The organism is Actinoalloteichus sp. GBA129-24, from assembly GCF_001941645.1.
In the GTDB taxonomy this organism is placed as follows: Bacteria; Actinomycetota; Actinomycetes; order Mycobacteriales; family Pseudonocardiaceae; genus Actinoalloteichus_A; species Actinoalloteichus_A fjordicus.
On record NZ_CP016077.1, the window covers coordinates 2,183,200 to 2,238,379 of the forward strand.

The window sequence follows — 55,180 nt, forward strand, 5'->3', positions numbered from 1 at the left end:
TGAAGTGATCTGTCCGGCCCGAGACCTCGCACTCCGAGTACTGCCGCCAATACCTCGTGCCCGGTAGTGCTCACCCGGCTGATACTATCCGGGTGGTTTTCGCTCGCTGGGCGAAAACTCTGGGTAGTCAAACCGACCCCGATCCGTGGTCGGGTCAGGAGGATCAGGATGACTGCGAGCAGCACGGCCGCCCGACAGGACGTGGCGGCAGAACCCGGCATCGACCTCACGCCCTTCGACGGGGTCGCGGCCGATCAGGCCTGGCGGGAGGAGGTCCTGCGACTGGCAGCCGAGCAGGACGCCGTGGTGCTGGCGCACAACTACCAGCTTCCCGAGATCCAGGACGTCGCCCACCACACCGGCGACTCGCTGGCGCTGAGCAGGATCGCCGCCGAGAGCACCGCCGCCACCATCATCTTCTGCGGCGTCCACTTCATGGCCGAGACCGCCAAGATCCTCAGCCCGGAGAAGCGGGTCCTGATCCCCGACGCGCGCGCGGGCTGCTCGCTGGCGGACTCGATCACCGCCGAGCAGCTTCGCGAGTGGAAGGCCGAGCACCCCGGCGCGGTCGTCGTCTCCTACGTCAACACCACCGCCGCGGTGAAGGCCGAGACCGACATCTGCTGCACGTCGTCCAACGCCGTCGACGTGGTCCGCTCCATCCCGGCCGACCGGGAGGTCCTGTTCCTGCCGGACCAGTTCCTCGGCGCCCACGTGCAGCGCGAGACCGGCCGGAAGAACCTGCACATCTGGGCGGGCGAATGCCACGTCCACGCGGGCATCAACGGTGCCGAGCTGGCCGAACGGGCCGCTGCCGCCCCCGAGGCCGAGTTGTTCATCCACCCGGAGTGCGGCTGCGCGACCTCCGCGCTCTACCTGGCGGGCGAGGGCGCGGTGCCCGCCGAGAAGGTCAGAATCCTCTCCACCGGCGGCATGCTCGACGCCGCGCGGGCGACCTCGGCCGCCTCGGTCCTGGTGGCCACCGAGGTCGGGATGCTGCACCAGTTACGGCAGGCCGCACCGGACGTCGACTTCCGAGCCGTCAACGACCGGGCGTCCTGCCGCTACATGAAGATGATCACGCCCGCCGCGTTGCTGCGGTGCCTGCGGGAAGGGCTCGACGAAGTCCATGTCGATCCCGACACCGCGAGTCAGGCACGCAGCGCCGTGCGTCGGATGATCGAGATCGGCAGGCCGGGCGGCGGCGAATGACCATCCGATGGGAAGCCGACGCGGATGTGCTCGTGGTCGGCACCGGGGTGGCCGGGCTGACCGCCGCGCTGCACGCCCAGCGGCTGGGCCTGCGGGTCCTGGTGGTCACCAAGGGGGCGGCCGAGGACGGCAACACCCGGTGGGCGCAGGGCGGCGTGGCCGTCGTGCTCGACGACCGGACGTCGGAGGCGGCGGCCGTCGACTCGGTGGACCGGCACGTCACCGACACCACGGCGGCGGGGGCAGGCCTCTGTAACGAGTCCGCGGTGCGCGGCGTCATCGGCGCGGGCCCCGCTGCCGTGACCGATCTGATCGCGCTGGGGGCGCGCTTCGACGCGGCGGCGGACGGCAGCGGGCTCGCCAGGACCAGGGAAGGCGGGCACAGCGCCTTCCGGGTGATCCACGCGGGCGGTGACGCGACCGGCGCCGAGGTCTCCCGCGCGCTGCTCGCCGCAGGCCGCGACGGCGGGCTCGCCATCCTGGAACACCACGTCGCAGTGGAGACGCTGCGCACCCCGACCGGGGCGGTGGCGGGCCTGCTCGTGCTCGACCCCGACGGGGCGATCGGTCTGCTGCGGGCCCCGGCGGTGGTGCTCGCGACCGGCGGAGTGGGCCAGCTGTACCAGGCCACCTCCAACCCCGACGGCGCCACCGGCGACGGCCTGGCACTGGCCCTGCGGGCGGGCGCGGTGGTGTCGGATCTGGAGTTCGTCCAGTTCCACCCCACCGTCCTCTACACCGGCCCGGCCGCCCGAGGACGGCGACCGCTGATCACCGAGGCCGTCCGGGGCGAGGGCGCCGTGCTGATCGACGCCTCGGGCAGCCGGGTGATGACCGGAGTGCATCCGATGGCCGACCTCGCACCCCGCGACGTCGTGTCGGCCGCGATCACCCGCAGGCTCGCCGAGGCCCCCGGCGGCGTCGACGACCACGTCTTCCTCGACGCGACCCACCTGGCCGGTCCGGCCTTCCGACGACGATTCCCCACGGTGTTCGCGGCCGCTCAGGCGGCGGGCGTCGATCCGGCGGTCGACCCGATACCGGTCGCGCCCGCCGCGCACTTCGCCTGTGGCGGCATCGTGGCCTCGACGGCAGGCCGTACCGGCGTCGTCGGCCTCTACGCGGTCGGCGAGGTGGCCAGGACCGGCCTGCACGGGGCGAATCGACTGGCGTCGAACAGCCTGTTGGAAGGCCTGGTGACCGGGCGGACGGTGGCCGAGGCGGTGGCCGCCGATCTGGCGGCCTGCCTGCTGGGCGGCCCTACCGGCTCGGTCGACGCCGTGCTGCCCGCCGAGGCGGTGGCCGACCGGCCGGTGCTCCAGCGGGCCATGAGCAGACATGCCGCCATCGGCCGCGACGACGCCGGGCTGGTCGAGGCGGCGGCCACGCTGGACGCCTGTTCCGTCGTGCGCCCGTTGCGGACGCCGGAGCTGGTGGCCGATGCGGCGCTCGCCCTGGTGGCTCGGCTGCTGCTGCTCGCCGCGACCCGCCGCACGGAGTCGCGCGGCTGCCACGTGCGCCATGATCATCCCGAACGCGACGATCGGCGCTGGCTGCGGAGCCTGCCCGCCCGCCTGGACGTGGCAGGCCTGCCGATCCTCGTCGATCCGATCAGCCTGAAGGGTGTCGCATGAGTTCGCGTTTCGCAGAGTTCGTCCCGGCCGAGTTCTCCTCGACCGTGCTCGGGGAACTGGAGGCCGCCTCGCTCGACCCGGCAGAGGTGCGGCGGGTGGTGCTCACCGCCTTGGAGGAGGACCTCAGATACGGGCCGGACGTGACCACCTCGGCCACTGTCCCCGCCGACGCGGTCGCGGTCGCCGACGTGGCGGCGCGGCGGGCGGGCACCGTCGCGGGCATTCCGGTCTTCCTCGCTGTGCTGGACACCGTGCTGGGACCCGATCGCGTCGAGGTGCAGACGGAACTCTCCGACGGAGACCGGGTGGTGCCCGGCCAGGCCGCGCTGCGGGTCAAGGCGTCGGTGCGCGGACTGTTGACCGCCGAGCGCACGGCGTTGAACCTTCTCTGCCATCTCTCCGGCGTCGCCACCCTCACCTCGGCCTGGGTGGCCGAGGTCGCAGGCACCAACTGCGTCATCCGGGACAGCCGCAAGACCACGCCGGGGCTGCGGCACCTGGAGAAGTACGCGGTGCGCTGCGGAGACGGGGCCAACCATCGGATGGGTCTCGGAGACGCCGCCCTGATCAAGGACAACCACGTGGTCGCGGCGGGCTCGGTCACCTCGGCCCTGGCCGCCGTCCGTGCCCACGCCCCGGACCTGCCCTACGAGGTCGAGGTGACCACGCTGACGGAACTCGACGCCGTCCTGGCCGACCGCGCGGAACTGGTGCTGCTGGACAACTTCAGCCCGCAGCAGTGCGCCGAGGCCGTCCGGCGCCGGGACGCGGCAGGCACCGGCACCCGGCTGGAGGCCTCCGGCGGGCTCACCCTGGACGTCGCCAGGGAGTACGCCGTCACCGGGGTGGACTACCTGGCGGTGGGCGGGCTCACCCACTCGGCGCCCGCGCTGGACCTCGGGCTGGATCTGATCTGATCGACACGGCGTCGGGCGTCCAGCGCCTGGCGACGGGTGCCGGACGCCGTCGTGACCGGCGTCGTCCGGCGCCAGGACGTTCGTCGGTGCGCGGGGCCTGTGCGGGCGGGGCGTCGTCGCCGGTCCCTCGGTCACCGGCGGTGCGCCGATCGGGCGGCTCAACGCGGTTCTCGCCGTGCCGGGGCGCCGACCGGGGCCGACGTGGTCTCGGGCAGTCGCGGCGTCCGCGCCGGCACCGTTCGTGCCCCGGCCGGGGCGACGGGGCAAGCACGGAACCAGGCCCGGTTGCCCGACGATCGCCGTGCTTTCTAGGGTGATCTGTGCCCACTCCCCGCCATCGGCTGTCGGTCTGCGTGCTGACCGTCGCGTTGTTCTCCGCCGCCTGTACCAGCCCGCTGTCGCCGAATCGGAACTCCGCCGACGCGACCGCCCCGCTGGTTCTGTCCACTGTGGACGAGCCCGAGACCCTGCATCCGTTGGCAGGATTCGGCAGCGGCGGCGCCGCCAAGTTCTATGACGGACTCCTCGCCCCCGACGCACGGCTGGAGCTGCGGCCCGCGCTGGCGACCGAGATGCCCGAGCCCGACGAGGACGGGCTCGCCTGGACGGTGCGGCTCCGGCCGGGGGTGACCTTCCACGACGGCAGCGACTTCGGCCCGGAGGACGTCGTCGCGACCTATCAGGCGGTGCTCGACCCGGCGGTCGAATCGCCGATCGCGGAGGAGTACTCGGTGATCGACGCGGTGACCGCCGTCGACGAGGAGACCGTCCGCTTCGAGCTGGACCAGCCCTACACCCCGTTCGCCGCGCTGCTCACTCTCGGCGTCCTGCCGAGCGAGTCGCTGGCGGACCCGCAGCCGGTCGGGGACTCACCGCTGGCCACCGAGCCGATCGGGACCGGGCCCTACCGGCTGACCGACTGGACGCGGGGCGAGGAGATGACCTGGACGGCCGACGAAGACCACTGGCGGGGCACGCCGGAGGTCGAGCAGGTCCGCGTCGTCTTCGCCGCCGACGCCGCCGAACAGGCCGAGTTCCTCGCCTCGGGCGGACCAGACGGCGTGGTGCTCCCCGCAGGTGATCCCGAACGACTGCGCGACCCGGCGGTCACCCCGGCAGCCGAGGACTACGACCTCCTGCGACACGAGAGCGTCGACCATCGAGCGGTGAGCCTGCCGTCCGACGGCCCGGTCACCGGCGACCCCTCGATCCGCATGGCACTCAACCTCGCGGTGGACCGGGAACAGCTGGTCGAGGACGTGCTCGGCGGTCTCGGCGCCCCGGCCTCGACCCCGGCGAGCCCCGCGCTGCCGGGTCTTCGCGAGCCAGCGGCCGAGTTCACCGTCGACCGGCTCCAGGCCGGGCGACTACTCACCACCGGCGGCTGGGCGCCCGGTGAGGACGGCGTCCGGGAGCGCGACGACCAGCCCGCGCGATTCACGCTGCTCTACGCCGAGCAGAACACCCTGGACGCCAGGCTTGCCGAGGTCTTCGCCGCCGACGCGGCCGAGGTGGGCATCGAGGTCGAGACGCTCGGGCTCGCCGAGGCCGACCTCGCCGACCAGGCCGCCGAACACGCCGTCGTGATCAGCGGTGGTCGCCAGCTGGACCCCGACCTCCACTTCTACGACGCCCTGCACTCCACGGCGTCCGCCGAGATGACGGCCAACCCCGGCCGCTACCACAACCCGAGGGTCGACACGGTGCTCGACGCGGCGCGCGAGGTCGCCGACCCGGCGCGTCGGACCGTCTACTACTGGGAGGCTCAGCGCGCCTATCTGGACGACCCCGGCCTGGTCTACCTGGCGTTCCTGGACCACGCCTATCTCCAGCGCGCGGGCTGGGAGGGATACGAGGCCGTCATCGAGCCCGAGGAGCACGGGCTCACCTGGGGACCCTGGTGGAACCTGCACCGCTGGACGGTGGACTGAGGCGCGGGGCACCGCTGCCGGATGGTGCTGGTCTGTGACCTCGACATCGGGTGTCGTCGGCAGGCGGGCCGCCCGCAGTCGTCCCGCGCGGTGCGTCGGGTGCGCCGTGCACAGGGCTGCCGGGGTGTGTCGCACCGTCGGCACCAGGGCCGGGCACGGACTGCGGCGTCCCCGCCAGGGAGCAACGGGGACGCCGCAGTCGGTCACGTATCCGATCGGTGCCGATTCGTCGCGGTCGCTACGCCACGACGACGGTCTTAGACCCCGCAGCTTGCGCCGATCACGCGAGGCACGCAGTCGGCATAGGACAGCAGTAGATCGACCGCCGCGTCGTTGCGGGCCGTCTCCCGGCCGATGACGTCGTCGATCGGGTAGAAGCCGTTCAGGCCGCCGCTGCGGGGATACATCTCGAAGGTGTAGCTGTAGATCCCGTGCGCGGCCCACATCCAGTCGTTGATGCTCCCGTCGGTGATGTAGAGATCACTGGACTGCTGCGGCGTGTACCCGTTGGTCTGGGCCATCTGCGTGCCCAGTGCGCGGAACGCCGCCGCGTCCTGGGCGCTCAGGCCGGGCCCGGTGTCGGAGTAGGTGTAGCCGTACGGCCAGAGGATCAGCTCCGAGTAGGTGTGAAAGTCGATGTGGGCGGTGATCCGCTGCTCGCCCCCGACGACGCGGGAGGCCACGTAGTTCCGGACGCGCTGGGTCTCGATCGCCGAGAAGGCGCCGGTTCCCCGGTAGGTGTCGCTGCTCGGCGAACTGCTGGAGCCGCCGCAGCAGCCCCACTGGTGTCCCCAGTTGCGGTTGAGGTCGGTGCCCTGTCCCTGCCGGTTCTTCCGCCAGCCCCGGAAGCTGCCTGTCGCGTGGTCGTACTCGGCGCCGTCGGGATTCACCGACGGGATCACCCGGATGATCCGGGAGTCCACCAGCCGGGTCACTGCGGGGTCGCTGCCGTAACCATCGGTGAAGCGGTTCACGATGCGCAGGCACATCTCGCGGGTGAGGTGTTCCCGGGCGTGCTGCTGACAGGTGAACAGCACCTCGGGCGATCCGGCAGGTGCTCGGGTGATGCTCATCAGCCAGAGGTTCCGGCCCTCTACGGAGGTGCCGATGGTGCTGAGCGCGGCCAGTCCGGGATGGTCGGCCGCCGCCCGCTGCAGGGCCGACGTCAGCTCGGCGAAGTCGTGATAGTCCTGGTAGCCGTTGGGGAAGGCGTTGATCGACGGGCCGTCGGGGGCCTCCTCGGGGGCGCCGCCGAAGTACGCCTCGCGCTCCGCGAGGAAGGTCAGCGGACGCCCGGTGGCCCGCAGGCCCGTGAGCTGCTCGGCGTCGGCGACGACGGTCATACTCGTGTCGTCGGCGGTCAGGACGTCCACGCCGAGGTTGGCGACCTGGGTCCGCAGTGCACGGGTGTCGGTGTCCTCGACGAGATACACGCCTGCCGGGGTGGCCTGCTCGACGTGATTCGTGCTGCGCTGATCAGTGCCCGCCGCCGGTGAGGCGAGCGAGACGGCGAGGCAGATGCCGACGGCGAGGGCCGTGGGCACGCGTCTGAAGCGGGACATGGGGCCTCCGGTTCACAGGGGGTGTCGTCAGCGGAGAACCCCGCGCGGCGGGTGGGCGCGGGGCGGCTGTTCGCGGTGGTGGCAGGCTCGGACGAGGGGGCCTCGTCGGCTGGTCGGGAGCGGATCGCGGCGATGGCGGTCGCAGGCGTCACGGCGCGACGGAGTCGGGTCGATGGTCACGGCGACGGAGTCGCCAATGGGTACGGCGACGAGTCACCACGGGCACGGACGGTGTTCGAGAGAGCACGGTGGGAGACGGCTTCTCGATCGTGTTCCGCGCGGAGATTCCTGACAAGGTCGATGGACACAACACGTAGCCGTGACAACCGGTCTGCCCGACTCCGGTGTCCGATGTGGGCGTTTCTCGAGTCCGGCCCGCATCGTCGCCGGGTGACCGGGCCGTGTCGGCCCCCGGAGCACGCCGTGGCTCGGCGGGTCCGTGCCTGTCGGAGCCGTCCGGAGGGAGTCCTCGGCGTCCGGGGCGGCACGTTCTCACGGGATGCGGCCCACGATGGCGGCCTGCCGGCGCTCACTGCCCGCCTGCGTCGCGATACGGAGTCCCGACGTCCTGAACCGCATAGGTGACGGGTGCAGCAGAGCGGAGCGTCTCGCGCCGAGGGCGAAGGCGCCGCAGGCGCTGCTGATCGGGCTGCGTGCGCGCAGGCGCGGGCCGCTCCTTGCGGCTGTGTCGCAATCTGGTTTACGATACAAACCAGTTGATGATCTGGAAGGTATGCGGGAATGTCGAGTCAGGCGGATCGCGCCGGAATCGCGGAACGAGCGCGGCTGGTGACGAGGGAGTTCCAGGGCTTACAGGGCTATCGGATGTTGCCCTGGGTCGCGCCGCTGCTGGTGTGGTGGGCGTGGGAGGCAGGCGTGGCGGGGGTGAACCGGTGGATGTGGTCGGCGTCGGTCGTGGCGGCGACGGTCGGGACGTGGTGGATCGGACGCTGGTACGGCCGGACATACGGGACCCTGCGTCATAGCGGACAATTCGCTCGTTTCGCCCGTTCAGCAGCAGTGTTCGGGCTTGGGCTGCTCGGCGTCTACGGGTTGATCGCGATCCTGTCGGTGACCGGAAACTGGCCGCTCGACTCCGGCGCTCACGTGGTGTCCTGGTTCGGGGTGATCCTGGGCGTCGCGACGGTGATCACGGGCAGGCGTATCCGCGCGTTGTCCCGCTTTCTCGTGTGGTTCGGCGTCGCGGTGGTGGTGCTGAGTCTGCTCCCGTTCGGTCTGCTCGTCGGCGGCGACGGCCGTCATCCGTTCTCCGTCGACGGCGCCGGAGTGGGAGTGCTCACCGCACTGCTGATCGTCATCGGCATCGCCACGCATCGGACACTGCATCGCTCTCTCGTCGGACCGCCCGCGTCCACAGTCGCGCGCAGGCAGGCGGCCGGGCCTGGCGGATCGGATGCGACGTGACCGAGCCGTTCGAGGAGATCGCCGGCCTGGATCGGCTGTTGCACGAACCCGCGCGGCTCGCCATCGCCACTGCGCTGTCGGCCTGTGCGGCTGCGGACTTCCGCTATCTTCAGCGGCTTACGGGGCTGTCCAAGGGCAACCTCTCCGCGCATCTGGCGAAGCTGGAGGCGGCGGGGGTCGTCGAGATCGACAAGCGGTTCCTCGGCAAGAAGGCCCATACCAGCGCGCGGCTGACCGAGACCGGCCTCGACGCCGTCACCGAGTACTGGCGTCGACTGGACAGACTGCGTGACGAGGTCCGGGACTGGAAGCCGGCCGAAGAGCCGTGAACCGGTACCCCAGATGCTTGCCGCAGGGTCGGTGAGGGGCCGGGTTCGCACCCGTGTCGCAGCCTGGCGCCCTGCTAGTCGGCTGCCAGACAGCCGTGCGGGATGCGGGCGTGCTGTGCCGATCATGTTCGGGCAGTGGAACGGTCTCGACTGTTTGTGATCTTCTGACTACTCTCGGTTCAGGCGTCCGCAGAGGTGCGGTCCGGTGTGCTGTGCCGGAGTTCTCGTCATCACGTCGGGAAGTGCACGGCGTGACGGTTCCGCCCCCGACCGCTCCTGTCGCGCTGGTCCAGTGATTCCTGCACTGAGCAAGGAGCCTGCTGATGCTCATTGGCCCCTCCAACACCATTTCCGTCACCGACGCGGTGCTGGCGGCCGAGGACACGCCGTTGTCGTCGGCTGGTCTGCGATATCTGGTGCGCCGCCCGGCGACGGCCGACCGACCGGGACCGGTCGACACCCGCCCGCTGGGTTGCGCCATCTCCGCCCGGTGCCGCCCCCGGTGCAGCCGGATTCGCGCTACAGCGCCGACTTGCAAATCGCCGTCGACCTGCACGGCAGGCCGTTGATCGAGACGATGGGCAAGGACTGGAAGACCAAGGCGTCCAGCGACGGAGACGAAGGACCGGAGGAGCATTACGACTGGGAGGAGGAGTGACCTCCCAGACAACCGCCCCGACAGTGGTGGTGTTTGCCCAAGAGACCGACGCCCCGGTCGACGCGGTCGTCTGTGAGTTGACCGAACGGGGTGTGGCGGTGTTCCGTGCTGACACGAGCTGGTTTCCCAACAGGCTTGTGCTCGACGCCGGTCTTGACGCCACCGGACGGTGGACTGGTGCGCTGGTCACCGAACACCGCCGCGTCGATCTGGAAGCGATCACCGCGGTCTGGTACCGCGACCCGGCTGCGTTCCGGTTTCCCGACTCACTCACCGACGTCGAACGCGCCTATGCCCATCGCGAGGCCCGCCTCGGGTTCGGCGGAGTGCTTGCAGCCCTGCCCGGCGTGCTGTGGGTGAACAACCCGAACCGGGCGGTGGATGCGATGTTCAAGCCGGTGCAACTCGCCACCGCCGCCGCGGGTGGACTGCGCGTGCCTGCGACCCTGGTCACCAACGACCCGGCCGCCGTGACCGCCTTTGCCGCCGCCAACACTGACGACGGCGCAGAAAGCAGTAAGTCCGGAGTGGTGTGTAAGTCGTTCGGGTCCAACGCGGTGACCGAGGGCGGCCGACTCAAGGTCGCCTACACCCACCGTCTCACGGACGCTGACTTGGCCGACCTGCGATCGGTCGCCTCTACGGCGACACAGGTCCAACGTTGGGTGGACAAGAGCCACGAGGCTCGCGTGATCGTGATCGGCCGACGGATGTTCACCATCCTGATCCACGCCCACTCCGCCGCGGCACGGGTGGACTGGCGGGCCGATTACGGCGCGCTCACCTACGAACTGGTGGACACCCCGTTGGACATCGAGCGGGGCTTGCGCGCCTACATGGACATCCTCGGACTGGCCTACGCGGCAGTCGATTTCGCGTTCGACACCGACGGCCGCGCCTGGTTCCTGGAATCCAACGGCTCCGGGCAGTATGGCTGGCTGGAATCGCGAACCGGGGCGCCGATCAGTGCCGCCCTGGCCGACCTGCTCACCGAGGGAACGTCCTGGTGACCAGCCGCGTCAGCTCCGAAGTCGTGGACTGGCAGCCGCATGCGGCGCGGCTTGCCGACGAACTGAAGGCCGCAGGCAAACTCACCGCGCCCGAGTGGCGAGCTGCGGTCGCCGCCGTGCCCCGCCACCACCTCGTGCCCGCCTATTACCAGCACACTCCCGACGGGTGGGTGCGCATCGACACTGCCTGCGAGACCGGGCTGGCCGCTGTCTACTCCAACACCGTGCTGTTGACAGCGGTCGAGAACATCGGCGCAGGCACCGTGATCCGCTCCTCGGCCACCCAGCCGGGCCTGATGGTCCGCATGCTGGAATCGCTGAATCTGCGCGATGGACAGCGAGTCCTGGAGATCGGCACCGGCACGGGTTACAACGCCGCCCTGATGTCGCACCGGCTCGGCGACGACCGCGTGTTCTCCGTCGACGTCGAGCCCGATCTCGTCGAACTGGCTCGCGATCGTCTGGCCGAACTGGGCTGCCACCCGACGCTGGTCGCAGGCGACGGCACGGCAGGGCTGCCCGAGCACGCCCCGTTCGACGCGATCATCGCCACCTGCGCGGTCTCTGCTGTGCCCTGGGCCTGGGTGGAGCAGACCCGCGTCGGCGGCGTGATCCTCATCGACCTGAAGACCGCTGTCGGCGCGGGCAGCCTCGTCCGGCTCACCCGCATCGCTTCGGAGCGCGCTGAAGGGCGCTTCGATCCTGTCTACGCGGCGTTCATGGACCTGCGCCACCAGGCAGGTGCCGCCCCCGACCAGGTACGCGTGCGCCGGGACCACTCCGATGCCCGACAGCGCGCCGCCCGGCTCGATCCCCGCGTCCCGTGGAACAACCTGGTCGTGTGGTTCCTCGCCTCGTTCGTCCTCGGCCCCGGCATCGCCCATGGTTACACCGGCCCGGACACCACCCGGCCGCCCACTGCGGTCTGGATCGCCACCTCGGACGGCTCCTGGGCCGAGATCACCCTCACCGCCACCGACCACGGGCACGCCGTCGCCGAAGGCGGCCCCCGCAGGCTGTGGTCCATCCTCGAAGACAGCCACCGGCAATGGCTTGACCTCGGTGAACCCGGCTGGGGACGATTCGGACTCACCGTCACCCCTGACCGGCAGACCCTCTGGCTCGACCAGCCCGACAGCGAGCACACCTGGCCGGTGCGTTCGTGACCGGAGGAAGTCAGATCACCTCTGCGTTGCCGAGCAGTGCGTGGGAGGCGCGGACTTCCTCAGCGGACCCGGGCGGCCTGCTGGTTGATCCGATGAACCTCCGGCTGCGTCGGGCCGTGGGCGTCGGCGGTGAAGACGCCTGCGCCGTCCGCGATGGCGGCGTCGGCCTGGATGGTGGGCCCGCGTGCTTGGGTGAGCAGGGCGTTGGCTCGGTGGAATCGGGCCACGACGTCGATCACCGATCCTGCGCGACCCCCCGGCTGCCGCGGTCGATCGTGGTGACGCGGCGTCGTCCGGGTGCGAGCGAGTGCCGCGCGGGTGGAGGACCAGGCGGGTACGGGGTGGTCCCGTCGTGCTGCCAGGTCTGGTGATCCGGCGCGGTGATCAGCCCTCCCGCCGGTTCGCCGCGGCTCACGGCGGGTCTGGCGTCGCGCAGGCTGCCCGCCGGCTACGCTGGGTCCGGCCGATTCGTGCCTCGTCGAGGAATCAGAGGAGCCTGATGCTGTCCCGTACCGACCTGCGTGGTCGAGTCCCGAGTCCCGCCGAACTGCGCGCGGTCCTGCCGCGTGCCGAGGTGGACGTGGACGCGGTGCTGCATCGGGTGCGGCCGATCGTCGAGGCGGTCAGAACCCGGGGCGTCGATGCCGCACTGGAGTTCACCGAGCGGTTCGACGGCGTTCGGCCGGAGAAGATCACCGTGCCCGCCGAGCGGCTCGAGAAGGCCCTGGCGGAGCTGGACCCGCGCGTGCGGTCGGCATTGGAGGAGACCATCCGTCGGTCGCGACTGGTGCACGCCGATCAGCGGCGCACCGACGTGACCACCACGCTGGCGCCGGGCGGCACCGTCACCGAACGCTGGGTGCCGGTGGGCCGGGTCGGGCTGTACGTGCCCGGCGGCCTGGCCGTCTATCCCTCCAGCGTGGTGATGAACGTGGTGCCCGCTCAGGAGGCGGGCGTCGACTCGCTGGTGGTCTGCTCCCCGGCGCAGTCCGAGCACGGCGGCCTTCCGCACCCGACGATCCTGGCGGCCTGCGCGCTGCTCGGCGTCGACGAGGTGTGGGCCGTCGGCGGCGCTCAGGCCGTCGCGCTGCTGGCCTACGGCGGCCGGGACACCGACGGTCGGGAGCTGGACCCGGTCGACCTCGTCACCGGCCCCGGCAACATCTACGTCACCGGCGCCAAGCGGCTGCTGCGCGGTCTGGTGGGCATCGACGCCGAGGCGGGCCCCACCGAGATCGCGATCCTCGCCGACGACACCGCCGACCCCGTGCACGTCGCGGCCGACCTGATCAGCCAGGCCGAGCACGACACGCTGGCCGCGAGCGTCCTGGTCACCGACTCGACCACGCTGGCCGACGCGGTGGACGCCGAACTGGCCGTGCAGGTGCCCGCGACCCGTCACGTCGAGCGCGTCCGCGAGGCGCTGGCGGGCAGGCAGTCCGGCTGCGTCCTCGTCGACGACCTCGACGCCGGTCTCCGGGTGGTGGACGCCTACGCCGCCGAGCACCTGGAGGTGCAGACCGCGCAGGCCTCGGCGGTGGCGGCCAGGGTGCGCAACGCGGGCGCCGTGTTCGTCGGCGCCTACTCGCCGGTCTCGCTGGGCGACTACTGCGCGGGCTCCAACCACGTGCTGCCCACCGGCGGCTGCGCCCGGCACTCCGGCGGGCTGTCCGTGCAGAACTTCCTGCGCGGCATCCACGTCGTCGAATACGACGAGACAGCGCTGCGGGAGGTCGCGGACCAGGTGATCGCGCTGGCCGAGGCCGAGGGGCTGCCCGCCCACGGTCAGGCCGTCGCGGTGCGGATTGAGGGGCGCGGATGACCACGCCGTCCTCGATTCCCGGCGCCGAGGTCGACCTCGCCGCGCTGCCGCTGCGGGAGGACCTGCGCGGCAGAAGCCCGTACGGCGCCCCGCAGCTCGACGTCGCCGTCCGGCTGAACACCAACGAGAACCCCTTCCCGCCGCCGCCGGGGCTGGTCGCCGACGTCACCGAGTCGATCCGGCTGGTCGCCGAGAACCTGCATCGCTATCCGGACCGGGACGCGCTCGCCCTGCGTGCCGACCTGGCCGGATACCTCGGCGGTGCGACCGGCGTCGGGCTGTCCGAGGCGAACCTCTGGGCGGCCAACGGGTCCAACGAGGTCCTCCAGCAGATCATGCAAACCTTCGGCGGGCCCGGTCGCACCGCGCTGGGATTCGCGCCCTCCTACTCCATGCACCCGATCATCGCCGCGGGCACTCGAACCGAGTGGGTGGCCGCGCCCCGACGCGAGGACTTCTCGCTGGACGCGACGGCCGCCGTGCGGGCGATCGAGGAGCACCGCCCCGACATCGTGTTCGTGACCAGCCCCAACAACCCCACCGGGCAGGCCGTGCCCTTGGATGATCTGCGGCTGCTGGCGGCGGCCGCGCCGGGCATCCTGGTGCTCGACGAGGCCTACGGCGAGTTCTCGCCTGCCCCGAGCGGGGTGCGCCTGCTGGCCGAGTTCCCGACGAAGCTGATCGTCAGCCGCACCATGAGCAAGGCCTTCGCCTTCGCGGGCGGCAGGCTCGGCTACCTGGCGGCGGCGCCCGCCGTCGTCGACGCGCTCCAGCTCGTCCGACTGCCCTACCACCTGTCGGTGCTGACGCAGGCCGCCGCGCGGGCGGCCCTACGGCATGCCGAGGCGACCCTCGGATCGGTGGCCGCGCTGGTCGCCGAGCGGGAGCGCGTGATCGTCGCCCTACGCGGGATCGGCTTCCCGGTGGTGCACTCGGATGCGAACTTCCTGCTGTTCGGCGGCTTCGACGATCCCGACACGGCCTGGCGGGCCTATCTGGACGAGGACGTGCTCATCCGCGATCCGGGCATCCCCGGCCATCTGCGGATGACGGTGGGCAACCCGGCCGAGAACGACGCCTTCCTTGCGGCGAGCAAGGCCGTCGCGGCCCGCTTCGGCATCGGCTGAGCGGCCGCCGCACCCGGATCACCGCTCCAGACCGCCGAGGCTCGGCGATCTCGGGTGCGGTGATCTGCGGCGGGATGGGTTCACGGCCTGCGCGGCCAAGCGGGGCGGCGGACGGCTCCGGCCCGTCCCGCCTGCCGCACGCCGATCACTGACCCAGCCGTCCGTCGATGCGCTCGCGCAACAGGTCGACGTGACCCATGTGCCGGGCGTACTCCTCGATCATCCCGACCAGCACCTCCCGCAGCGACATCGCCCCGCCGCCGCTGCCGTGCTGATTCAAGGGGTCGTCGCCGGTGACGTCGAGACTCGGCGCCTCGGCGACCAGCCGCACGGCGAAGTCCACTTCGCTCCGCCAGGCGTCCCACGCCTCCGCGACGACCTGCGGATCGGCCACGGCGCCGTTGAAATCACCGTCGCGATCGGTCTCGGTGCAGAACAGCCGGGGAGCGTCCTGCCCGGCCAGCATCTTCCGGAACGTCGCCCGCTCGATCTCCGCCAGATGTCGCACCAGCCCGAGGAGCGACATCGTCGACGGTTCGACGGCGCGGCGTGCCATGGCCTCGGCATCGAGACCAGCGCATTTCATCTCCAGCGTGAGTCGCTGAGCGCGCAGGGACTCGACCAGCGTGGTGCGCTCATCGCCCAGCCTCGGACGGTGCTCCCGAGGGTCGTCGTCAGACGGCCTGCCGTCGGCGGTGAACATGTCGGCGCGTCGGGTCGCGGTCATGGCCGCCATCCTCGGCACAGCGCGGGGCGACGGCAACGGATTTTCGACGCCTCGGCCGACGAGACGGGACGGGAAGCCCTCGACGCCGATCACAAACCGGTTCTACCCCTGGCACCTGCCTGGTTTTTCGCTTTCGAGCGTGACCCTCCTGCCGGTATCGTCACTCTTCGAGTTCACGCGATGACGGAGGGCGTCATGTCGGTGCCTGCGTTGCAGGGAGAGCTACTCGGATTGACCCGGCGCCTGGCGATGTTCCCGTCCGGGCCGCTGACCGAGGCCGGCACGCGGGCCGTGGGGGCGCTGGCTCGTGTTCTCGCGAACAGCGACGCGAGCGCGGCAGCCGACGCGCTGCGGCGGCTGCGACTGGCGGGGATCGGCGTGGAGGAGTGCGCGGCAGGTGTTCGGGAGACCGCCCATGCCCTGACCGCTTATCGGGGAATGGTGTAGATGTCCGAGCTGGCGGCCGCGTTGGCCGCCGTGCAGGCCGAGTTGCCGGTGGCCGAGGCCCTGGCGGAGGCCGACCGGTTGGACGAGATCCTTCGCGAGGTCGCCGTGCTGGCGGGCGAGTCCCGTAATCCCCTGGTGACCGAGGCTCGCGATCGACTCCGACACGCCCGCGACACGCTGCGCCGCACGGCGGGCCATTGGGGCGCGGCAGGCAGCCACCTCGATGAGTACGTGATCGACGTCCTCGGGCTGGTCCCGCTCGGCTCGGCGGCTCCTGCCGGGCCCCCGGTCGATCCGACCACCGTGGACCGGGCCACACCGCCGGGCTGGCCCGACGAGCCGACCAGGGTCAGCACGCAGAAGCAGGCCCGGCACGTGCTGGGGACCCGGGAGTATGCGTCGCGGAAGAACGGACCGAAGGGCGAGTCGGCGTTCTTCGACGTCGATTCCGCTCATCGACTCAGCCGAGAAGCCTGGGACAGGGGTCATCCGATCGATAAGGACCGGACTTATGTGCGTGAGCACGACTTCGGTCACCCCGTGGGCGTGGACGGGTATGGGCGCTTTCAGAACCGAGTGCGCTCCCACCTTGACCACAAGGGGCGGCTGCACGGACATCCCTGTGGCCCCGGAACTAGTCGACGACCTGAGGACCTGACATGACCGAGCCCGACATCGTCGCCTTCATCACCGAGGCCTATGGCGGCGACCTCGCTGATCCCGATTACGTCTTCGTCGATCGGCAGCTGGAACGGCGGCCCTACGATGCGGTCTTTCAGCAGATCCGGGAGCTCGATTCCGTACTGGTCAAGGAATCATGGACTGACCCCAACTATCAGGTCTCCTTCGGATGCAGGATCACTGTCGAGGAGCGGTCCTGGGCTCTGGAGCTCTCGATGCTGGGCCCCCTCGCCGTATTCGCGCGGACGGGAAACCGTCGATGGGAACGGCTGCTCTACCCGGATGAGGACGATCTTCAGCCCGTCGAGCGGCAGATATTCGACATCCTCGGCAAGCACGGCATCACGTTTCCGAGCCGGGAGACCCTGGAACACCACCTGGACATGACCCTGTGGATCACCGACCCCGAGAACGTCCGCGTCTATCACGCGCTGTTCTCCGATGAGGATTTCGTCCCGTGGCAGTTCTCGCCGCTGTACCAAGGAGATTTCTGATCGTGCCTGCCCGGCCAACGGCGGAGCCGTCGGTGAACGGCCCCGCCGCGCTGCCGTTCAGCCCCGCGTGCTGCCTGCCGTCTCCCGACCGCTCACCCGCCGCCGAGGCAGATACGGGCCCGCCTGGTAGGAGCTTCGCAGCGCGTAGCGGACGACGAACTCCTTGAACCGGGCGGCGGTGCGCCCGGTGAGCACCCGTTCCTTCGGGCCGTCCACGGCGTCGACGAACTGGACCAGTCCGTCGGCGCGGCCCAGGCTGATGCACTGGATGAGGTACCGGAACCGGAACGGCCGGGGCGTGCGGCCCGCCAGCCGGGCGGCGATGGAGTCCGCCGCGTGCTGGCCGATCGGCTTGGCGGTCGCGCAGGCCATCCGCAGTTCCCGACCGCCGGGGAGGCGGACCGTCGCGGCGTCGCCGACGGCGTAGACCTCCGGGTGCGAGGTCGAGCGCATCGTGTCGTCGACGAGGACCCGCCCCGTCGCGTCGACGGCCAGCCCGGCCCGCGCGGCGAGGTCCGGGACGCCGAATCCCGTGGCCCACACCGTGCTGTCGGTGTCGACGGTCTCGCCGTCGGCCAGCACGAGCGAGGACGCCCGCACCTCGGCGACCCTGGCACCGGTCCGCACCTCGATGCCGAGCCGGTCGAACACCCGTCGCAGATGCGCCCGACCCTTGTCGGACAGCCTCGGGCCCACCATCGTCCCGACGAGCAGCCGCACCCGGAGACCCGGATGAGTCTCGGCCAGCTCGGTCGCCGCCTCGATCCCGGTCAGACCGCCGCCGACCACCGTGACCGTGCCGCGTCGGTCGGCGAGGTCGAGCACCCTCGAGTGCAGCCCGCGTGCCTCGGTCAGCGCCGCGACGCTCTCGGCGTGTTCGGCGACGCCGGGAACGCCGGCGCCGGAGTCGGCGACGCTGCCCAGGGCGTACACCAGGGTGTCGTAGCCGAGTGTCTCGTCATCGATCCGAAGCTCGCGGCGCTGCGGGTCGATCGACTCCACCCGCCCGATCTTGAGGTCGATGCCGCTGCCGCGCATCAGGTCCGCCAGCGCGTGCTCGCCGACCGCCGCCCCGGAGGCCACCTGGTGCAGTCGCACGCGTTCCACGAAGTTCGGCCTCGCGTTGACCAGCACCACCTCGACGTCGCGCACCTGCCGCGCCACCCGCGCCGCCGCCGTGAGCCCCGCATAGCCCGCACCGATGATCACGATTCGCTGAGTCATCGTCGTCCCCTTCCACCGTGGTCCGTCGACTCCTGAACCAGGCGGTCGGGTCATTGCTGACAGCTCGGGGCCGTGACGGTGGTCACGCCAGCTGGGCGGAGAGAAAGGCCAGCTTGTCGGGGTTGACGACCGTGTGGAGGGCCTCGACGCGACCGTCCACGACGTGCAGCACGACGGCCATGACGAGCTGCTCGGCGATGGAGCCGAGGATGGCGGGCTGCCCGTTGATCTCGGCCACGACGGTCCTGGTGCCCGGGCCGCCCTTGCGCATCCAGCCCACGAGCAGCCGGGCAACGCGGTCGGACCCGAGAACGGGCCTGCGGGCCGCATTGGCCTTGCCGCCGCCGTCGGACCAGGACACGACGTCGGCGGCCAGCATGCTCGCCAGCCCGGCGACGTCCTGGCCTTGCGCGGCCTCGAGGAAGCGCTGGGCGATCCGACGTCCCTCCTCGGGCGCGGCCTCGAACCGAGGTCGATCGCGCGCCACCCGTTCGCGGGCCCGGTGGTAGAGCTGCTGACAGTTCGCCTCGGTGACGCCGAGGACGCCTGCGATCTCGCGGTGGCCGTACTGGAAGGCCTCTCGGAGCACGAACACCGCCCGTTCCGGCGGGGTGAGCCGTTCCAGCAGCACGAGGAAGGCCATCGACACCGACTCGCGCTGCTCCACGGTGTCCAGCGGTCCCAGCGCGGAGTCCTCGGTGATCACGGGTTCCGGGAGCCACGGCCCGACGTAGCTCTCGCGGCGGGCGCGGGCCGAGGTGAGGCGATTGAGACAGAGGTTGGTCAGCACCGTCGTCAGCCAGGCGGCCGGTTCGCGGACGGCGCCGCGCTCGGCGTCGTTCCAGCGGAGGAACGCGTCCTGCACGGCGTCCTCGGCCTCGCCCGCCGAGCCGAGCATCCGATAGGCGATGCCGAACAGCCGAGTGCGGTGCGTCTCGAACTCGTGCAGCTCCTCGGAGGTGACCGGCACACCGACGATCATACGGTCCGGAACCCGGCTCGGGACGAGGTGATTCGTGGGCCGTTCGCTGCTCACGGGCCCGCGGCGCCCGGCAGTCGCACCCGGTGCGTCGTCGATCGTCCACGACCGCCGACCTGCCGGGATCGTCGTTCGTTTACGCTGGTGGGAGGTGTGAACGGGCGGCCTGGCCGTCCTGGTGAGACGAGCAGCGAGGAGACGGCCGATGAGCCGGTCGGCAAGGGTGGAACGCATCACCAGGGAGTCCTCGGTGACCGTCGAGATCGATCTCGACGGAACCGGGCAGGTCGAGATCGACACCGGGGTCCCGTTCTACGACCACATGCTCACGGCGTTGGGCAGCCACGGGTCCTTCGACCTGAGCGTGGCGGCGCGCGGCGACGTGGAGATCGACGCCCACCACACGGTGGAGGACGTCGCGATCGTCCTCGGGCAGACGCTGCGACAGGCCCTGGGCGACAAGGCAGGCATCCGCCGCTTCGGGGACTCCTGGATTCCGATGGACGAGACGCTGGCCCACGCCGCCGTCGACCTGTCGGGGCGGCCCTACTGCGTGCACGTCGGCGAGCCGGAGGCGTTCAACACCTTCACGATCGGCGGCAACTACCCCTTCGTGCTCAATCGGCACGTCTTCGACTCCCTGGCCTTCCACGCCCAGATCGCCCTGCACGTGCGGGTGATCCACGGCCGCGACCCGCACCACATCACCGAGGCCCAGTTCAAGGCGGTCGCCAGGGCGCTGCGGGCCGCCGCCGAGCCGGACCCGAGGGTCACCGGCGTGCCGTCCACGAAGGGCACCCTCTGACCAGGCGATGTGCTCTGGGTAGCCTCGTCCGGCCAGGTGAGGACGGCGGCGAGGCCGCACGACGAGAGGTGTCCGGTGGACGGTGACTGGGTGTGGCTGCTCCTGCTCGGAGTGACCGGCTTCCTGCTGGGCGGGGTGATCTCGCTCTGGAAGACCGCGAAGACGTTCGCGATCCTGCTGCTGGTCGCCGCGCTCCTCGCGGGCACGGCGACGGTCCTCTGGCTGATCTGATCCGCACCGCGCCCGGCGGCGACCCGCTGCCGCCCGAGGCCGTCACGGTCTCGGCGGCGGGCGACTGATCTCGGTGTCGGCTGCTCGGGAGGTGCTCGTTTCGCTCGGGCCGTCGACTGTTGAGTCACGCGGCCGGACGTCCGCCTGCGAACGACGGCCTTCTCGGCGCAGTGGCCGACCCGATCGCGGGCTCAGCGCTCCCGGCGGACGATCCCGACCTGCCGAGGTGCTCGGCGCGCGTCGTCAGCGACCGCCCTCCGACGTCGGCTGCAGGCCGGTGGCGCCCGAGCCGAGATCGGCCAGCTGGTCGTCGGTGTTGTGCAGCGAACAGGACCTCAGCGACAGACAGCCGCAGCCGATGCAGGAGGCCAGCCGGTCCCGCAGCCGTTGCATCCCGTCGATCCTGGCCTCCAGCTCCTCCTGCCAGGACGAGGACAGCCGGGCCCAGTGCGCCTTCGTCGGGCTGGTGTCGGCCGGGAGCGTGGCCAGGGCGTCGGCGATGCGGTCCAGGCTCATGCCGACGCGCTGCGCCGCGCGAATGAAGGCCAGTCGTCGGAGGACGGTGCGAGGATAACGTCGCTGGTTGCCGCCGGTCCGCTCCGAGGAGATCAGCCCGCGCTGCTCGTAGAACCGCAGCGCCGTGTGGGGAACCCCGCTTCGCGTCGCGACCTCGCCGATGGTCAACTGATCGCGGAGTCGGGACATGAGCCAAGCATAGCCAAAGCTCTACCTACGTCGAAGTATCGACGATCACTGCGCGTCGTGTCCTCGGTCTGCCGCCCCGCGGGCCGCCCCACTCGTCGGGGGTCGATGGCCGCCGGGCTGCCGGGTGCCGTTCCTCTCCGAGGGTCGGTCGTCGCTCTGGTGCGGCTGTCGTGATCCGCTCGAGCCACCCTCGCCCGGCCGGGCGTTGCTCGGCCCCGGCCGCACTCCGGAGTGCTGTGGACCAGAGGACGCGGGGGAGCGCGGAACCGAGGTGGACGCCCTCGGTAGCCTGGGTTTCGTGGCAGACGTCGTCGTGCTCGACTACGGGTCGGGAAACCTGCGGTCCGCTGAGCGGGCCTTGCAACGGGTCGGCGCCACCGTCGAGGTGACCTCGGACCCGGACGCGGCCCTGGCGGCCGACGGGCTGGTGGTGCCCGGTGTCGGCGCGTTCGCGGCCTGCATGGCGGGCCTGCGTGCGGTGCGCGGCGACAAGATCATCGACGATCGGCTGGCAGGCGGACGCCCGGTGCTGGGAATCTGCGTCGGGATGCAGGTGCTCTTCGAGCGTGGCGTGGAGCACGGCGAGGAGGCGCAGGGCTGTGGGCAGTGGCCGGGCACGGTCGACCGCCTGGAGGCCGACGTGCTCCCGCACATGGGCTGGAACACCGTCCGGCCGCCCGCGCAGAGCAGACTGTTCGCCGGCCTGGACGCCGACGCCCGCTTCTACTTCGTGCACTCCTACGCAGCGAGGTCCTGGACGCTGGAGCCGACCCCGCCGTTCCTGCCGCCTCAGGTGACCTGGGCCGTGCACGGCAAGGAGTTCGTGGCGGCCGTGGAGAACGGCCCGTTGTGGGCGACGCAGTTCCACCCGGAGAAGTCGGGCGACGCGGGCGCCGCGCTGCTGTCGAACTGGTTGGAGACGTTGCGGTGAGCAGGCCTCGGCGGTACGGCATGGTGCGACGCGGCGGCGGCACCCGGCTGATCGCGGTGCTGGTGATCATCGCGCTCGTGGGCGGGGCCGGACAGTCGGTGCTCGTCGGCTTCGGACTCTCCGGCTGGACGGCGCTGGCAGTGCTGGTCGCCGTGCTCGGCATCCCCGCCGTGGTGATCCTGCGCGGGGATCAGGGGGAGCGCTGAGGGGCGGCCGGCGTCTCTCTCTGCGCCCGTGCGCTGTGAGGTTCGCTGACTGACCGCTTCCGCGCCACCGCCGCACGCTCGTCGCCGCCCGCGCGTCGCACCGCAGGAGACCGGCTGCCGCTGTCCCGTCGCCGGGTGGTCCGTGGGCCGCCGAACCCGGCACGCCATCGCGCCGGGCAGGGCTGCCCGGCAGGCCAGCTCAGACGTCGTGCGCGGCCGAATACTCGCGGCCCAGATCCCATCCGATGTCGGCCACACGGCTGCCTCGGCGGAGGGCTACGCAACGCTGAAGTATGGTGACCCCATGTGCTCGTCCCCTGCCGCAGAAGTGCATCACAAAGGGATAACGCGCTTCTAAAGGCCCAGTTCGCGAAGGGTCCTCCCCGCGCAGGCGGGGGTGAGCCGTTTGTCCAGCGTGCGCTGCCGGCTGAGCGCGAGTCCTCCCCGCGCAGGCGGGGGTGAGCCGCTGACTGACCTACCTGTCAGCGAATTGATTCCGTCCTCCCCGCGCAGGCGGGGGTGAGCCGCTAGGTAACTACCTCTATGTGATCACCCGTGAGTCCTCCCCGCGCAGGCGGGGGTGAGCCGTCATCTCTAGGACCAGGCGGTCGAAGAGCTGGGTCCTCCCCGCGCAGGCGGGGGTGAGCCGGACGTGCCGGGGGACGTGCCGTTTCCCCAGGGTCCGCCCTGCGCAAGCGGGGTGAGCCAGTGCGCCGTCGTCGGTTTCGACGACGTGGACGTCCTCCCTGCGCAAGCGGGGGTGAGCCGGTGATCTCACCCGCCCCATCCCACACCCCTCGGCAGCCCGCCGCCCGGCGGACGTGCCCCGATACAGTGCACCCCGTGACTTTCACCCTGCTTCCCGCCGTCGACGTCGCAGCCGGTCAGGCAGTCCGCCTGGTCCAGGGCGAGGCGGGCACCGAGACCATGTACGGCTCGCCGCTGGACGCGGCCCTTGCCTGGCAGCGCGACGGTGCCGAGTGGGTCCATCTGGTCGACCTCGACGCCGCGTTCGGTCGGGGCACCAATCGGGAGCTGCTCGCGGAGGTCGTCGGCCGCCTGGATGTGAAGGTCGAGCTGTCGGGGGGCATCCGCGACGACGAGTCGTTGGCGGCGGCCCTGGCCACCGGATGCAGCCGGGTGAACCTGGGCACGGCGGCGCTGGAGGACCCCGTCTGGTGCGCGAAGGTCGTCGCGGAGCACGGGGACGCGGTCGCCGTCGGGCTCGACGTCCGCATCACCGAGCAGGGGCATCGCCTCGCCGCGCGGGGCTGGACCAGCGACGGCGGCGATCTCTGGGAGGTCCTCACCCGCCTGGACGCGGACGGCTGCGCGCGTTATGTCGTGACCGACGTCGGCAAGGACGGCACGCTGCGCGGGCCGAATCTCGATCTGCTGCGCGCGGTCTGTGCCCGCACCGAGGCACCGGTCATCGCCTCCGGCGGCGTGTCGAGCATCGCCGACCTCCAGGCGCTCGCCGAGCTGGCCCCCGCCGGGCTGGAAGGCTCCATCGTCGGCAAGGCGCTGTACGCGGGCGCCTTCACCCTGCCCGACGCACTGGCCGCCGTGCGCTGACGCCGGAGACCGCGTCGAGGCCCACCACGGTCAGTTCGCGGCCGTGGATGAATTGGATGGTGCAGGACGTCACCCGATGCGGTTCGGTCTGCGGGGTCTCGGCTGGCAGGACACCGAGCGTCCTGGAGACCGAATCAGGGCCGCCGACGTGCCTGTCTCGGCCCGATCTCGTCATCGGCCCACCACAACGTGTCTGCCGAGGGCTAGGTGACCTGCGCGGCCCGGTCACCGAGCTCGGGCGCGTCGTCGTGGGCGTTTTCTGGGACAGCGCCGCCGTGCCGCCTCGCCGGAACCGCTGCCGCGAGCCCCAGGCCTCCTCAGCCCCGAGCCCGCCGCCGCGCGGCCCGCTGGACGAGCCAGGAGACGAGATAGCCGCCCGAGTTCGTCGCCAGGTGCACCAGTGCGGGCGCCAGGACGCCACGGCCCCGGACCCGCAAGGCGTGCAGGGCGAGCCCGACGAGGAATGTGCTCGACACGCCTAGCAGGACGGTCGGCAGCCTGCCGCGCCCGACGGTGGCCTCCACGGCCCGGTTGTCGCCCGCCAGGCTCATGGCGGGCAGCACGTGCCAGAGACCGAACATCCCCGCCGAGACGATCATGGCTCGGCCGGGGCTCCCCGTGCCGGAGCCGGTCAGCGCGGGCAGCACGCCCCGGAAGGCGACCTCCTCCGCGAGGACGGTGCCCACCGGAATCCGGATCAACACGGTCCACAGCAGCTCGCCGACGCCCGCCTCAGCCGCCCGGTCGTCCTCGAACGCCCGACGCAGCGCAGGCACGGCCAGGGCGGCGAGCCCGAGACCGCTCACCACGGCGGTGGCCGCTCCGCCGACTCGCAGCCCCGAGGGCACCGACGCGGACCCCAAGCCGATGTCATCTCGTGACAGTCCGCAACGCCTCGCGACGCAGAGTGCGGCTACTGTGATCGACAGGCCTCCGACGGGGTAGGCCTTCGGTGGCAGGATCACATTGGTGCTCACGGTTCCCGCAGCGAGCAGCGCGGCCATGGCGGCGAACCCGGCTCCCTCGGGCCACCGGGTTCGTGTCAGGCCGGATCGTCGTCGAGGCATCCCGCCGCCATGGTGCCGCATGGTGGGCCGAGAAGGGAATCACCGTGTCGAGATCGACCCCCTCGGAGCAGCCCGATCCGCCCGAGGTCACCTCGACGGCGCAGCCCGCCGCCCTCGAAGGCCCGGCCCTTGCGGACTCGGGCCCCACGGAACAGGCCCTCGGGGACTCGGCGTCACCGGAGCAGGCTCGCCTGGAGCAGGCCCCCACGACCCAGGCCCCGACGACCCAGGCCCTCACGACGCAGGCCCCCACGACCCAGGCCCGTACGAAACCAGCCCCCACGCCGGAGCCCGACCGCCGCCGTGACCGCTACGTCGACCTGCTGCGGGCGATGAGTCTGCTGGTGGTGGTCCTGTGGCACTGGGCGTTCACGATCCTGGTGTGGAGCCCGGAGGGGCCGGAGGCCACCAGCCCGCTCGGCTTCACCTCGGGCCTGTGGATCGCCACCTGGCTGCTTCAGGTGCTGCCGGTGTTCTTCTACATCGGCGGCTACGTGCACATGGTCTCCTGGCAGCGCGCCCACGCCAGGGGTACCAGCCTCGCCGCGTTCGTCGGCTCCCGGCTGAGTCAGCTCGCCGTGCCCGGCGGCGCGCTCCTGCTCACCTGGGTGGTGCTCGGCGGTGTGCTGAGCACCATCTTCAACCTGCGCTGGATGGGCCAGGTGGTGCTGCTGGTGATCAGCCCGCTGTGGTTCCTCGCGGTGTACCTGGTGTTGATCGCGCTGCTGCCGTTCAGTCTGTGGCTGCACCGACGGTTCGACCTGCTCGCCCTGATCTGGATGGGCGGCGCCGCGATGCTGGTGGACGTCCTGCGCTTCCGCTACGGCCTGGAGCTGCTCGGCTGGCTGAACATGCTCCTGGTGTGGGGCCTGGCGCATCAGGCGGGCTTCTTCTACCAGCGACTGGCCAGGGTCGGTCGCCGCTTCGGGCCCGTGGTGCTGTGGGTCGGTCTCTTCGCGCTGGCCGGGCTCGTGTTCTCCGGGCTCTATCCGGGCTCGATGGTCGGCGTGCCCGGCGACCGGCTCTCCAACATGGCGCCGCCCACCTTCGTCATCGTCGCCCTGCTGGCCTTCCAGATGGGTGCCGTCGAGGTGCTCCGACCGCGGATGCAGGTCCTGCTGCAACGGGCGAGCTGGCAGCGGTTCAACGACGTGATCAACCGGTTCGCGCTGCCGCTGTTCCTCTTCCACACCACCGGGATGGCCCTGTCGCAGGTGGTGACCTGGCTGATCCAGGGCAGCCCGATGAACGACACCACCGTGCCGGACGTCGGCTGGTGGCTGGAACGGCCGATCGCGGTGATCGGGCCCCTGCTGTTCACTCTGCCGGTGATCGCGCTCTTCGGTCGGTACTGGATGCGCCACCGCACGGAGAAGGAGACCTCGCCGCCGCCGTAGGCTGGTCGCCATGTCCGTATCACTCCGGGTGATCCCCTGCCTCGACGTGGATCGGGGCCGGGTGGTCAAGGGCGTCAACTTCACCGACCTCGTCGACGCGGGCGATCCCGTCGAGCTGGCCGCCGCCTACGACGCCGAGGGCGCGGACGAGCTGACGTTCCTCGACGTCACGGCCTCCTCCGCCGACCGCGAGACCACCTTCGACGTGGTCCGACGCACCGCAGAGCAGGTGTTCATCCCGCTCACCGTGGGCGGCGGCGTGCGCGCCGTCGACGACGTCGACAAGCTCTTGCGGGCGGGCGCCGACAAGGTGAGCCTCAACACCGCCGCCGTCGCCAGGCCCGAGCTGCTCCGCGAGGCGTCCCGCCGCTACGGGGCCCAGTGCATCGTGCTGTCGATGGACACCCGGCGAGTCCCGCCGGGGCAGCCGCCGACGCCCTCGGGCTTCGAGGTGACCACGCACGGCGGTCGCCGGGGCACCGGCCTGGACGCCGTCGAGTGGGCCGAGCGCGGCCAGGAGCTGGGGGTCGGCGAGATCCTGCTCAACTCGATGGACGCCGACGGGACGAAGGCGGGCTTCGACCTGGACATGATCCGGGCGATCCGGCGGGTCGTCGGCGTGCCGCTGATCGCCAGCGGCGGCGCGGGCGCCGTCGAGCACTTCCCCCCGGCGGTGGACGCGGGCGCCGACGCGGTGCTGGCCGCGAGCGTCTTCCACTTCGGTGAGCTGCGCATCAGTCAGGTCAAGGACGGGCTGCGCGAGGCCGGGGTGGTCGTCCGATGAGCGACACCTCCACCAGCTCCTCCCGCACGCCCGTCGAAGTACGGGTCGCCGCGCTGGCGCTGGCGGGCGGTGCCCTGGCGTTCCTGCTGGTCGGGATCGTCCGCTGGCTGACCGAGGGCGGCTTCGACGTCGTCGGCCTGCCGCTGGTGATCTTCCTCGCGGTGGGCTCGGCGGGTGCGGGCCTGTTCACCGGCAGGCCGGGACTCCGGATGTTCGCCATGGTCATCGCCGTGCTGGTCGCGCTGTTGTACCTCCAGTTCGTGCTGAACGACGGATTCTGGTGGGTGCGCGTCCTCGGGGGAATCGCCGCCGCAGGCACCGTCTACGCGGTGGTGCTGCTCAACACCGGGCCCGCCCGGAGCTTCTTCGGACTGGAAGGCCCCGGCCGCTGATGACTGACGAGACGCTCGATCCCACGATCGCCGCCCTGCTCAAGCGCAACGCCGACGGCCTGGTGTGCGCGGTCGCCCAGCAGCACGGCAGCGGCGAGGTGCTGATGGTCGGCTGGATGGACGACGAGGCGCTGCGCCGCACGCTGGCGACCCGCCGGGCCACCTACTTCTCCCGCAGCAGGCAGGAGTACTGGGTCAAGGGCGAGACCTCGGGACATGCCCAGCACGTCCGGGAGGTCCGGCTGGACTGTGACGGCGACACGATCCTGCTCGTCGTCGATCAGGTCGGGGCGGCGTGTCACACGGGGGATCGCACCTGTTTCGACGCCCGCGTACTGCTGGCCGAGGCGAGCAGTCCGAGCGATCCTGCCCCACGGCCATAGGCTCGCCGTCGGGGAGCCCGGAGCGAACACACCTGCCGAGGTCCCCGGAGACGCCATCCCATGACGAGTATTCCACCCGCCCCGTCATCACTCTCGTCGCGGACGCGGAACTGCACGTCGTCCCCGACCCCGATGACGCCGCAGTTCGGCGAGGATGACGACCCGGCCGCATCGTCGGCGACGACCAAGACCGAGCTCCCGTGCCCGGGTTCGCATCGCCACCCCGCCGTCACGTTCGAGGGCGCAGCCTTCCCGCGTGGGCGCGCCGCCGGGTCGCGATGATGCCGATGAGCAGTACGCAGAGGGCGACCTGGTACAGAGCGAAGGCCCAGGCCTGCGGCTCCCACGAGGAGATCGTCATGAGGGTGATCGTCGCGCCGACACCGACAAAGACGTAGAAGAAGACGTTCTCGGAGTCGGGGTGGCGCCACGCCTTGACGATCGTCGGCGGTGCGGCGACGGCATCGGCGGCCACGGCGAAGAGCACGGCCAGTGGTGCCGCGCCGAGCCCCAGCCAGATGCACAGTGCGAGCGCGGCGGTCCCCGCGCAGGCGAGATCGAGGACTCCCAGGCGGGTGTAGTGGCGTCTGGCGATCACGCTCGTCAGAATCACGATCAACGGTCCACCCCTGCGGCGAGCGTCATCACGGCGGGAAGACCGACATCGGAGTCCAACTGGGCGAAGAACCCGATCAAGGGAGCGGCGGCCCATAAGGACCAGGTGACGAGGTTGGGGCGTACCCGTCCTCGCGTGATCGCGAACGCATAGCGAACGCTGCCGACCAGACCGAGCACCGCTCCTGCGAACACCCAGTGCGGGTCGAGCATCCTTGCCTCCATCCGGAGCGCGGTGAGCAGACGTCGCCGGTCAGCGTGCTCCGCATGACGCGACGGCAGCCCCGGCCTCGGCCAGGTGGCGGGCGTTGTGCGCCTGCTTGTTCCCGGCTGATGTGGCGAGCGGATCGACAGTGCGGCCCTGCCGCCGATTGTCTGGTGACAGGGCCGTTCGTCGTCTGGTGGCCTGGTCAGCCGAGTCGGTCGGCGCGTAGGGCGTTGAGGAACGTGGTGAAGGTCGGGTGGTCGACGATGAGGGTGCCGCCGTCGCGGTTCTTGGTGTCGCGGATGCCGATGAGGCCGGGGGCCTGGCCGATCTCGACGCAGTTGGTCTTATGGGCGGACCGGCTCGACTTACGCCACCGTCGAAGTTCGAGAGGTTCGGTCATAGAGGTCATCTCCTTGGCGGTGGTGAGCAGCGTGCGTCGCGATGAGCCGGACCGAGTCCTCCGCACTCATCGCGACGGACAGCAGGCTATCCTTGGCCTCTAGGAACGATCGTGTCGTCCGTCGCGTGTGGGCGAAGGTCCCGGAGTCGACGTGTTCCAAGTGGACGACAGGCGGGGCATCGTCGAACTCCAGCAGGAACCAGCCGCCCATCAGTGCCGCGTGGTATCCCGCAGCGATCGGGAGTACCCGGACCGAGATGTTCGAGGACTTGGCCCGATCGACTACGTGGTCGAGTTGATCAGCCATGATCATTCGGCTCCCGATGCGCTGGATCAGGGCCGACTCGGCGAGGATCGCGGTGAACTTGGGCGCGGTGGGTCCAGAAAGGGCGGACTGGCGTCCGAGTCGGTGCAGCACGGCCTTGGTGGCGACGGTCTCGGGAGTGTCGCCGAACCGCATGATCGCGTACGCATAGTCGCGGGTCTGGAGCAGGCCGGGAACCAGTAGCGGGTTCACGTCGGTGATGGTCTGAGCCTCGTTCTCGTATTTCACGAGCGTGTCGAGTTGCGTCGGGGCGACGCTACTGCCGACGGCGGCCCAGTTTTCCCGGTCGACGTCGCGGGCCATCGTCATAATCCGTTCGCGTGAACCTGAGTCCGCCCCGATCGCGCCGAGGAGAGTGGCGACCTCGTCGGGTTTCGGGATTCGTGCACCACTCTCGTTGCGGCTGATCGGTGCGTGGTTGACGTCGAGACGACGGGCCACTTCCCGGACTGTCAGGCCCTTTTCGAGGCGGGCCTGCCTCAATGCATCGCCGAGGGCTCGGGCCAAGGGTGAGCGATTTGTGCCAGACATGCACCAGAGAGTACCGATTGAAATTAGGTCTAGTGCAACATAATTGCCCTCACTCGGCTTGACATGAATGTTTCGGCAGGTCAAGCATGGTGCAGTACCACTCATTCGGGTGGACTCATCACGGGGGTGAGCGAATGTCCGTCGTCCTGCTGATCTTGTCCATGTTCGGCGCCTGGTACGCCGTGCTGCACATCTATTGGGCGGTGTCGCGGTGACCGTCCTCGCAACGAACGTCACCGCCGCGCCGATCTGGGCCGGTCTTCTCCAGCCGGGATACGCGCACGTTCACGACCCCGACTACACGTCGGTCGACGTCGCGCGCTGCGGTGCCGTGCTTCGGCCCGCCGACGACGGCGAGCGGCTCCAGCCCTGCCCCGCGTGCCACGGAGACCTCCGGTGAAGCCGTGGATGCGCAAGGGCCCCGACGAGACCGAGCGGGAGTGGAGCAGGCGGCTGACGCGCACCTGCTGTTGGTGCGGCCGCCAGGACGAGGACTTCCCCGCATCCGATGCCCACGAGACGAACTGTGCCCGCAGGCCCGAGCAGGGGCGCAGGCCCGCTGCCTCGGAAACCGACGACGACCGAGACGAGGTGCGATGACGAAGGCCGCGATGACGAAGGCTCCGACGACGAAGGCTCCGACGACGGGGGCTCCGATGACAGGGGCTCCGATGGCGAAGATGCCGCCTGCCGCGCCTGCCGACCCCGGATTCGCCGGGCAGTCCGGGGCGGGGCCGTTGCTCGATCGACTTCTGCGGTGGTGGCGGACCCGCCGTCTGCTCGTCGCCGTGGGGCCGCGAGGCGGTCGACCGCTCATGCCCCCTGCGCCTGTGCCCCAGGTGTCTGCACCCGCTGTGCCCGTGCCCCGGGTGCCCGCGCTCGATCTGCTGGTCTGCCGCGAACCGGCTCGCGAGCGGGCTCCTCGTGTGGGGGCCGCCGCGCGGGTCCGGCCGTTCGTCCTCATCGGTCGACTCCGGGCGGTGGACGCGTGAGCATCGCCGCCGGGACGAACGGTGCGGTCGTGTTGCTGCGTGAGTGCGGGCCTGGTGATGGTGATCCGTTCTCGGGGAGTTGGGGTCGGTTGCCGGTGCCGGCTTCTCCGCAGCGGTGGGCGGGTCGGTTTCGTCGGTTGGAGCACCGTCGGGATGAGACATACCGGTCGGTGTACTTGGCGGAGTGTGGGGCGGTGTTGGTGTCGGTGCAGGAGTGGGTGCGGTTGTTGCGCTGCTCGGTCTGTTTTCCGGTGGAAGCCGTGCCGCCGTCCGACGGCGTCGATCCGACGGTGGTGGGTTCGTGATGACGTTGGCCTGGTTTGTGCGGACGGTGCGTACCGGTGATTCCCACCTCGCTGATGCCGGGTGGAACGGCTCCGACCTGATCCGGCCGGTCTGTGCGCCGGAGGTGGAGTTCCGTCCGATGAATCGACGTCCGTTGCGGGTGTGCTTCTACGACGAGCAGCGTTGCCCGCTGTGCCTGGGACACACTGCCGCCCGGCCGACGCCCCCGACCCTGCTGACAGCGGTGTCTTCCTGAACTCCGGGTCTTCCCGACTCGGCAGCCTGCCCGACGCCGCTCACCTCGACATCACTCACCTCGACGCCGCTCACCTCGACACCGGTCTCCGCCGCCTGCCCGATCCGACGGTGCACCCCGTCGAGCGGGCCGAGGACGAGACGCTCCGCCAGATCCGCACCTGCCGATCCTTACCTGGCTTCTCACCTGCCCCGAGACGGCCATCCCTCAGCCGGCCTTCCCTAGGAGAGGACGACGAATGTCCGACACCAGCCCGCATGTCACCACCTCCGCCCCGGCATCGCCGCGTCCCCGGCCGGGCGAGCCGCCCTCTCCGGCGGCTCCGCCGGTGGGAGTCTCTTCATCCCCGGTCGATGTGAGTGGTCGGCCGGTGACTGTCGGTCCGGTGCCTCTTGATGTGGCGGTGGGGGCGCGGGCAGTGTCGGCGGAGCCGTGGGTGATGTGGGAGACGTTGATCGCCGCAGTCCAACGGTGGACGGTGCAGCCTGCGGATGCCTTGCGGAATTGTCATGGGATCTCGGTGTATGACTATCGGCTGTTGCGGTTGTTGGCGCGGGCGCCGCAGCCGATGCGGAAGGCCATTGCGAACACGGCGTTGGATCTGCCGCCCCGGAGCCTGGATCACAGCGTGGTCCGGCTGGCGGATCGGGGCTATCTGACGGTCACGGGTCGGGGCAGCGGGAAGCGGTTGGCGCTGACGGATCTCGGTATCGAGTTTCTGGAGGCGGTGGTGGAGACCCTGCGTTCGGCCACCGCCGATTCGCTGGCGGGGACCTCGTTGGCGCCTGGCGACCGGGCCGTCCTGATCAGCCTGCTCAACCGACTCCGCCGCTGACCCGCCGTCAGCTCTCCGCAGGCGGCAGCGCCAGGTCCTCGAAGAGATAACGCCGCAGCGTCGGGGCCAGCGCGGCCACCACCCACGCCGGATCGGCCGTGCTCATCGGTTCGAGACGCAGCATGTACCGGGTGATGCCCAGGCCGACGATCTGGCTGGCGACCAGCGCGCCGCGCACCCGGGGCTGGTCAACGCCGAGCCTGCCGAGTGCCTCGCCGATGACGAAGCGGCTCAGCGCCGTGCGCAGCATCTCGGCGGCACTCGCCGTCGAGCTGAAGCTGCGGACCAGCGCGGCGAAGCCGTCGGCGTGGTCGTCCCAGATCGAGACGAAGGCGGTGAGGAGCCGTTCCGGTGCCGACTCGCGCTCCCCGTCCAGCACGATGTCGACCAGTATCGACGGGTCGAACGGCAGCTCGACGGCCGCCGTGAACAGCTTCTCCTTGCCGCCGAACCAGTGGTTGACCATCGCGGCGTCGACGCCCGCGCGCTCCGCGATGGCCCGGACGGTCGCCTGCTCGTAGCCGCGTTCGGCGAAGACCTCCTTCGCGGAGCGCAGCAGGACCGCACGGGTGTCGCCGCCGGTTCGCCGTCCTCGGCGGCGGGTGCCGCCCGGTTCGTCCAGTGGGTCAGTCGGGCCGTTCACCGCCTCATCATGTCCCCTGACGGCGGGAGAACGCCCACCGGCACAATGACGTCATGGTGGACGCAACTGGTGGCGGAATCGGCGCGGTCAGCCCGACGCTGGAGGAGTTCCGTGCCCTGGCGGCCGAGCGGCGGGTGATCCCGGTCGTGCGCAAGCTCCTCGCCGACGACGAGACCCCGCTGGGCGTGTATCGCAAACTCGCCGACGACCGACCGGGCACCTTCCTCTTCGAGTCGGCGCAGAACGGACGTTCCTGGTCGCGCTGGTCGTTCATCGGTGTGCACAGTCCGGCCGCCCTGACCGTGCGTGACGGCGAGGCCGTCTGGACCGGCACTCCACCGGTCGGGCTGCCCACCGGCGGCGACCCCCTCACCGCGCTGCGGGACACGCTGCGGGTGCTGCACACCGACCCGTTGCCCGGCCTGCCGCCGCTGCACGGCGGGATGGTGGGCTACCTCGGCTACGACACCGTCCGCAGACTGGAACGCCTGCCGGAGCTGGCCGAGGACGATCTGCACCTCCCCGAACTGGTGATGCTGCTCGCCACCGACCTCGCCGCGCTGGACCACCACGAAGGCACCATCACCCTGATCGCCAACGCGGTGAACTGGGACGACAGCCCGGAACGGCTCGACGCCGCCTATCGGGACGCGCTGGCCAGGCTCGACGAGATGACGGTCCGGCTCGGCGCACCCGCCCCGGCCAGCGTCGCCGTCTACGACCGGCCGAAGCCGGACTTCGTCCGCAGGCGCAGCGAGGCGGAGCACCACGCCGCTGTGCGGGCGGCCCAGGAGGCCATCCGCGCAGGTGAGGCGTTCCAGGTGGTGGTGTCTCAGCGGTTCGAGATGACCACCGACGCCGATGCGCTCGACGTCTACCGGGTACTTCGGGCGACCAATCCGAGTCCGTACATGTACCTGCTGCGCCTGGAGTCGCCGGGGGCGGACGGCCGAGCGGTGCCCTTCGACATCGTCGGCTCCAGCCCCGAATCCCTGGTGACTGTGCGTGATGGCGTGGCGACCACGCACCCCATCGCGGGCACGCGGTGGCGTGGCGCCGACCCGGAGGAGGACGCGCTGCTGGAGAAGGACCTGCTGGCCGACGAGAAGGAGCGGGCCGAGCACCTGATGCTCGTCGACCTCGGCCGCAACGACCTGGGCCGGGTCTGCGCGCCGGGCTCGGTGTCGGTGGTCGAGTTCTTCACCGTGGAGCGCTACAGCCACGTCATGCACATCGTCTCGACGGTCACCGGGCGCCTCGCCGAGGGCCGCACGGCCTTCGACGCGATTGCGGCCTGCTTCCCTGCGGGCACCCTCTCCGGGGCGCCGAAGCCGAGGGCGATGGAGCTGATCGAGGAGCTGGAGCCGACCCGACGCGGGGTCTACGGCGGCGTGGTCGGCTACCTGGACTTCGCGGGCGACGCCGACACCGCGATCGCGATCCGCACCGCGCTGATGCGCGAGGGGACCGCCTACGTGCAGGCGGGCGGCGGGATCGTGGCCGACTCCGACCCGGTCGCCGAGGACCAGGAGACGCTGAACAAGGCAGGCGCGGTGCTGGCGGCGATTGCGACGGCCGAGACGCTGGCGGCGCCCACACCGGCGGGCGACGGGGCGCGGTCTGCGGGGCTGCCCGGCGACGTCGCGAGCCTCGCGGTGCGGAGTTCCGGTGCCTGAGCACGGTCCGGACCCCCGAGAAGTCCCGGACTCCTCGGGTCCGCCGGACTCCCAGGACCCCGCCGGCTCCCCGGACCCCGACTCCCCGGACACCGCCTCCCCGGCCCCCGACCGCCAGGCTCCCGTCACGCAGCCTGAGGCGGGCCGGGACGAGTCCGACCCGACCGCGGCGGACGCGGTGCCGGGCAGCCCCGCTGCGGCGGGCAGGCGGCTGCTCACGGGGTTGGCGCTTCTCCTGGCGGTCTCGGCCGGGCTGCTCTGGTCGGCGACGCTGCTGCCGTGGCTGGTGATCCTTCCCGGCGAGGAGAACCTGACCTCGACGGTCGTCCTGACCGGTGCCGACGCGGCGGGCTGGCTCACCCCGACGGCCCTGCTGGCTCTGGCCGCCGTGGCGGCGCTGGTCGCGCTCGGCGGGCTGCCGCGTCGGATCGTCGGCGGGCTGCTGGTCGTCGCGGGCGCGGCGGTGGTGTGGGCGGCGGTGGTCGGCGGTGACGCCGGGCCCGCCGACGAGATGTCGATCTTCCTCGGGCCGCTCGTCGACCAGACCGTCGACGAGCCGCCCGCGATCCTGCTGGGTCGAGTGGCGGCGGGTGCGGGCGGTCTGACGCTGGCCGCCGCGGGCCTGTGGACCGCGCTGCGGGGCGGAGTGCTGCCGACCCTGGGCAGCCGGTACACCGCGAGAAGAACCGAGCGGACCCCGGTCGAGCCGGACCGTCGGATGTGGGACACGCTGAACGAGGGGACCGACCCGACCGAGGAGGATCGTTGATCCTGCAAACGACCATGCAGGTCGGAGCGCCTGACGGCCTTCCTGCGCTGCGGAATTGTCGGACCCGGTGGCCCGAGCGAAGGGCGAATGGGGTTAGCATCCTGGGAACCCGGCGGCGCGCGAGGGGAGTGGGCGTGATCGAGCGCACGGACGGGCACGTCAACGAGGTGATCTCGTGAACAGTGTCCTGGAGTCAATCCTCGACGGAGTGCGTGCCGACCTCGCGGATCGCGAGGCGGCAGTGCCGTTCGATGAGATCAAGCGGCTGGCCGATCAGGCCAAGCCACCGAAGGACGTCAGAACGGCGCTGTTGGCGCCGGGCATCGGCGTCATCGCGGAGGTGAAGCGGCGCAGCCCGTCCAAGGGGCATCTGGCCGACATCGCCGATCCGGCTGAACTGGCGGCCTCCTATGCGGCGGCGGGTGCGCGGGCGATCAGCGTGCTCACCGAACAGCGACGCTTCGGCGGGTCGCTGGCGGACTTCGACGCGGTTCGCGCCGCCGTCGACGTTCCGTTGCTGCGCAAGGACTTCATCGTCGGCACCTATCAGGTGCACGAGGCGCGAGCGCACGGCGCCGACATCGTGCTGCTGATCGTCGCCGCCCTGGAGCAGAACGCCCTGGAGTCCTTGTTGGACCGGGTGGAGTCTCTCGGGATGACGGCCCTGGTGGAGGTGCACACCGCCGAGGACGCCGACCGCGCCCTGCAGGCGGGTGCCAGCCTGATCGGCATCAACGCTCGTGATCTGCACACCCTGGAGGTGCACCGCGAGGTCTTCGGGCGGATCGCGCCCGGCCTGCCCGCCGAGGTCCTCAAGATCGCGGAGTCCGGGGTCAGAGGGCCGAGTGACCTGATGGCCTATGCCGGCGCCGGGGCGGACGCCGTCCTGGTCGGCGAGGGCCTGGTGGCCAGCGGCGACCCGAAGGCGGCGGTGACGCAGCTCGTCACCGCGGGCTCGCACCCGGCCTGTCCGAGGCCGAGCCGATGAGCGGTGCCGGTGAGGGCACGAAGCCCACGTCGGAAGAGCGGTCCATCGAGCACGAACCGGACGAGAGCGGCCACTTCGGCCCCTACGGCGGCCGGTTCGTGCCCGAGGCGCTGATGTCGGCGTTGGAGGAACTGGCCACGGCCTACGACAAGGCCAGGGTCGACCCGGAGTTCACCGACGAGCTGGCCCGGCTGCTGCGGGACTACACGGGCAGGCCGTCGCCGCTGACCGAGGTGACCCGCTTCGCCGAGCACGCGGGCGGCGGCCGGGTGTTCCTCAAGCGTGAGGACCTCAACCACACCGGCTCACACAAGATCAACAACGTCCTGGGTCAGGCGTTGCTCACCAAGCGGATGGGCAAGTCCAGGGTGATCGCCGAGACCGGAGCGGGGCAGCACGGGGTGGCCACGGCCACCGCCTGCGCCCTGCTCGGGCTCGACTGCGTCGTCTACATGGGCGAGGTCGACACCAGAAGGCAGGCGCTCAACGTCGCCAGGATGCGGCTGCTCGGCGCCGAGGTCATCCCGGTGACGACCGGCTCCCGCACCCTCAAGGACGCCATCAACGAGGCGCTGCGCGACTGGGTCGCCAACGTCGACGACACGCACTACCTGCTGGGCACCGTCGCGGGTCCGCACCCGTTCCCGGTGATGGTCCGCGACTTCCATCGAGTGATCGGCATCGAGGCGCGGGCCCAGATGCTCGACCAGGCGGGCACGCTGCCCGACGCGGTGATCGCCTGCGTCGGCGGCGGATCGAACGCCATCGGCATCTTCCACCCCTTCCTCGGCGACAAGGACGTCGCGCTGATCGGCTTCGAGCCCGCAGGCGAGGGGCTCGACACCGGACGGCACGGCGCCACCCTCACCGCCGGGCTGCCGGGGATGCTGCACGGCGCGCGCTCCTACCTGCTTCAGGACGAGGACGGGCAGACCGTCGAGACGCACTCGATCTCGGCGGGCCTGGACTATCCCGGCGTCGGCCCGGAGCACTCCTGGCTCAAGGACACCGGCCGGGCGGAGTATCGGGCGGTGACCGATGCGGAGGCGATGGACGCCTTCGAGCTGCTGTGTCGCACCGAGGGCATCATCCCGGCCATCGAGTCCGCCCATGCCCTGGCGGGCGCCCTGAAGGTCGGGCGCGAACGGGGCGAGAACGCCGTGCTGCTGGTGAGCCTCTCCGGTCGCGGCGACAAGGACGTGGACACGGCGGCCTCGTGGTTCGGCCTGCTCGGGGAGAAGGAAGCCTGATGAGTCGTCTCGCGCCGATGTTCGCCCAGTGCCGCGCCGAAGGGCGGGCCGCGCTGATCGGCTACCTGCCCGCCGGTTATCCGACGGTGGCGGGCTCCTCGGCGTTGTTCCGGACGATGCTGGACTCCGGCGTCGACCTGGTCGAGATCGGCGTGCCCTACTCCGATCCGGTCATGGACGGTCCCGTGATCCAGCGGGCGGCCGAGTCGGCCCTGCACGGTGGCTTCCGGCTTCGCAACGTCTTCGAGGTCGTGGAGTCGGTGGCCTCGGCGGGCGGGCGGGCCGTGGTGATGACCTACTGGAACCCCGTGCACCGCTACGGGGTGGACGCCTTCGCCAGGGACCTCGCCTCGGCGGGCGGGCTCGGCATGATCACGCCGGACCTCATCCCCGACGAGGCCGACGACTGGATCTCGGCCGCCGACACGCACCGGCTGGACCGCATCTTCCTGATCGCGCCGTCCTCCAGCGAGGAGCGGATCTCGCTGACCGCCGAGGCCTCCAGCGGCTTCGTCTACGCCACCGCCGTGATGGGCGTCACCGGCGCCCGCGACGCGGTGGGCTCCGAGGCCTGGAGCACGGTCCGGCGAGCTCGCGCGCACACCACTCTGCCCATCGGCGTCGGTCTCGGGGTGCGCTCCGGGGATCAGGCCGCCGAGATCGCGGGCTTCTCCGACGCGGTGATCGTCGGCTCGGCCTTCGTCTCGCGGATCGGCGGCGTGGACCGTGAGCTGTCCGGCGCCGAGGCCGAGGTGCGGGAGCTGGCCGTCGAGCTGGCGGCCGGGGTGCGCAGGCGGAGCACGCAGCCTGCCTGACTCGGGTCGACTTCGCCGGGCCGGATCGCGGAATTCACTACTCTGTGTGTTTGACGGTACGCTCCGCGTGTGCAGAAGAGGATCAGTCGGAACCCGTGCCAGGGTGGTGCCGCCGACCCTGGAGGAGGCCCCCGGTCATGGTGGCACCAGCAGAACCCAGCACCAACATCTTCGCCCACGCCGGTCCCTGGACTGCGGCGGCGGTGCTCCAGCTTCCCGAGGATCACGGGCAGCGCATCGAGCTCGTCGACGGCGCGTTGGTCGTGAGCCCGGTGGCAGGCCGAACCCATCAGCGGATTCTGCAACGGCTTCAGATGTCCTTCCTCGCCGCCGTTCCGCCGGAGTACGAGTCGCTGCCCCGGATCAGCGTGCTGCTGGACAGCGGACGGCTGCTCATTCCCGACCTCGCCATCACCAGCGTGCCGGATCGCGACGGTCTCTATCTCGACGCGGCGGACCTGGTGCTGGTCGTCGAGGTGTCCTCGCCCGCGTCGAAGATGTTCGACCGGGCGCTGAAGAAGCAGCTCTACGCGCACGCGGGCATCCCGTTCCTACTGCTGGTGACGCCGATGGCGCAGTCGGTGACGATGACCGTCTTCGAATTGATCGGCGGCGAGTTCCAGGAGACGGCGCGCAGTAGAGACGGCCACCTGGACCTCGAGCGACCCTTTCCGGTGCGGCTCGACCTCAATTGAGTCCCGTCGCCGGGCGACCATGCGTGGGCATTCCCGAGAGTGCCGGATAGTGTGACGGCGTGACCGGTACCGTAACCATGTTCCTGGCGAGCATTCCGAGTCCAGATCAGGGTGTCTGGCGCATCGGACCGCTGTCCCTTCGGGCCTACGCGATCTGCATCCTGATCGGGATCGTCGCGGCGATCTGGTGGGGTGAGCGGCGGTGGGCGGCCCGAGGCGGGGAGCAGGGCACCGTCTTGGACGTCGCCGTCTTCGCGGTTCCGTTCGGGCTCATCGGCGGCAGGCTGTACCACGTCGCCACCGATTACCACCTGTACTTCGGCGAGGGCCGCAACCCGCTGGACATCTTCGCCATCTGGAACGGCGGTCTCGGCATCTGGGGCGCCATCGCCCTGGGCGGGGTCGGCGCCTGGATCGCCTGTCGACGCAGGGGCATCCCGCTGCCGATGATGGCCGACGCGCTGGCACCGGGCATCATCCTGGCGCAGGCCATCGGCAGGCTCGGGAACTGGTTCAACCAGGAGCTCTACGGCGGGCCGACCGATCTGCCCTGGGGCCTGGAGCTGTACCAGCGGATCGATCCGGCGACCGGGTTGGAGGACCAGGTCAACGGCATCGCCGTTGATCACACGCCCATCGCGGTGGTCCACCCGACCTTTCTGTACGAGCTGCTGTGGAACCTCGGCGTCGTGCTGCTGCTCATCTGGGCGGACCGCCGATTCCGGCTGGGCCACGGCCGGGTCTTCGCGCTCTACGTCGCCGGTTACACCCTCGGCCGGTTCTGGATCGAGCTGATGCGAACCGATCAGGCGACGATGATCTTCGGTCAACGCATCAACGTGTTCACCTCGGGCCTGGTCTTCCTCGGCGCGGTGGCCTATCTGATCCTCGCGCGGCGCGGCCGGGAGGACCCGGCACTGGCGCGGGGCACGAACCCCGATCGCGACGGCTCCACGGGGGCCACGGGCGGTGACTCCGACGGTGGCGGCGGCACGGCGGTCGCCGGTGGTGCGGCTGCGACCGACGCCGGGGCGGGCGACCGGCGAGACGCCGGCGGTGCGTCCTCTGAACGGGGTGCCTCGGGGCCGGATGCTTCGGACTCCTCGGGGTCCTCGGGGAGCCGTGCCGAGGTGAGCGTCTCCTCGACCGCCGATGCCGGGGTCTCTTCCGGCTCTTCGTCGTCTTCGTCCTCGTCGGACTCGGGTTCCGGGTCGGACGGCGGCGGTGGCGGCGGTGACTGAACCGGTCGGCTGACTGACTTGGGGACTGCCCGCCGCGCTCTTGCGCGGCGGGCAGTCTTGTTCATCGGGGGGATTCGCGGCGTTTGGAGCGGTCCGCTTCCGGGCGGCTGCGGAGCCGAGGTCTCTGGCGGGCCGCCGATGCCCGCTGCCGAGGTCGACCCCATGCGGCGGCACTCAGACGAGCGCTACTCGGCGCTGAGATATGGTGACGCCGTGTGCCCAGTCAAGGCTGCAAGAATAAATCACAAAAGGATAACGCCCTTCTGAAGCCCCAGGTCGCGAAGGGGTCCTCCCCGCGTAGGCGGGGGTGAGCCGTATCTGAACTGGCCCACGGCGGCCCTGGATGCGTCCTCCCCGCGTAGGCGGGGGTGAGCCGCCCCCCGCACCCCGGAATCGGGGGTGCGGGGGTCCTCCCCGCGTAGGCGGGGGTGAGCCGATCCTGGATCGCCTCATGGCGGCGGACTCGTCGTCCTCCCCGCGTAGGCGGGGGTGAGCCGCGATGGGCGTGGTCATCAATTGAGAAGACCGGGTCCTCCCCGCCCAAGCAGGGGTTGCCGTACGCGCGAGCCGGATAACGGGACCTGCGTGCCCCGAGACGCCACGTCACTCACCGGGAGCAGCTCAGGGTAGAACGACCCTGATCACCGTCCCCCCGAGCAGAGCCGACCGCCCAGGGCGGCCAGCAGGCGCCCGAGGCCCGCCGGGATCTCGCCCACATTCCTCGCGCGACCGCCCTCGGAGCATCCGACCCGAGCGGGCAGAATGGACGCCGGACATGCGGTGTCCCCCGATCGGGGCGCGGCGAGGCAGAGGCACGGCCGAACGGAGGCACGGTGGAGGGCGCTGAGTTGCGCGGGATCGTCGCGATGGACGGGCCGTCGGGGACGGGGAAGTCCACCGTCTCGCGTCGGCTGGCCTTCGGCCTGCGGGCGCGCTACCTGGACACCGGCGCGATGTATCGGGCCGTGACGCTGGCGGTGCTGCGGTCGGGGACCGATCCGGCGGACGCCCCTTCGGTCGCCAGGGTCGCCGCCGAGGCACGGCTGAGTGTGGGCACCGATCCGGAGCGGCCCGAGATCCGGCTCGACGGCGAGGACGTCGCCGCCGAGATCAGGGGCGAGCCGGTGACGCAGGCGGTCTCGGCGGTCGCGGCCGTGCCCGAGGTGCGCGGGCTCCTGGTGGCCCAGCAGCAGGCGGTCATCGCCGAGGCACGCGGTGTCGACGTCGGCATCGTCGTCGAGGGGCGGGACATCGGCGAGGTCGTGGCCCCCGAGGCGGGCCTCAAGGTCTACCTGACCGCCGACGCCGAGGTCAGGGCCCGGCGTCGCAGCGCCCAGGACAGCGCCCAGGGCAGACGGGTGTCGATCGACGAGACCCACGCCGACGTGCGCAGACGGGACGAGTTCGACTCGAGCCGGGCCGTCTCGCCGCTGCGGCGCGGCACCGACGCCGTCGAAGTGGACACGACCCACCTGGACGTGGCCGGGGTGCTGGCGGAGCTGTCCCGCCTCGTCGTCGAGAGCGGCCTCGCCGTCACGAGACCACGGAGCCCCCGATGACCGCCCGCTCCTCGACGGCCGACTCCGAGTCGTCGAGCCCGGCGGTCTCGGCGCTGCCGGAGGGTTCCTGGCGGGCGATGAACCGGGTGGGCCGCTGGATCGGCACGACGATCGGCCGGGTCTTCTTCCGCGTCCGGGTCCACGGACGCGACCAGCTGCCGCGCCGAGGCCCGGTGGTCCTGGTCGCCAACCACAGTTCGCTGATCGACGGGCCGCTGCTGTTCGGCCTGGTCCGGCGGCAGTGCGTGTTCCTGATCAAGCACGAGATGTTCCGGGGGCCGATGGGCTGGGCGCTGCGGCGGATGGGGCAGCTTCCCGTCCGCCGAGGCGAGGCCGATCGGGTGCCGCTGCTGGCCTCGGTCCGGGCCCTGCGTGCAGGCGGGCTGGTCGCGGTGTTCCCCGAGGGGACCAGGGGCAGCGGCGACGTGTCGGGGGCGCACAACGGCGCCGCCTGGTTGGCCAGGTCCTCCGACGCACTCGTTCTGCCGGTGGCCTGCCGTGGCACCCGCCGCCCAGCGGAGTCCGGCCGCAGGTTCCGGCCCAGGGTGGACGTATTGTTCGGGGAAGCCTTCACCGTGCCCTCGGGACGGGGGCGCGCGGCCCTTCACGAGGCGACAGCGCGGGTGCAGGGCGAACTCGCGGAGCTGGTGCGCGAACTCGATCGGCGACTGCTCGCCGAATCGGGCTCGCCCGGCGGAGACAAGGGAGAGAACACGTGACCGGCCTGAACGGGAGCTGGACCGATGAGGCCGAGTGGGAGCTGTCGGCCGACGGTGAAATGGTGGAGGGCTCGGAGGAGGCGGCGCTGCCGCAACCCGTGCTCGCGGTGGTGGGGCGGCCGAACGTCGGCAAGTCGACGCTGGTGAACCGCATCCTGGGCCGCCGAGAGGCGGTGGTGCAGGACATCCCCGGCGTGACCAGGGACCGCGTCGCCTATGACGCGCTGTGGAACGGCCGGAAGTTCACGGTCGTGGACACCGGCGGCTGGGAACCCGACGCCACCGGCCTTCAGGGGGCGGTCGCCGCCCAGGCGGAGCTGGCGATGAGCGCTTCCGACGCCGTGCTGCTGGTGGTCGACGCCACCGTCGGCGCGACGGCCACCGACGACGCCGTGGCCAGGGTGCTGCGCCGCTCGGATCGGCCCGTGCTGGTCGCCGCCAACAAGGTCGACAGCGAGCGGGCCATGGCCGAGGTGCATCAGCTCTGGTCGCTCGGACTCGGCGAGCCGCTGCCCGTCAGCGGTCTGCACGGCCGGGGCTCCGGTGACCTGCTCGACGCCGTGCTGGCGGCGCTGCCGGAGTCGCCGCGAGACCTCGTCGGCCACGGCGGCGGCGGGCCCCGGCGGGTCGCGCTGGTCGGCAAGCCCAACGTCGGCAAGTCGAGCCTGCTCAACAAGCTGGCGGGCGAGCAGCGGGTGGTCGTCGACTCGGTCGCGGGCACGACGGTCGATCCGGTCGACGAGCTGATCGAGCTGGACGGCGAGATCTGGAAGTTCGTCGACACGGCGGGCCTGCGCAAGCGGGTCAACACCGCGAGCGGCACCGAGTACTACGCCTCGCTGCGGACCAAGGCGGCCATCGAGGCCGCCGAGGTGGTCGCGGTGCTGCTGGACGCCAGCGAGCCGATCACCGAGCAGGACCTCCGGGTCATCACCGACATCGTGGAGGCGGGCCGGGCGCTGGTACTGGCCTTCAACAAGTGGGACCTCGTGGACGAGGACCGCCGCACTCAGCTCACCAGGGAACTCGACCGAGGCCTGGTCCGGGTGCCCTGGGCCGAACACGTCAACGTCTCGGCCAGGACCGGCCGCGCGGTGGCGAAACTGGCGCCCGCGCTGCGCAAGGCCCTGGACTCCTGGGACACCAGGGTGCCCACCGGGCAGCTCAACGCCTGGCTGAACGAGCTGATCCAGGCCACCCCGCCGCCGGTTCGGGGCGGCAAGCAGCCCAGGGTCCTCTTCGCCACGCAGGCGCAGACCCGGCCGCCGACGGTGGTGCTGTTCACCACCGGCTTCCTGGAGGCGGGCTACCGACGCTTCCTGGAGCGTCGATTCCGGGAGACCTTCGGCTTCGCTGGCAGCCCGATCCGCTTCTCGATCCGGGTCAGGGAGAAGCGGGGCCAGCGCAAGCCCTGACGACAGCCTGCCGGTGACGACCCGGGCTGGGCAGACGCGAACCAGGTCTCGCCCGGCTCGGGGTGATCACGTCGAATTCTGGCCGGCGGGCCTGCCCGCCTGACCACCTTCCTCGGTGAGTATTCGCTCGACTACGGAACGCTGTTCCGACACCATGGGTGAACACGGAAGGTAAGGATTCGCGCAGTGTCGGTCACCGATATCGTGGCCGGCTCCACCGGGCCCACGCCCTGCTCACCCAGGCACGCCAGGCCACCATCCAGGCCGATGCCGCCATTGCCGACGGCGCGGTCGTCTTCTCCGCCGCCACCCACGGCTCGACACAACCCGAAGTCGCACAGATCAACCAGCTCGCCGTCCGGTCCACCGAGGACGTCCGCGCCGCCCGCGCCCTGCGCGGCGGGGCGCAGGAGATCATCGACGGCTACTGCAGACATATCGCCGGGCACGGGATCGGCGACGCCGAGACGTCGCCCCCAGGCGTTTCGCCTGCCGGACCGGCGGGCCCCTCAGCCTCCTGGCCCGTTGACCCGAACCCGTCGGCAGACGTGTCCTCGAGTGATCCAGAAGTGCGTTATGCGGAGTGGATCACCGAGCTGAAACGCGGCGGAACCAAGATCAGTCCCGCGAGGATCGTCAGGATGATCCGTCACCGATGCGGCCATCTGGTGTGGTTGGAAACCGGAGATCCTGACCACGCCGGACAAGCACACATCCTTCGACCGAAGCGCCGAAAGGAGTTCGCCGACGCGGCGATACCGGAACATGAGATCATCGACGTCGTGTTCCGCTGCCTCCGCCGCGGCCGGTTCGTGGGAAAGCATAAGGCTGCGGAGGTGTACGAGATCGAGATTCACGGCGGGAGCATCCGCATCGCCATCACGATAGGCGACAACGGCTTCATCGTGACAGCGCACCCGATCAGCAGGAAGAGAAAGCTCTCATGACCTCGACGGCGGTGGAACTTGCGATACTGGCCGGGTACGACCAAGACCCCATGTACTTCGACGCGCAGGACGGCGACTTCCACAATCACACGATAGACGAGGCAGCCGAGTACTTCGGATTTAGTGATGATCTGACTCGTGAGCTTCATGAGTGGGATGAGGAACTGCAGGGCACCTTCAATCTCGCCGTCCCGCAGGACTCCGGGTTCCCTTCCCCGCAGCATCGACATGCCTGGATCGAGAAGGGCAAGGAACTCGCTGCCCGCATCAAGCGGGAATCCCCCGTCGTTACGAGCGTGGATTATCAGGCCGACGGCTATTTTCAGGATGGCACGTGCGTGTTCTAAACGCGGTGACGCGGGGACGAGTCATGACGGTGCAGAGGTGATTCAGCTTTCCCGGACACGGACCGCGCCCGGGAGGCGGCGGCGCTCGCCCGCCGCCTCCCGGCTCTGAAAACCGTCAGCGGACGCTGACGTCCACCGTCTCCGTGACGCCGTTGACCGTCACCGACAGCTCGACCTCACCGCGTCGGAGGCCCGCCAGCGTGCCGGTCGCCGGGTCGAAGGACGCGACGTGCCACGGCCGAGGCCGGTCCTTCGGTCGGTCCGACTCGACGATGTGCAGGCTCCGCGAGCCCGACCAGTCCGCGCTGACCGGATAGGCCACCGGCACCTCGCGATCCTCCTGCCGGACCAGCGTCGTCACGGTCTCGCTGTCGTCCCTGCCGATGCGTTCCGGCGCGGTCAGCACCAGCTCGTCGACATGTGGGCGCAGCTCGAAGCGGACCGCCTCGTCGCGATCGGCAGGCCGCATCTGCACCAGGCTCCAGCCGGTGAACCCGCCCTGATCGACGGGACCCGACGGCGACTTGCCGGCGTTGCCGTTAACCAGCCTCGGCACTCCGTCCACTCGATCGGCGTGGAACCGGCCCGCGTGGGAGGCCACCAGCGCCGTCGGCTTGCCTGCGGCGTCCTCGAACTCGCTCAGCCAGTCCAGGAGCAGCTCGGCTTCGCGTTGGTCGCCGAGCTGGGAGTTTCCGGCCGTGCCGGGGTCGTCGGTCGGATGGTGCAGCGCGACGAGCACGCCCTTGACGGACCTGTCCTCCTCGGCCGCGTCCAGTTCGGCGCGCAGCATCTCGATCTGATCGAACCCGCCGCCGCGCAGGGTGCCGCGCGAGCTGTCCAGCAGGATCAGCCGGATCCCGTCGTGGTCCACTCGCTGAGAAGTCTCCCCGAACACGGCCTCGAACTCGGAGGTGTCACCGGGGCCGGACACCTCGTGATTGCCGGGCAGGTAGTACCAGGGGACCTGCTCGCCCAGCTCCTCGTCCAGCACCGCACGGGCCAGCTCGAAGTCGGGCGCCGTGCCCCGGTCGACCAGGTCGCCGTTGATCAGGACGAGATCGGGCTCCGCCGCGAGGGCCTCTTGCAGCGTCCGGCGAGCCTGGGCGACCAGCGGGCCCGCCGGGTCGTCGGCGGTGAACTGGGCGTCGCTGACCACGGCGACCCGCAGGGCTCCCCGCTCGGGGGCCAGCACGTCGTCGACCACGACGGCGGCGTCCGGGGAGACCGGCTCGGGCGGCACGTCGGCCACCGGGGAGACGGCGGCGGTCAGGTCGTCGAACACGACCCGGCCCTCGTACTGCCGATCGCGGTCGGTCTCCACCAGATAGAAACGCTGGAGTCGCACGGGGGCCGCCAGCCCGGCGGGCAGCTCGGTCTCGACATACCGCCAGCCCGTCCAGTCCACCGAAGCGGCCAGGCCCAGCACGGCGGGGGAGTCCGCGCCGTCGCGCAGTTCCAGCCGCAGCCACGCGCCGTTGCCGTCGCCGTTGACCCAGAGGCCGATGCGCTGCGTGCCCTCGGGCAGCGGCGTCTGCGGTACCGCGTTGACGTAGGCGGCGCGGGTCGCGGTGGTGCCGGTCAGCCGGTAGTCCAGGGCCACGCCCTGCGTGTCGTCGCGGCCGTCGGCGAGTGAGACGGCCGAGCCGACGACGGCGGGGAAGGCCGAGGCCTGCCAGCCGTCGAGCGAGTCCAGCGGGTCGAGCACCTGCTGTTCGGTGCCGACCGTGACGCCGATCCGGGCCGTGAGGTCGCCTGCGGTCGCGGTGATCACCGTCGAGCCGGAGTCGACCAGCGCGGTGACGGCGAATCCGTCGTCGGCAGGCTCGACCCGCACCACGTCCGCATCGAAGTCGAGTCGCAGGTCATCCGGTTCCACCCAGGTGCTGAACCCGTCGGCGTCGCTGCCGAGCACGCGAACCTGGCTGGTGACCTCGGCCCCGGACAGCGCCACCTGGCCGACGTCGCCCCGCAGCCGCACCGGCCTGCCCAGCACGTCCAGCTCGGTGGTGCCCTGGAGCCTGCCCGTCGCGGCGGTCACGGTCGTCGTCTCGCCGATCCGGTCGGCGCGGTCGCGCGCGACGAACACCCCGTCGGTCACCCGGCCGTTGCCCGGCCGGTGCACCCGCCAGCGGGGCGTCGCCTCCACCGGGGCGCCGCTCTCGTCGTGCCCGAGGGCGTCGAGCCGCCTGCTCAGGCCCGCCAGCACCCGATGGGAGTCCGGCCCGGCCACGGCGGGTTCGACGCGGTAGCCGGTCAGCCGTCCGCTGCCCTCGGCAGTGCGCAGGCCCAGTCCGTTGGGCACCAGCCGCTCACCGCCGTCGGAGGGCGAGTTGTGCACCGCCGCCTCGGCGTCGCCGACCTTCCTGGCCAGCAGCGTGGAGGAGCCGCCGCCGTCGAGGTTCAGCGCCTCGTGCGCGCCGAGGGAGTGCAGGTGGTGCGCCAGCTCCAGCTCGGTCATGCCTCGGCTGGTCGACTGCCGACCGTCGACGCTGACGAGCCAGAAGCGGGAGCCGTCCTCGGAGAAGCCCACGGCGGTCCGAGGGTGCGCTGCGACGTTGTCGACCGGCTGCACCTCTCCGTCGCGGACCAGGACCCGGTTGCCGCCCACCGCGACGGCGATCTCGGCCGCGTCGGCGCGGGGCGCCAGGCCGACCTCCACCGCATCGCCCTCGACCAGCGCGTCGAGCGCCGTGGCACCCGCGTCCCTGGCGAGCAGGATCTGGGTGCCCTCGGCGATCGGCCCGTCGCCGGGCGCCGTGCGGATCGCGGACACCCGGCCGTCGACCAGTTCCACCTCGCGCACCTCGGCCGCTCCCGACGTCGCCGTGACGCGGCTGGTCGAGCCCCATGCCGGGGTGAACACGCCGATGCCGTCCCGGGCGATCACAGGCGAGTTCAGGTTGCTGCCCGTCAGCACCGTGCCGTCGGGCAGCGTGAGGCGAGCCGCGAGGAACACCTCGGTGAGGGCGGCCCTGCGGTCCTCGGTGAATGCCGCCGTGAGGTTGTGGCCCGCCGCCGGGGCATGGCGCAGCTCGCCGTCGTCGATGCCGACGCCCAACGGCGCACCGGTCGCGTTGATGTCGAAGAAGTCTCCGTTGACCCCGGCCACCGCGCCCGCCTCGGCGAGCTGCTCGGACAGCGGAGTCCGGTCCGCCACGGTGCCGGGGTGCAGGTAGACGGGCTCCAGGCTCGTCTCGGACAGCTCGGCGGTCAGCACGTCGCCGCGAATCCACCCGGCCGGGTCGAAGCGGTCGAACTCGGTGAGTTCGATGCCGGGGGCGACCTGGGTGGTCACGCTGTCGGTGGTGAAGCCCGATTGCGGGGTGGCGGTCGGGTCGATCGACGTCCGCAGCGCGGACTCACCGGACGAGGACGCGGCGGGTGCGTCCTCCACGGGCGGCGCGACGGCCGTGCCGTCCACCGCACCCGCTCCGGTGCTCGCCGCGAGCAGCAGCAGCGCGGAGACGGCGGTGATCCCGACGCCTCGGCGCGCGCGACCTGCCGACCGGGGCATCGGGGCCTCGGGCGCCTGCCTGCTGCGTAGGGCCGCCCCGATGGCGTCCGAGGTGCGGCGTACTCCTGCCGAATCGCTGCCGTCCGGTCTTCGCGGGCTGCCGGACCCGTCCGAGGGTCTGGCTCCGTCGGCTCCGTCCGACTCCGCCGTGTCCGTGCTGCCCCTTGCGTCGACTCGTCGCCGCATGTCCTCCCCTTCACGCCGAACCGGTGCTGCGACCGCCGAGCACAGTCGACCGAGGCGACCGGGGCCTGTCTCGGACGTGACCAGGGCGGGAACAGTGGACGATCTCGCCTTTCACTCTGGTCGAACGGCCGCCGCCAGCGACTCCGCTCATCGGGGGAAGCGCGCGCCGGAAGGCAGTCGAGACGAGGAGTCGCCAAGGTGAACGCAGTGCGGGCGGCGGCGATGAATCCACCGCCGCCCGCCGACCACTGTGGACGACAGGGCCGCGGACCGCCTGCCGTACGGTGCGCTCTGCGGCCCGTCGCTCTCGGCGATCGGGGGCTCGGCGATCAGCGTTCGGTAGCGAGGGCGCCGGGCCTGCACTCGCCGAGAGAGGTCCCCGGCGTCAGCTCCCAGCGAGGGAGAGGCCCGCTCGGGAGAGGTGTTCGCCGACCGCGGCGATCTCGGCAGAGTCCAGCGGAACCATGGGCAGGCTGGTGGTGCCGTGCCGGATCACCCCGCGCAGGACGAGCGCGGCCTTGAACGCGCCGATCGCCGAGGAGTAGCGGCCCATCCGATCGGCAGGCGCGACCCCGATCAGACCGAACAGCGCACGCAGCCGCTGCTGCTCGCGCAGCGCCTCGTCCCAGTCGCCTGCCGCCGCCGCCCGGTGCAGCCGGACGTAGCCGTGCGGGTCCACATTGCCCAGTCCTGGCACCAGACCCGCCGCGCCGCAGCGCAGCCCCAGATCGGCCACGGTCTCGGAGCCGCTGAAGACCCGGAAGCCGGGGATGTCGCCGACGAGGTCGAGCACGGCGCGCAGACCGTCGAGGTCCCCGCTGGAGTCCTTCAACCCGTCGAGAGTGCCCTCCGCCGCCAGCTCGCCTACCGTCGCCGCGTCGAGTTTGGTGTGCACGGCGCTGGGGATGTCATAGCCGATCAGCGGCAGGTCGACCTCGGCCCGAATCGTCCGGAAGTGCCTGCGGATCTCCACCGGATGAGTGGGGGAGTAGAAGGGCACCGTCGCCACCAGGCCGTCGGCGCCCAGCGCCGCCGCCGCGCGGGCGTGGTCGAGGACCCGAGGGGTGGACATGTCGACGACGCCCGCGAGCACCGGCACCTGCCCGGCGGCCGCGCCGACCACCACCTCCAGGGTGCGTCTGCGCAGCTCGTCCGGCAGGTAGGCGGCCTCCCCCGTGGAGCCGCCGACGAACAGGCCGAGGACGCCCGCGTCCAGCAGATGGGCGACCAGCCGTTCGAGCGAATCGACGTCGAGTTCCTGATCCGGCGTCAGCGGCGTGCACAGCGGGGGCACCACGCCCCCGTCGACGAGCGGTCGGGCTGCGGTGGTCGGCTTGCTCATGAGGTTCGGCCTCCGGTCGGCGAGTCTGGTTCGGTCGTGTCCTGCGGCGCGGCGGGTCCGGCCGCGCCTGCGTCGTCGGGGCCGTCGGCCCCTTCGGCGTCGTCCGCCGCCGAGTCGGCGCTCCGGCCTGCGGGAGTTCGGAGTTCCGGCGCGATCTGGTCCTCGGCGACGGTGAGGTCGACGGCCGCGGAGTCGTCGCCGAAGAGCCGCTGCACTCGGGCGGGGGCGTCCACCGCGATGAGCACGATCACCACGAGCGTCAGGCTGAACGCCAGGCCGCCGAGGGCGGTCGCCAGGCTGGTCCGCTCGGCGATCTGCGCACCGAGGATCGGCGCCACGGCGCCGCCCAGCGCCCCGACGTTGTAGGTGAAGCCCAGCCCGCCCGCACGGGTGCTGGTGTCGAAGTAGCCGCTGACCAGCTTCGGCAGGATTCCGGAGATGCCCTGGCCCAGCGCCTGCTGACAGAACAGCAGCACCCCGAGCAGCAGTAGTTGATCCCCGCCGATGGCGAACACCGGGAGGATGAACAGCAGCGAGGCGAGCAGCGTCAGGCTGTAGGCGCGACGGGTGCCCAGCCAGTCGCCGACGAAGCCCGCGAGACAGCAGCCCACCGCCGTGCCGAAGCCCGCGAAGAACAGGACCTCGCTGACCTGGGCGGGGTCATAGCCGAGGTCGGTCTTGAGATAGGTCGGCAACAGGGCCTGGATCGGCCACGAGTACAGGAACGCGCAGAAGACCACGACGATCAGCGTCAGCATCATCGGGCTGCGTGAGCCCGCGAACTGGATGGTGAAGGCGCCCAGACCCGCGACGGTCACGGCGATCGACACCCACGTGAGCACGCCCGTCGCGCCGCCGGTGAACAGGAAGAACAGCGCGAGCGACACCGCGATCGTCAGCACGATGTTGATCAGCCTGTTCCGGCCGCCGTACAGGACGCTGACGAAGTCGCGTTCGCCGGTTCCGTCGCGTCTCTCGGCCTGATGCTGCCAGTCCGGCGTCTCCGGAAGACTCCGGCGCAGCCAGAGTGCCAGCAGGATCGGCAGCAGGCCGAGCAGGAACAGCGCGCGCCAGCCGAACTCGGGCACGATGAAGCGGTAGGCCTGCGCCGCGAGCACCCCGCCGAGCGAGAAGCCCGAGATGAGGAAGCCGCTGGCGCGGTTGCGCAGGGCGCGCGGCCAGCTCTCGATCACGTAGGTGGCGCTGGCGCTGTACTCGCCCGCCATGCCCATGCCGACGACGAGCCGCGCCACGAACAGCGGCCAGTAGCCCCAGGCGAGTCCGCAGGCGAAGGTGCCGACGGAGTAGAGCACGATGCTCAACACCATCGCGGGCCGTCGTCCGTAGCGGTCGCCGATCGCACCGAGGGCCAGCCCGCCGAACCACCGGGAGATGAACGCCGCCGAGATCAGGCTCGCCGCCTCGACGGTGGACAGTTCGAACTCGGCCGCGACCTCGGTGAGTACCAGTGCGATGAGGACGAAGTCGAAGCCGTCCATCGCATAGCCGAGCCATGCGGCGAAGAACGCCTTCCAGTCTTTCCTCGTGAGCTGGTGATACCACCGGGGACGGCCGCGAGTGTGCTGCGGATCCATCAGAGCCTCCTTGCTCCGCTGGCAGACATCCCACCTGGGAGGTGGGATGTCTGGGCAAGGTACTGTGGTGCCCACACCCGTGGCAAGAGGGATGGCGCGTGACTGCGAACGGCCGGCGGCTGCAAGACCGGATCATCGATCTCATCATCGACAGTGGACTGACACCGGGCTCCCCGCTGCCCACCGAGAACCAGCTCGTCGACGAACTCGGCGTGGGGCGCAACTCGGTGCGGGAGTCACTGCGGGCACTGAGCACCCTGGGCATCGTCGACATCAGGCACGGTTACGGCACCTTCGTGGGCGCGGCGCCGATCACCGCCTTCACTCCCGGCCTGCTGTTCCGCGCCCGCCAGTCGATGCGGCACGACGCCTCGGTGCTGCGGGATCTGATGGAGGTCCGGCGGGTCCTGGAGATGTCGCTGGTCGAGGCCGTGGTGGCCCGCGCCGACGAGGACCTGGTCGGCGAACTGGATGCGCTGGTGGCGGCGATGGAGTCCGGCGATCTCGTCGAGACCGATCAGCGGTTCCACGAGACGCTGTTCCGGCCGCTGGACAACGAGATCGCCCTGGAGCTGATCGGTCTGTTCTGGACGGTCTACCACCGCGTGGAGGCCGAACTCGACCCGCCGAGGCCCGGCCGCGCCGAGATCTGCCACGAGCATCGGACGATCGTCGAGGCCGTGCGGGCGGGCGATCCGGTCGCCGCCCGCGACGCCCTCGGCGCGCATTTCGTGGACATCGAGGAGCGGGTGGCGCGGTTGATCCGGCAGAGCGCGGACGCCGACTGAGTCCCTCGGGAGTCGGGGTGAGTCCGGGGTCAGGGCCGTGCGAACCACACTCCACTCGATCGATATCTTGCTCGAATCGAACTTGTGTTCGATAGTCGTGTCATGGTCATTCACACGTTCACCGCACTCGCCGTTCTCGCCGTTCTCACGGTGCTCGCCGCCCTGGTCAGGCGGCGCGATCACGCCCGCCTGGTGTTGCCGGGATCGACGATCGTGCCGGTGGTGCGCCCGGTCGGCGTCGCGCGGGCCGGCTCGACATCCCCTGTGCGGCACCCTCGAAGTCAGGCGCCGTCGACGACTGCGCCCTCGGCTATCGGCGAGGTCGGGGTCGCGTCGGCCGGTGCGAGGTTGATCGCGCGGTGGATGTTCGCGCCGTGGTCCGCATCACCGCCGATCGCTCGGCCGAGACCGGGTGCGCGTCCCGCATCCGTCCGCAGCCACGCAGCGTCTCCGTTCGCGCCCCGAGACGGGCCGGGCCGACGTCAGCTCGCGGGCTCGTCCTGAGGTTCCGGCCTGGTGGCGGGGCGGTACTCGGTCAGCAGCGTGACCAAAATCAGCAGGACGACGCCACAGGTCAGCAGCGCGTCGGCGATGTTGAACGTCGGGAACCAGCCGGTGTGCAGGTAGTCGGTGACCGCCCCGTCGTCGATGCGGTCGATGAGGTTCCCCGTTGCGCCTGCGAGGATCATGGCTAAGGCCAGCCGCGCCGAGTTCGGCACCTCGGGAGCCGTGCGCCACGCATAGACGGCGATGCCCAGCGTCACCGCGCCGGTGACGGCGATGACCACCCACGCAGGCAGCGAGGCGCCCATGCTGAAGGAGATGCCGGGGTTGTAGGCCAGCCGCATGCTGAGGATGCCGAGATCGGGACCGGCCGGGTGGGCTTGCTCGACGAGGTGCTTGACGAAGAGGTCGATCGCGGCCAGCGTCGCCGCGATCGCAGCGATCACCAGACGGACACGGGCGGGCCGGACCACCGTCTCGGCGGCGGGGGCGGATGCGGCGGTGGTCACCCGAGGGACTTTACCCATCGGCCCCTCGTCTGCGGAGCGGGCTTCGTCACCAGGGCTCGGTAATTGCAGTAGCGGCGTCGCGAAGGATGGCGCCGCGCGAGGTCCCGTCGCGGCTCCCTACGGCTCCTTGGCAAGCCTGGCAGGCGGGGACCGTGATCGCGGTGGTGGTGCCCGCCCGCGAGGCGGACGACCGGTCGACGATGCGCGGATCGACGATGCGCTGCGCCATCGTGACCTCGGCTCCGATCACGCCGGAGCCGACCCGGTGGGGCCCCTGACTCACAGGGCTCCGACGGCGAGGACCACGCCGAATCCGCCGAGCAGCATGCCGGTGCCGAGATCGAGTCCGTCGCGCACGGAACGCCTGCGCAGCACGGGGGCGAGTCGTCCGACGGCCGTGACATAGGCCAGCCACCACAGGGTGGCCAGCAGCGTCGCGATCCCGCTCAGCAGCAGCGTCTGCCCGACCACCGACCCCGCAGGCTGGATGAACTGCGGCAGCAGGGTCAGGTAGAAGACGAGGGCCTTGGGATTCAACAGGTTGTTCAGTACGCCCTGTACCAGCGGTGCGGGGAGTCGGATGCCGGAACGCGCTGCCGTGCGCCTGGTGCCGTGGGCGGGCAGAGTCTCGGCCGGAACGGCACCGGGCTCGTCGAGCGTCCCCCGGTTCGCCCGGCCACGCCACCACGACCGCAGTGCCTGCCAGCCGAGGAACGCGAGATAGCCGCCGCCTGCGAGGCGCAGCGCCGTGAGCATCCCCTCGTGCGCGGCGATCAACGTCGTCAGGCCGACCACCGCGAGCAGCGAGTACAGGGTCAGGCCCGCCGCGATGCCTGCGGCGGTGAGATAACCTGCCCGGCGGCCGAGCAGCAGCGTGTTGCGGGTGACCAGCACGAAGTCCGGTCCCGGTACGACGATGGTGATCGCGGTGATCATGATGAACAGCGAGATGCCTTCCGGCACGACGGACGCTCCCCGGTCGATGCTGGCGTCGCGGATTCGATGCGCCGGGGAGATCCTGACTGATATTCGGGAGAATGGATCGAAGTCCGTCTACTATTCGCCGAATGTCAGATGCTGCCGAATTGGATTCGATTGATCTTGAGATTCTCCGTCTGTTGCAGAACGACGCACGGATGGCGAACAAGGAACTGGCCGCCGCCGTGCGCGTCGCGCCGTCGACCTGCCTGGATCGCGTCGCGCGGCTGCGCTCGATCGGCGTCATCCTCGGCCAGACGATCCGCGTGGACCCGGAGCGGCTGGGCAGGCCCCTGGACGCGCTGATCTCCCTGCGCATCCAGCCGCATCGACGTGAGCTGGTCGAGCCCTTCGTCTCACACGTGCTCGGCCTGCCCGAGACCAGGGCGCTCTACAACCTGGCGGGTCCCGACGACTATCTCGTCCACGTCT

At 71.0% G+C, this 55,180-nt stretch carries 60 protein-coding genes, 1 pseudogene and 1 CRISPR repeat array (2 of these 62 running past the window's edge); of the genes and pseudogenes, 42 read left to right on the plus strand and 19 right to left on the minus strand.

Annotated features, from left to right (window positions below; all coding sequences use genetic code 11):
• Positions 1 to 32, minus strand: the 5' portion of a protein-coding gene (locus UA75_RS09860) for an NUDIX hydrolase (RefSeq protein ID WP_269466413.1). It extends 631 nt beyond the left edge of the window; 32 of the gene's 663 nt are visible here — the first part of the coding sequence; it begins with the start codon at positions 30 to 32; its stop codon lies beyond the left edge, outside the window.
• Between the two features lie 136 nt (positions 33 to 168).
• Between UA75_RS09860 and nadA the strand changes: the two genes are divergently transcribed.
• The 4 genes from nadA to UA75_RS09880 all read left to right on the plus strand — a co-directional run bounded on the left by nadA (position 169) and on the right by UA75_RS09880 (position 5,694).
• The gene (gene nadA / locus UA75_RS09865; protein WP_075739984.1) at positions 169 to 1,212 is read left to right on the plus strand and encodes a quinolinate synthase NadA; all 1,044 of its coding nucleotides are present in this window, start codon (positions 169 to 171) and stop codon (positions 1,210 to 1,212) included.
• The gene (locus UA75_RS09870) at positions 1,209 to 2,846 is read left to right on the plus strand and encodes an L-aspartate oxidase (protein WP_075739985.1); all 1,638 of its coding nucleotides are present in this window, start codon (positions 1,209 to 1,211) and stop codon (positions 2,844 to 2,846) included. The genes nadA and UA75_RS09870 overlap by 4 nt, the downstream gene beginning before the upstream one ends.
• Entirely contained in the window at positions 2,843 to 3,763 is a 921-nt protein-coding gene (gene nadC / locus UA75_RS09875; protein ID WP_083683072.1) for a carboxylating nicotinate-nucleotide diphosphorylase, read from the plus strand. Before UA75_RS09870 ends, nadC begins: the two co-directional genes overlap by 4 nt.
• A 320-nt stretch (positions 3,764 to 4,083) precedes the next feature.
• A complete protein-coding gene (locus tag UA75_RS09880; protein ID WP_198042978.1) occupies positions 4,084 to 5,694 on the plus strand; it encodes an ABC transporter substrate-binding protein in 1,611 nt (536 codons plus the stop codon).
• A gap of 257 nt (positions 5,695 to 5,951) precedes the next feature.
• Here UA75_RS09880 and UA75_RS09885 read toward each other — a convergent pair whose 3' ends face one another.
• Positions 5,952 to 7,256, minus strand: a complete 1,305-nt coding sequence (locus UA75_RS09885; RefSeq protein ID WP_075739986.1) for a M14 family metallopeptidase — start codon at positions 7,254 to 7,256, stop codon at positions 5,952 to 5,954.
• Positions 7,257 to 7,997: 741 nt separating this feature from the next.
• Between UA75_RS09885 and UA75_RS31670 the strand changes: the two genes are divergently transcribed.
• The 5 genes from UA75_RS31670 (at position 7,998) to UA75_RS09905 (ending at position 11,844) form a co-directional block, all read left to right on the plus strand.
• On the plus strand, positions 7,998 to 8,681 hold the full coding sequence (locus tag UA75_RS31670; RefSeq protein WP_083683073.1) for a hypothetical protein: 684 nt from the start codon (positions 7,998 to 8,000) through the stop codon (positions 8,679 to 8,681).
• Positions 8,678 to 9,010, plus strand: coding sequence for a transcriptional regulator (locus UA75_RS09890; RefSeq protein ID WP_157434089.1), 333 nt, complete (start codon positions 8,678 to 8,680; stop codon positions 9,008 to 9,010). Before UA75_RS31670 ends, UA75_RS09890 begins: the two co-directional genes overlap by 4 nt.
• 502 nt (positions 9,011 to 9,512) lie before the next feature.
• Positions 9,513 to 9,668, plus strand: a complete 156-nt coding sequence (locus tag UA75_RS34420) for a hypothetical protein (protein ID WP_232237704.1) — start codon at positions 9,513 to 9,515, stop codon at positions 9,666 to 9,668.
• Positions 9,665 to 10,678 (plus strand): ATP-grasp ribosomal peptide maturase, encoded by a 1,014-nt coding sequence (gene tgmB / locus UA75_RS09900; RefSeq protein ID WP_075739987.1) that lies wholly within the window; start codon positions 9,665 to 9,667, stop codon positions 10,676 to 10,678. Before UA75_RS34420 ends, tgmB begins: the two co-directional genes overlap by 4 nt.
• Positions 10,675 to 11,844, plus strand: coding sequence for a methyltransferase domain-containing protein (locus UA75_RS09905; protein ID WP_075739988.1), 1,170 nt, complete (start codon positions 10,675 to 10,677; stop codon positions 11,842 to 11,844). Before tgmB ends, UA75_RS09905 begins: the two co-directional genes overlap by 4 nt.
• A 59-nt stretch (positions 11,845 to 11,903) precedes the next feature.
• Here UA75_RS09905 and UA75_RS09910 read toward each other — a convergent pair whose 3' ends face one another.
• On the minus strand, positions 11,904 to 12,083 hold the full coding sequence (locus tag UA75_RS09910; protein ID WP_075739989.1) for a hypothetical protein: 180 nt from the start codon (positions 12,081 to 12,083) through the stop codon (positions 11,904 to 11,906).
• A gap of 260 nt (positions 12,084 to 12,343) precedes the next feature.
• On the opposite strand from UA75_RS09910, the gene hisD reads away from it, so the two are divergent.
• Together hisD and UA75_RS09920 are read left to right on the plus strand one after the other, a co-directional pair.
• Entirely contained in the window at positions 12,344 to 13,666 is a 1,323-nt protein-coding gene (gene hisD / locus UA75_RS09915) for a histidinol dehydrogenase (RefSeq protein WP_075739990.1), read from the plus strand.
• Complete coding sequence (locus tag UA75_RS09920) at positions 13,663 to 14,793, plus strand: histidinol-phosphate transaminase (RefSeq protein ID WP_075739991.1); 1,131 nt, start codon at positions 13,663 to 13,665, stop codon at positions 14,791 to 14,793. The genes hisD and UA75_RS09920 overlap by 4 nt, the downstream gene beginning before the upstream one ends.
• Positions 14,794 to 14,938: 145 nt before the next feature.
• On the opposite strand, the gene UA75_RS09925 is transcribed toward UA75_RS09920, so the two are convergent.
• Entirely contained in the window at positions 14,939 to 15,520 is a 582-nt protein-coding gene (locus UA75_RS09925; RefSeq protein WP_075743628.1) for a DinB family protein, read from the minus strand.
• 180 nt (positions 15,521 to 15,700) lie between these two features.
• Between UA75_RS09925 and UA75_RS09930 the strand changes: the two genes are divergently transcribed.
• Genes UA75_RS09930 through UA75_RS09940 form a run of 3 tightly spaced genes read left to right on the plus strand, consistent with a single transcriptional unit; the run spans position 15,701 to position 17,142 of the window.
• A complete protein-coding gene (locus tag UA75_RS09930) occupies positions 15,701 to 15,967 on the plus strand; it encodes a hypothetical protein (RefSeq protein ID WP_075739992.1) in 267 nt (88 codons plus the stop codon).
• Positions 15,968 to 16,630 carry a hypothetical protein gene (locus UA75_RS09935; protein WP_075739993.1) on the plus strand — a complete coding sequence of 221 codons (663 nt, stop codon included), beginning with the start codon at positions 15,968 to 15,970 and terminating at the stop codon, positions 16,628 to 16,630.
• Positions 16,627 to 17,142 carry a hypothetical protein gene (locus UA75_RS09940; RefSeq protein WP_075739994.1) on the plus strand — a complete coding sequence of 172 codons (516 nt, stop codon included), beginning with the start codon at positions 16,627 to 16,629 and terminating at the stop codon, positions 17,140 to 17,142. Before UA75_RS09935 ends, UA75_RS09940 begins: the two co-directional genes overlap by 4 nt.
• Positions 17,143 to 17,199: 57 nt before the next feature.
• Here the strand turns inward: UA75_RS09940 and UA75_RS09945 are convergent, their stop codons facing one another.
• Positions 17,200 to 18,366, minus strand: a complete 1,167-nt coding sequence (locus UA75_RS09945) for an NAD(P)/FAD-dependent oxidoreductase (RefSeq protein ID WP_157434090.1) — start codon at positions 18,364 to 18,366, stop codon at positions 17,200 to 17,202.
• Positions 18,367 to 18,448: 82 nt separating this feature from the next.
• On the minus strand, positions 18,449 to 19,348 hold the full coding sequence (locus UA75_RS09950; protein ID WP_075739995.1) for an RNA polymerase sigma-70 factor: 900 nt from the start codon (positions 19,346 to 19,348) through the stop codon (positions 18,449 to 18,451).
• Between the two features lie 202 nt (positions 19,349 to 19,550).
• Here UA75_RS09950 and hisB point away from each other — a divergent pair, with 202 nt between their 5' ends.
• Entirely contained in the window at positions 19,551 to 20,150 is a 600-nt protein-coding gene (gene hisB / locus UA75_RS09955) for an imidazoleglycerol-phosphate dehydratase HisB (RefSeq protein WP_075739996.1), read from the plus strand.
• A gap of 75 nt (positions 20,151 to 20,225) precedes the next feature.
• Entirely contained in the window at positions 20,226 to 20,381 is a 156-nt protein-coding gene (locus UA75_RS33760; protein ID WP_198042979.1) for a hypothetical protein, read from the plus strand.
• Positions 20,382 to 20,624: 243 nt separating this feature from the next.
• Here UA75_RS33760 and soxR read toward each other — a convergent pair whose 3' ends face one another.
• Positions 20,625 to 21,086, minus strand: a complete 462-nt coding sequence (gene soxR, locus UA75_RS09960; RefSeq protein WP_075739997.1) for a redox-sensitive transcriptional activator SoxR — start codon at positions 21,084 to 21,086, stop codon at positions 20,625 to 20,627.
• Between the two features lie 298 nt (positions 21,087 to 21,384).
• On the opposite strand from soxR, the gene hisH reads away from it, so the two are divergent.
• From hisH to priA, 3 genes are all read left to right on the plus strand, one after another.
• On the plus strand, positions 21,385 to 22,017 hold the full coding sequence (gene hisH, locus UA75_RS09965; protein ID WP_157434091.1) for an imidazole glycerol phosphate synthase subunit HisH: 633 nt from the start codon (positions 21,385 to 21,387) through the stop codon (positions 22,015 to 22,017).
• A complete protein-coding gene (locus tag UA75_RS09970; RefSeq protein ID WP_157434092.1) occupies positions 22,014 to 22,223 on the plus strand; it encodes a hypothetical protein in 210 nt (69 codons plus the stop codon). Before hisH ends, UA75_RS09970 begins: the two co-directional genes overlap by 4 nt.
• 376 nt (positions 22,224 to 22,599) lie before the next feature.
• Positions 22,600 to 22,872: direct repeats of the CRISPR family, unit length 29 nt; unit sequence GTCCTCCCCGCGCAGGCGGGGGTGAGCCG.
• A 194-nt stretch (positions 22,873 to 23,066) separates the two neighbouring features.
• A complete protein-coding gene (priA, locus tag UA75_RS09975) occupies positions 23,067 to 23,798 on the plus strand; it encodes a bifunctional 1-(5-phosphoribosyl)-5-((5-phosphoribosylamino)methylideneamino)imidazole-4-carboxamide isomerase/phosphoribosylanthranilate isomerase PriA (protein WP_075739999.1) in 732 nt (243 codons plus the stop codon).
• A 317-nt stretch (positions 23,799 to 24,115) separates the two neighbouring features.
• On the opposite strand, the gene UA75_RS09985 is transcribed toward priA, so the two are convergent.
• A complete protein-coding gene (locus tag UA75_RS09985; protein WP_198044244.1) occupies positions 24,116 to 24,865 on the minus strand; it encodes a CPBP family intramembrane glutamic endopeptidase in 750 nt (249 codons plus the stop codon).
• Between the two features lie 44 nt (positions 24,866 to 24,909).
• On the opposite strand from UA75_RS09985, the gene UA75_RS09990 reads away from it, so the two are divergent.
• The 4 genes from UA75_RS09990 to hisI are packed head-to-tail and all read left to right on the plus strand — an operon-like array spanning position 24,910 to position 27,821.
• Positions 24,910 to 26,262 (plus strand): acyltransferase family protein, encoded by a 1,353-nt coding sequence (locus UA75_RS09990; protein ID WP_232237705.1) that lies wholly within the window; start codon positions 24,910 to 24,912, stop codon positions 26,260 to 26,262.
• Between the two features lie 10 nt (positions 26,263 to 26,272).
• Positions 26,273 to 27,046 carry an imidazole glycerol phosphate synthase subunit HisF gene (gene hisF, locus UA75_RS09995; protein ID WP_075740002.1) on the plus strand — a complete coding sequence of 258 codons (774 nt, stop codon included), beginning with the start codon at positions 26,273 to 26,275 and terminating at the stop codon, positions 27,044 to 27,046.
• Positions 27,043 to 27,438 (plus strand): hypothetical protein, encoded by a 396-nt coding sequence (locus UA75_RS10000; protein ID WP_075740003.1) that lies wholly within the window; start codon positions 27,043 to 27,045, stop codon positions 27,436 to 27,438. The genes hisF and UA75_RS10000 overlap by 4 nt, the downstream gene beginning before the upstream one ends.
• Positions 27,438 to 27,821, plus strand: coding sequence for a phosphoribosyl-AMP cyclohydrolase (hisI, locus tag UA75_RS10005; protein WP_075740004.1), 384 nt, complete (start codon positions 27,438 to 27,440; stop codon positions 27,819 to 27,821). The genes UA75_RS10000 and hisI overlap by 1 nt, the downstream gene beginning before the upstream one ends.
• A gap of 229 nt (positions 27,822 to 28,050) precedes the next feature.
• Here hisI and UA75_RS33765 read toward each other — a convergent pair whose 3' ends face one another.
• The 5 genes and pseudogenes from UA75_RS33765 to UA75_RS35140 form a co-directional block, all read right to left on the minus strand.
• Positions 28,051 to 28,419, minus strand: coding sequence for a hypothetical protein (locus tag UA75_RS33765; RefSeq protein WP_198044245.1), 369 nt, complete (start codon positions 28,417 to 28,419; stop codon positions 28,051 to 28,053).
• A gap of 17 nt (positions 28,420 to 28,436) precedes the next feature.
• Positions 28,437 to 28,649, minus strand: coding sequence for a hypothetical protein (locus tag UA75_RS33770; RefSeq protein WP_198044246.1), 213 nt, complete (start codon positions 28,647 to 28,649; stop codon positions 28,437 to 28,439).
• A 197-nt stretch (positions 28,650 to 28,846) separates the two neighbouring features.
• A complete protein-coding gene (locus tag UA75_RS10015) occupies positions 28,847 to 29,044 on the minus strand; it encodes a DUF397 domain-containing protein (RefSeq protein ID WP_075740005.1) in 198 nt (65 codons plus the stop codon).
• A complete protein-coding gene (locus UA75_RS10020) occupies positions 29,010 to 29,672 on the minus strand; it encodes a DUF5753 domain-containing protein (protein ID WP_232237706.1) in 663 nt (220 codons plus the stop codon). The genes UA75_RS10015 and UA75_RS10020 overlap by 35 nt, the downstream gene beginning before the upstream one ends.
• Positions 29,673 to 29,699: 27 nt before the next feature.
• Positions 29,700 to 30,005: pseudogene (locus UA75_RS35140) on the minus strand (helix-turn-helix domain-containing protein); the annotation flags it as partial.
• On the opposite strand from UA75_RS35140, the gene UA75_RS34900 reads away from it, so the two are divergent.
• The 5 genes from UA75_RS34900 to UA75_RS10045 all read left to right on the plus strand — a co-directional run bounded on the left by UA75_RS34900 (position 29,987) and on the right by UA75_RS10045 (position 32,268).
• Entirely contained in the window at positions 29,987 to 30,115 is a 129-nt protein-coding gene (locus UA75_RS34900; RefSeq protein ID WP_257787617.1) for a hypothetical protein, read from the plus strand. The pseudogene UA75_RS35140 and the gene UA75_RS34900 sit on opposite strands and share 19 nt — an antisense overlap.
• Positions 30,112 to 30,300 (plus strand): hypothetical protein, encoded by a 189-nt coding sequence (locus UA75_RS10025; RefSeq protein ID WP_075740007.1) that lies wholly within the window; start codon positions 30,112 to 30,114, stop codon positions 30,298 to 30,300. The genes UA75_RS34900 and UA75_RS10025 overlap by 4 nt, the downstream gene beginning before the upstream one ends.
• Entirely contained in the window at positions 30,297 to 30,500 is a 204-nt protein-coding gene (locus UA75_RS10030) for a hypothetical protein (RefSeq protein WP_075740008.1), read from the plus strand. The genes UA75_RS10025 and UA75_RS10030 overlap by 4 nt, the downstream gene beginning before the upstream one ends.
• Before the next feature lie 696 nt (positions 30,501 to 31,196).
• On the plus strand, positions 31,197 to 31,433 hold the full coding sequence (locus tag UA75_RS10040) for a hypothetical protein (RefSeq protein WP_075740010.1): 237 nt from the start codon (positions 31,197 to 31,199) through the stop codon (positions 31,431 to 31,433).
• 385 nt (positions 31,434 to 31,818) lie between these two features.
• A complete protein-coding gene (locus tag UA75_RS10045; protein WP_157434093.1) occupies positions 31,819 to 32,268 on the plus strand; it encodes a MarR family winged helix-turn-helix transcriptional regulator in 450 nt (149 codons plus the stop codon).
• 7 nt (positions 32,269 to 32,275) lie between these two features.
• Here the strand turns inward: UA75_RS10045 and UA75_RS10050 are convergent, their stop codons facing one another.
• The gene (locus tag UA75_RS10050) at positions 32,276 to 32,911 is read right to left on the minus strand and encodes a TetR family transcriptional regulator (RefSeq protein WP_232237707.1); all 636 of its coding nucleotides are present in this window, start codon (positions 32,909 to 32,911) and stop codon (positions 32,276 to 32,278) included.
• Between the two features lie 53 nt (positions 32,912 to 32,964).
• Here UA75_RS10050 and UA75_RS10055 point away from each other — a divergent pair, with 53 nt between their 5' ends.
• The 12 genes from UA75_RS10055 to UA75_RS10110 all read left to right on the plus strand — a co-directional run bounded on the left by UA75_RS10055 (position 32,965) and on the right by UA75_RS10110 (position 45,332).
• On the plus strand, positions 32,965 to 34,587 hold the full coding sequence (locus UA75_RS10055) for an anthranilate synthase component I (RefSeq protein WP_075740012.1): 1,623 nt from the start codon (positions 32,965 to 32,967) through the stop codon (positions 34,585 to 34,587).
• The gene (locus UA75_RS10060; protein WP_075740013.1) at positions 34,580 to 35,356 is read left to right on the plus strand and encodes a Trp biosynthesis-associated membrane protein; all 777 of its coding nucleotides are present in this window, start codon (positions 34,580 to 34,582) and stop codon (positions 35,354 to 35,356) included. Before UA75_RS10055 ends, UA75_RS10060 begins: the two co-directional genes overlap by 8 nt.
• 175 nt (positions 35,357 to 35,531) lie before the next feature.
• Positions 35,532 to 36,344 (plus strand): indole-3-glycerol phosphate synthase TrpC, encoded by an 813-nt coding sequence (gene trpC / locus UA75_RS10065; protein ID WP_075740014.1) that lies wholly within the window; start codon positions 35,532 to 35,534, stop codon positions 36,342 to 36,344.
• Positions 36,341 to 37,594 (plus strand): tryptophan synthase subunit beta, encoded by a 1,254-nt coding sequence (gene trpB, locus UA75_RS10070; RefSeq protein WP_075740015.1) that lies wholly within the window; start codon positions 36,341 to 36,343, stop codon positions 37,592 to 37,594. Before trpC ends, trpB begins: the two co-directional genes overlap by 4 nt.
• Positions 37,594 to 38,409, plus strand: a complete 816-nt coding sequence (gene trpA / locus UA75_RS10075) for a tryptophan synthase subunit alpha (protein ID WP_075740016.1) — start codon at positions 37,594 to 37,596, stop codon at positions 38,407 to 38,409. The genes trpB and trpA overlap by 1 nt, the downstream gene beginning before the upstream one ends.
• A gap of 137 nt (positions 38,410 to 38,546) precedes the next feature.
• Positions 38,547 to 39,104 (plus strand): Uma2 family endonuclease, encoded by a 558-nt coding sequence (locus UA75_RS10080; RefSeq protein ID WP_075740017.1) that lies wholly within the window; start codon positions 38,547 to 38,549, stop codon positions 39,102 to 39,104.
• A 77-nt stretch (positions 39,105 to 39,181) separates the two neighbouring features.
• Positions 39,182 to 40,345: a prolipoprotein diacylglyceryl transferase gene (gene lgt, locus UA75_RS10085; RefSeq protein ID WP_083690664.1), complete on the plus strand. Its 1,164-nt coding sequence runs from the start codon at positions 39,182 to 39,184 to the stop codon at positions 40,343 to 40,345.
• 833 nt (positions 40,346 to 41,178) lie between these two features.
• Positions 41,179 to 41,904, plus strand: coding sequence for a (d)CMP kinase (gene cmk / locus UA75_RS10090; protein ID WP_075740018.1), 726 nt, complete (start codon positions 41,179 to 41,181; stop codon positions 41,902 to 41,904).
• The gene (locus UA75_RS10095) at positions 41,901 to 42,623 is read left to right on the plus strand and encodes a lysophospholipid acyltransferase family protein (protein WP_075743634.1); all 723 of its coding nucleotides are present in this window, start codon (positions 41,901 to 41,903) and stop codon (positions 42,621 to 42,623) included. The genes cmk and UA75_RS10095 overlap by 4 nt, the downstream gene beginning before the upstream one ends.
• Positions 42,620 to 44,038, plus strand: a complete 1,419-nt coding sequence (gene der, locus UA75_RS10100) for a ribosome biogenesis GTPase Der (RefSeq protein WP_083683078.1) — start codon at positions 42,620 to 42,622, stop codon at positions 44,036 to 44,038. The genes UA75_RS10095 and der overlap by 4 nt, the downstream gene beginning before the upstream one ends.
• 158 nt (positions 44,039 to 44,196) lie before the next feature.
• Complete coding sequence (locus UA75_RS31675) at positions 44,197 to 44,985, plus strand: hypothetical protein (protein WP_083683079.1); 789 nt, start codon at positions 44,197 to 44,199, stop codon at positions 44,983 to 44,985.
• Complete coding sequence (locus tag UA75_RS10110; RefSeq protein ID WP_075740019.1) at positions 44,982 to 45,332, plus strand: hypothetical protein; 351 nt, start codon at positions 44,982 to 44,984, stop codon at positions 45,330 to 45,332. The genes UA75_RS31675 and UA75_RS10110 overlap by 4 nt, the downstream gene beginning before the upstream one ends.
• Positions 45,333 to 45,447: 115 nt before the next feature.
• On the opposite strand, the gene UA75_RS10115 is transcribed toward UA75_RS10110, so the two are convergent.
• The 3 genes from UA75_RS10115 to UA75_RS10125 all read right to left on the minus strand — a co-directional run bounded on the left by UA75_RS10115 (position 45,448) and on the right by UA75_RS10125 (position 51,969).
• Positions 45,448 to 48,846, minus strand: coding sequence for a phosphodiester glycosidase family protein (locus tag UA75_RS10115; protein ID WP_075743636.1), 3,399 nt, complete (start codon positions 48,844 to 48,846; stop codon positions 45,448 to 45,450).
• 571 nt (positions 48,847 to 49,417) lie between these two features.
• Positions 49,418 to 50,374 (minus strand): dihydrodipicolinate synthase family protein, encoded by a 957-nt coding sequence (locus UA75_RS10120; RefSeq protein ID WP_075740020.1) that lies wholly within the window; start codon positions 50,372 to 50,374, stop codon positions 49,418 to 49,420.
• A complete protein-coding gene (locus tag UA75_RS10125; protein WP_083683080.1) occupies positions 50,371 to 51,969 on the minus strand; it encodes an MFS transporter in 1,599 nt (532 codons plus the stop codon). Before UA75_RS10125 ends, UA75_RS10120 begins: the two co-directional genes overlap by 4 nt.
• A 98-nt stretch (positions 51,970 to 52,067) precedes the next feature.
• On the opposite strand from UA75_RS10125, the gene UA75_RS10130 reads away from it, so the two are divergent.
• Positions 52,068 to 52,757: a FadR/GntR family transcriptional regulator gene (locus UA75_RS10130; RefSeq protein ID WP_075740021.1), complete on the plus strand. Its 690-nt coding sequence runs from the start codon at positions 52,068 to 52,070 to the stop codon at positions 52,755 to 52,757.
• Positions 52,758 to 53,239: 482 nt separating this feature from the next.
• Here UA75_RS10130 and lspA read toward each other — a convergent pair whose 3' ends face one another.
• Positions 53,240 to 53,770 (minus strand): signal peptidase II, encoded by a 531-nt coding sequence (gene lspA, locus UA75_RS10140; protein WP_232237709.1) that lies wholly within the window; start codon positions 53,768 to 53,770, stop codon positions 53,240 to 53,242.
• A 279-nt stretch (positions 53,771 to 54,049) separates the two neighbouring features.
• Positions 54,050 to 54,733 carry a LysE family translocator gene (locus tag UA75_RS10145; RefSeq protein WP_198042981.1) on the minus strand — a complete coding sequence of 228 codons (684 nt, stop codon included), beginning with the start codon at positions 54,731 to 54,733 and terminating at the stop codon, positions 54,050 to 54,052.
• 104 nt (positions 54,734 to 54,837) lie between these two features.
• Between UA75_RS10145 and UA75_RS10150 the strand changes: the two genes are divergently transcribed.
• Positions 54,838 to 55,180, plus strand: the 5' portion of a protein-coding gene (locus tag UA75_RS10150; RefSeq protein ID WP_075740023.1) for an Lrp/AsnC family transcriptional regulator. Its footprint extends 140 nt past the window's final position; 343 of the gene's 483 nt are visible here — the first part of the coding sequence; its start codon is at positions 54,838 to 54,840; its stop codon lies off the right edge, out of view.

Coding starts and splice junctions, on each gene's coding strand:
- nadA (WP_075739984.1), top strand. CDS start 169: ATGACTGCGAGCAGCACGGCCGCCCGACAGGACGTGGCGGCAGAACCC.
- UA75_RS09870 (WP_075739985.1), top strand. CDS start 1,209: ATGACCATCCGATGGGAAGCCGACGCGGATGTGCTCGTGGTCGGCACC.
- nadC (WP_083683072.1), top strand. CDS start 2,843: ATGAGTTCGCGTTTCGCAGAGTTCGTCCCGGCCGAGTTCTCCTCGACC.
- UA75_RS09885 (WP_075739986.1), bottom strand. CDS start 7,256: ATGTCCCGCTTCAGACGCGTGCCCACGGCCCTCGCCGTCGGCATCTGC.
- UA75_RS31670 (WP_083683073.1), top strand. CDS start 7,998: ATGTCGAGTCAGGCGGATCGCGCCGGAATCGCGGAACGAGCGCGGCTG.
- hisD (WP_075739990.1), top strand. CDS start 12,344: ATGCTGTCCCGTACCGACCTGCGTGGTCGAGTCCCGAGTCCCGCCGAA.
- UA75_RS09920 (WP_075739991.1), top strand. CDS start 13,663: ATGACCACGCCGTCCTCGATTCCCGGCGCCGAGGTCGACCTCGCCGCG.
- UA75_RS09925 (WP_075743628.1), bottom strand. CDS start 15,520: ATGACCGCGACCCGACGCGCCGACATGTTCACCGCCGACGGCAGGCCG.
- UA75_RS09930 (WP_075739992.1), top strand. CDS start 15,701: ATGACGGAGGGCGTCATGTCGGTGCCTGCGTTGCAGGGAGAGCTACTC.
- UA75_RS09935 (WP_075739993.1), top strand. CDS start 15,968: ATGTCCGAGCTGGCGGCCGCGTTGGCCGCCGTGCAGGCCGAGTTGCCG.
- UA75_RS09940 (WP_075739994.1), top strand. CDS start 16,627: ATGACCGAGCCCGACATCGTCGCCTTCATCACCGAGGCCTATGGCGGC.
- UA75_RS09945 (WP_157434090.1), bottom strand. CDS start 18,366: ATGACTCAGCGAATCGTGATCATCGGTGCGGGCTATGCGGGGCTCACG.
- UA75_RS09950 (WP_075739995.1), bottom strand. CDS start 19,348: ATGATCGTCGGTGTGCCGGTCACCTCCGAGGAGCTGCACGAGTTCGAG.
- hisB (WP_075739996.1), top strand. CDS start 19,551: ATGAGCCGGTCGGCAAGGGTGGAACGCATCACCAGGGAGTCCTCGGTG.
- soxR (WP_075739997.1), bottom strand. CDS start 21,086: ATGTCCCGACTCCGCGATCAGTTGACCATCGGCGAGGTCGCGACGCGA.
- UA75_RS09985 (WP_198044244.1), bottom strand. CDS start 24,865: ATGCCTCGACGACGATCCGGCCTGACACGAACCCGGTGGCCCGAGGGA.
- hisF (WP_075740002.1), top strand. CDS start 26,273: ATGTCCGTATCACTCCGGGTGATCCCCTGCCTCGACGTGGATCGGGGC.
- UA75_RS10000 (WP_075740003.1), top strand. CDS start 27,043: ATGAGCGACACCTCCACCAGCTCCTCCCGCACGCCCGTCGAAGTACGG.
- hisI (WP_075740004.1), top strand. CDS start 27,438: ATGACTGACGAGACGCTCGATCCCACGATCGCCGCCCTGCTCAAGCGC.
- UA75_RS33770 (WP_198044246.1), bottom strand. CDS start 28,649: ATGCTCGACCCGCACTGGGTGTTCGCAGGAGCGGTGCTCGGTCTGGTC.
- UA75_RS10015 (WP_075740005.1), bottom strand. CDS start 29,044: ATGACCGAACCTCTCGAACTTCGACGGTGGCGTAAGTCGAGCCGGTCC.
- UA75_RS10020 (WP_232237706.1), bottom strand. CDS start 29,672: ATGGCCCGCGACGTCGACCGGGAAAACTGGGCCGCCGTCGGCAGTAGC.
- UA75_RS34900 (WP_257787617.1), top strand. CDS start 29,987: ATGGTGCAGTACCACTCATTCGGGTGGACTCATCACGGGGGTGAGCGA.
- UA75_RS10040 (WP_075740010.1), top strand. CDS start 31,197: ATGACGTTGGCCTGGTTTGTGCGGACGGTGCGTACCGGTGATTCCCAC.
- UA75_RS10055 (WP_075740012.1), top strand. CDS start 32,965: ATGGTGGACGCAACTGGTGGCGGAATCGGCGCGGTCAGCCCGACGCTG.
- trpB (WP_075740015.1), top strand. CDS start 36,341: ATGAGCGGTGCCGGTGAGGGCACGAAGCCCACGTCGGAAGAGCGGTCC.
- trpA (WP_075740016.1), top strand. CDS start 37,594: ATGAGTCGTCTCGCGCCGATGTTCGCCCAGTGCCGCGCCGAAGGGCGG.
- UA75_RS10080 (WP_075740017.1), top strand. CDS start 38,547: ATGGTGGCACCAGCAGAACCCAGCACCAACATCTTCGCCCACGCCGGT.
- lgt (WP_083690664.1), top strand. CDS start 39,182: ATGTTCCTGGCGAGCATTCCGAGTCCAGATCAGGGTGTCTGGCGCATC.
- UA75_RS10095 (WP_075743634.1), top strand. CDS start 41,901: ATGACCGCCCGCTCCTCGACGGCCGACTCCGAGTCGTCGAGCCCGGCG.
- UA75_RS10110 (WP_075740019.1), top strand. CDS start 44,982: ATGACCTCGACGGCGGTGGAACTTGCGATACTGGCCGGGTACGACCAA.
- UA75_RS10115 (WP_075743636.1), bottom strand. CDS start 48,846: ATGCCCCGGTCGGCAGGTCGCGCGCGCCGAGGCGTCGGGATCACCGCC.
- UA75_RS10120 (WP_075740020.1), bottom strand. CDS start 50,374: ATGAGCAAGCCGACCACCGCAGCCCGACCGCTCGTCGACGGGGGCGTG.
- UA75_RS10125 (WP_083683080.1), bottom strand. CDS start 51,969: ATGGATCCGCAGCACACTCGCGGCCGTCCCCGGTGGTATCACCAGCTC.